Origin of the sequence: Citrobacter sp. RHBSTW-00887, assembly GCF_013728095.1 — a bacterium.
Classification (GTDB): domain Bacteria; phylum Pseudomonadota; class Gammaproteobacteria; order Enterobacterales; family Enterobacteriaceae; genus Citrobacter; species Citrobacter braakii.
On the sequence record NZ_CP056267.1, the window covers coordinates 4,485,615 to 4,543,035 of the forward strand.

At 53.1% G+C, this 57,421-nt stretch carries 54 protein-coding genes, 3 tRNA genes and 1 pseudogene (2 of these 58 only partly in view); 29 read left to right on the forward strand and 29 right to left on the reverse strand.

Annotated elements, in window-relative coordinates; translation table 11 throughout:
* Positions 1–276, reverse strand: partial view of a two-component system response regulator CreB gene (gene creB / locus HV314_RS21395; RefSeq protein WP_016151622.1) — the 5' end (the start) only. It extends 414 nt beyond the left edge of the window; the window shows 276 of its 690 coding nt (coding positions 1–276); its start codon is at positions 274–276; its stop codon lies beyond the left edge, outside the window.
* 12 nt (positions 277–288) lie between these two features.
* Positions 289–762, reverse strand: a complete 474-nt coding sequence (gene creA / locus HV314_RS21400; RefSeq protein ID WP_016151621.1) for a protein CreA — start codon at positions 760–762, stop codon at positions 289–291.
* A 211-nt stretch (positions 763–973) separates the two neighbouring features.
* On the opposite strand from creA, the gene robA reads away from it, so the two are divergent.
* Positions 974–1,843, forward strand: a complete 870-nt coding sequence (gene robA, locus HV314_RS21405) for an MDR efflux pump AcrAB transcriptional activator RobA (RefSeq protein WP_016151620.1) — start codon at positions 974–976, stop codon at positions 1,841–1,843.
* Here the strand turns inward: robA and gpmB are convergent.
* Positions 1,840–2,487 (reverse strand): 2,3-diphosphoglycerate-dependent phosphoglycerate mutase GpmB, encoded by a 648-nt coding sequence (gpmB, locus tag HV314_RS21410; protein WP_016151619.1) that lies wholly within the window; start codon positions 2,485–2,487, stop codon positions 1,840–1,842. The genes robA and gpmB overlap by 4 nt on opposite strands.
* Positions 2,488–2,539: 52 nt before the next feature.
* Here gpmB and yjjX point away from each other — a divergent pair, with 52 nt between their 5' ends.
* The gene (gene yjjX, locus HV314_RS21415) at positions 2,540–3,055 is read left to right on the forward strand and encodes an inosine/xanthosine triphosphatase (protein ID WP_047358369.1); all 516 of its coding nucleotides are present in this window, start codon (positions 2,540–2,542) and stop codon (positions 3,053–3,055) included.
* 76 nt (positions 3,056–3,131) lie between these two features.
* On the opposite strand, the gene trpR is transcribed toward yjjX, so the two are convergent.
* Positions 3,132–3,458, reverse strand: coding sequence for a trp operon repressor (gene trpR / locus HV314_RS21420; protein ID WP_019078321.1), 327 nt, complete (start codon positions 3,456–3,458; stop codon positions 3,132–3,134).
* A gap of 89 nt (positions 3,459–3,547) precedes the next feature.
* Positions 3,548–5,485: a murein transglycosylase gene (gene sltY, locus HV314_RS21425; protein WP_047358370.1), complete on the reverse strand. Its 1,938-nt coding sequence runs from the start codon at positions 5,483–5,485 to the stop codon at positions 3,548–3,550.
* 408 nt (positions 5,486–5,893) lie between these two features.
* On the opposite strand from sltY, the gene ettA reads away from it, so the two are divergent.
* On the forward strand, positions 5,894–7,561 hold the full coding sequence (gene ettA, locus HV314_RS21430; protein WP_003019019.1) for an energy-dependent translational throttle protein EttA: 1,668 nt from the start codon (positions 5,894–5,896) through the stop codon (positions 7,559–7,561).
* A gap of 99 nt (positions 7,562–7,660) precedes the next feature.
* On the opposite strand, the gene nadR is transcribed toward ettA, so the two are convergent.
* The 3 genes from nadR to serB all read right to left on the reverse strand — a co-directional run bounded on the left by nadR (position 7,661) and on the right by serB (position 11,390).
* Positions 7,661–8,890, reverse strand: a complete 1,230-nt coding sequence (gene nadR / locus HV314_RS21435; RefSeq protein WP_016151614.1) for a multifunctional transcriptional regulator/nicotinamide-nucleotide adenylyltransferase/ribosylnicotinamide kinase NadR — start codon at positions 8,888–8,890, stop codon at positions 7,661–7,663.
* A 65-nt stretch (positions 8,891–8,955) separates the two neighbouring features.
* Complete coding sequence (gene radA / locus HV314_RS21440) at positions 8,956–10,338, reverse strand: DNA repair protein RadA (RefSeq protein WP_053389006.1); 1,383 nt, start codon at positions 10,336–10,338, stop codon at positions 8,956–8,958.
* An 83-nt stretch (positions 10,339–10,421) separates the two neighbouring features.
* Positions 10,422–11,390, reverse strand: a complete 969-nt coding sequence (gene serB, locus HV314_RS21445) for a phosphoserine phosphatase (RefSeq protein WP_003829946.1) — start codon at positions 11,388–11,390, stop codon at positions 10,422–10,424.
* 115 nt (positions 11,391–11,505) lie between these two features.
* Between serB and HV314_RS21450 the strand changes: the two genes are divergently transcribed.
* Both HV314_RS21450 and lplA read left to right on the forward strand, forming a co-directional pair.
* On the forward strand, positions 11,506–12,147 hold the full coding sequence (locus tag HV314_RS21450) for a YtjB family periplasmic protein (RefSeq protein ID WP_016151612.1): 642 nt from the start codon (positions 11,506–11,508) through the stop codon (positions 12,145–12,147).
* A gap of 20 nt (positions 12,148–12,167) precedes the next feature.
* Entirely contained in the window at positions 12,168–13,184 is a 1,017-nt protein-coding gene (gene lplA, locus HV314_RS21455; protein WP_016151611.1) for a lipoate--protein ligase LplA, read from the forward strand.
* 85 nt (positions 13,185–13,269) lie between these two features.
* Here the strand turns inward: lplA and deoD are convergent, their stop codons facing one another.
* From deoD to deoC, 4 genes are all read right to left on the reverse strand, one after another.
* Positions 13,270–13,989 carry a purine-nucleoside phosphorylase gene (gene deoD, locus HV314_RS21460; protein ID WP_000224864.1) on the reverse strand — a complete coding sequence of 240 codons (720 nt, stop codon included), beginning with the start codon at positions 13,987–13,989 and terminating at the stop codon, positions 13,270–13,272.
* Positions 13,990–14,188: 199 nt separating this feature from the next.
* Positions 14,189–15,412 (reverse strand): phosphopentomutase, encoded by a 1,224-nt coding sequence (gene deoB, locus HV314_RS21465; RefSeq protein WP_016151610.1) that lies wholly within the window; start codon positions 15,410–15,412, stop codon positions 14,189–14,191.
* Positions 15,413–15,462: 50 nt separating this feature from the next.
* Entirely contained in the window at positions 15,463–16,785 is a 1,323-nt protein-coding gene (deoA, locus tag HV314_RS21470) for a thymidine phosphorylase (RefSeq protein ID WP_016151609.1), read from the reverse strand.
* Between the two features lie 179 nt (positions 16,786–16,964).
* On the reverse strand, positions 16,965–17,744 hold the full coding sequence (gene deoC, locus HV314_RS21475) for a deoxyribose-phosphate aldolase (RefSeq protein WP_016155634.1): 780 nt from the start codon (positions 17,742–17,744) through the stop codon (positions 16,965–16,967).
* A gap of 261 nt (positions 17,745–18,005) precedes the next feature.
* On the opposite strand from deoC, the gene HV314_RS21480 reads away from it, so the two are divergent.
* Entirely contained in the window at positions 18,006–19,556 is a 1,551-nt protein-coding gene (locus HV314_RS21480; RefSeq protein ID WP_181546660.1) for a YjjI family glycine radical enzyme, read from the forward strand.
* Positions 19,528–20,391, forward strand: a complete 864-nt coding sequence (locus HV314_RS21485; RefSeq protein WP_181546662.1) for a YjjW family glycine radical enzyme activase — start codon at positions 19,528–19,530, stop codon at positions 20,389–20,391. The genes HV314_RS21480 and HV314_RS21485 overlap by 29 nt, the downstream gene beginning before the upstream one ends.
* Positions 20,392–20,423: 32 nt before the next feature.
* On the opposite strand, the gene HV314_RS21490 is transcribed toward HV314_RS21485, so the two are convergent.
* From HV314_RS21490 to holD, 8 genes are all read right to left on the reverse strand, one after another.
* On the reverse strand, positions 20,424–21,200 hold the full coding sequence (locus HV314_RS21490; RefSeq protein ID WP_181546664.1) for a metal-dependent hydrolase: 777 nt from the start codon (positions 21,198–21,200) through the stop codon (positions 20,424–20,426).
* On the reverse strand, positions 21,197–22,270 hold the full coding sequence (locus tag HV314_RS21495) for a patatin-like phospholipase family protein (protein WP_181546666.1): 1,074 nt from the start codon (positions 22,268–22,270) through the stop codon (positions 21,197–21,199). Before HV314_RS21495 ends, HV314_RS21490 begins: the two co-directional genes overlap by 4 nt.
* Before the next feature lie 245 nt (positions 22,271–22,515).
* Positions 22,516–22,677 (reverse strand): DUF1328 domain-containing protein, encoded by a 162-nt coding sequence (locus HV314_RS21500; RefSeq protein ID WP_003019081.1) that lies wholly within the window; start codon positions 22,675–22,677, stop codon positions 22,516–22,518.
* A gap of 127 nt (positions 22,678–22,804) precedes the next feature.
* Positions 22,805–23,422, reverse strand: coding sequence for a molecular chaperone OsmY (gene osmY / locus HV314_RS21505; RefSeq protein ID WP_016151602.1), 618 nt, complete (start codon positions 23,420–23,422; stop codon positions 22,805–22,807).
* Between the two features lie 305 nt (positions 23,423–23,727).
* Entirely contained in the window at positions 23,728–25,317 is a 1,590-nt protein-coding gene (gene prfC, locus HV314_RS21510) for a peptide chain release factor 3 (protein ID WP_016151601.1), read from the reverse strand.
* A gap of 92 nt (positions 25,318–25,409) precedes the next feature.
* Positions 25,410–26,090, reverse strand: coding sequence for a pyrimidine 5'-nucleotidase (yjjG, locus tag HV314_RS21515; protein ID WP_016151600.1), 681 nt, complete (start codon positions 26,088–26,090; stop codon positions 25,410–25,412).
* A gap of 14 nt (positions 26,091–26,104) precedes the next feature.
* Positions 26,105–26,551, reverse strand: coding sequence for a ribosomal protein S18-alanine N-acetyltransferase (rimI, locus tag HV314_RS21520; RefSeq protein WP_005123887.1), 447 nt, complete (start codon positions 26,549–26,551; stop codon positions 26,105–26,107).
* On the reverse strand, positions 26,520–26,933 hold the full coding sequence (holD, locus tag HV314_RS21525) for a DNA polymerase III subunit psi (RefSeq protein WP_181546668.1): 414 nt from the start codon (positions 26,931–26,933) through the stop codon (positions 26,520–26,522). The genes rimI and holD overlap by 32 nt, the downstream gene beginning before the upstream one ends.
* A 103-nt stretch (positions 26,934–27,036) precedes the next feature.
* Between holD and rsmC the strand changes: the two genes are divergently transcribed.
* The 4 genes from rsmC to HV314_RS21545 all read left to right on the forward strand — a co-directional run bounded on the left by rsmC (position 27,037) and on the right by HV314_RS21545 (position 28,561).
* A complete protein-coding gene (gene rsmC / locus HV314_RS21530; protein ID WP_016151599.1) occupies positions 27,037–28,065 on the forward strand; it encodes a 16S rRNA (guanine(1207)-N(2))-methyltransferase RsmC in 1,029 nt (342 codons plus the stop codon).
* A gap of 178 nt (positions 28,066–28,243) precedes the next feature.
* Positions 28,244–28,330: transfer RNA gene (locus HV314_RS21535), tRNA-Leu, on the forward strand.
* A 28-nt stretch (positions 28,331–28,358) separates the two neighbouring features.
* A tRNA-Leu gene (locus tag HV314_RS21540) sits at positions 28,359–28,444 on the forward strand.
* A gap of 31 nt (positions 28,445–28,475) precedes the next feature.
* Positions 28,476–28,561 (forward strand) — tRNA-Leu (locus HV314_RS21545).
* Between the two features lie 39 nt (positions 28,562–28,600).
* Here the strand turns inward: HV314_RS21545 and HV314_RS21550 are convergent.
* Positions 28,601–28,876, reverse strand: coding sequence for a DUF1435 domain-containing protein (locus tag HV314_RS21550; RefSeq protein ID WP_019078313.1), 276 nt, complete (start codon positions 28,874–28,876; stop codon positions 28,601–28,603).
* Positions 28,877–29,092: 216 nt separating this feature from the next.
* Here HV314_RS21550 and HV314_RS21555 point away from each other — a divergent pair, with 216 nt between their 5' ends.
* Entirely contained in the window at positions 29,093–30,169 is a 1,077-nt protein-coding gene (locus tag HV314_RS21555) for a GGDEF domain-containing protein (protein ID WP_181546670.1), read from the forward strand.
* 108 nt (positions 30,170–30,277) lie between these two features.
* Complete coding sequence (fhuF, locus tag HV314_RS21560; protein WP_047414505.1) at positions 30,278–31,066, forward strand: siderophore-iron reductase FhuF; 789 nt, start codon at positions 30,278–30,280, stop codon at positions 31,064–31,066.
* Between the two features lie 29 nt (positions 31,067–31,095).
* On the opposite strand, the gene HV314_RS21565 is transcribed toward fhuF, so the two are convergent.
* Entirely contained in the window at positions 31,096–32,439 is a 1,344-nt protein-coding gene (locus tag HV314_RS21565; RefSeq protein WP_080859402.1) for a PTS sugar transporter subunit IIC, read from the reverse strand.
* A 365-nt stretch (positions 32,440–32,804) separates the two neighbouring features.
* On the opposite strand from HV314_RS21565, the gene HV314_RS21570 reads away from it, so the two are divergent.
* Positions 32,805–33,266, forward strand: coding sequence for a YbaK/EbsC family protein (locus HV314_RS21570; RefSeq protein WP_181546672.1), 462 nt, complete (start codon positions 32,805–32,807; stop codon positions 33,264–33,266).
* Between the two features lie 54 nt (positions 33,267–33,320).
* Here HV314_RS21570 and bglJ read toward each other — a convergent pair whose 3' ends face one another.
* A complete protein-coding gene (bglJ, locus tag HV314_RS21575) occupies positions 33,321–33,998 on the reverse strand; it encodes a DNA-binding transcriptional activator BglJ (protein WP_029139757.1) in 678 nt (225 codons plus the stop codon).
* Positions 33,959–34,684 (reverse strand): helix-turn-helix transcriptional regulator, encoded by a 726-nt coding sequence (locus HV314_RS21580; protein WP_047358383.1) that lies wholly within the window; start codon positions 34,682–34,684, stop codon positions 33,959–33,961. Before HV314_RS21580 ends, bglJ begins: the two co-directional genes overlap by 40 nt.
* A gap of 458 nt (positions 34,685–35,142) precedes the next feature.
* On the opposite strand from HV314_RS21580, the gene HV314_RS21585 reads away from it, so the two are divergent.
* From HV314_RS21585 to opgB, 6 genes are all read left to right on the forward strand, one after another.
* Positions 35,143–35,919 carry a threonine/serine ThrE exporter family protein gene (locus tag HV314_RS21585; RefSeq protein WP_016155624.1) on the forward strand — a complete coding sequence of 259 codons (777 nt, stop codon included), beginning with the start codon at positions 35,143–35,145 and terminating at the stop codon, positions 35,917–35,919.
* Complete coding sequence (locus HV314_RS21590; protein WP_016151589.1) at positions 35,910–36,383, forward strand: threonine/serine exporter; 474 nt, start codon at positions 35,910–35,912, stop codon at positions 36,381–36,383. The genes HV314_RS21585 and HV314_RS21590 overlap by 10 nt, the downstream gene beginning before the upstream one ends.
* Before the next feature lie 123 nt (positions 36,384–36,506).
* Positions 36,507–37,046, forward strand: coding sequence for a primosomal protein DnaT (gene dnaT / locus HV314_RS21595; protein WP_016151588.1), 540 nt, complete (start codon positions 36,507–36,509; stop codon positions 37,044–37,046).
* 2 nt (positions 37,047–37,048) lie between these two features.
* Positions 37,049–37,786, forward strand: a complete 738-nt coding sequence (gene dnaC / locus HV314_RS21600; RefSeq protein ID WP_016155623.1) for a DNA replication protein DnaC — start codon at positions 37,049–37,051, stop codon at positions 37,784–37,786.
* A 70-nt stretch (positions 37,787–37,856) separates the two neighbouring features.
* On the forward strand, positions 37,857–38,348 hold the full coding sequence (locus HV314_RS21605; protein ID WP_016151586.1) for a DUF2501 domain-containing protein: 492 nt from the start codon (positions 37,857–37,859) through the stop codon (positions 38,346–38,348).
* A gap of 230 nt (positions 38,349–38,578) precedes the next feature.
* Positions 38,579–40,870 carry a phosphatidylglycerol--membrane-oligosaccharide glycerophosphotransferase gene (gene opgB / locus HV314_RS21610; protein ID WP_080859406.1) on the forward strand — a complete coding sequence of 764 codons (2,292 nt, stop codon included), beginning with the start codon at positions 38,579–38,581 and terminating at the stop codon, positions 40,868–40,870.
* Positions 40,871–40,976: 106 nt separating this feature from the next.
* Here the strand turns inward: opgB and HV314_RS21615 are convergent, their stop codons facing one another.
* Both HV314_RS21615 and HV314_RS21620 read right to left on the reverse strand, forming a co-directional pair.
* Positions 40,977–42,422: a tagaturonate reductase gene (locus tag HV314_RS21615; protein WP_181546674.1), complete on the reverse strand. Its 1,446-nt coding sequence runs from the start codon at positions 42,420–42,422 to the stop codon at positions 40,977–40,979.
* Positions 42,423–42,435: 13 nt separating this feature from the next.
* Positions 42,436–43,458 (reverse strand): zinc-binding alcohol dehydrogenase family protein, encoded by a 1,023-nt coding sequence (locus tag HV314_RS21620; RefSeq protein ID WP_019078308.1) that lies wholly within the window; start codon positions 43,456–43,458, stop codon positions 42,436–42,438.
* 137 nt (positions 43,459–43,595) lie between these two features.
* Here HV314_RS21620 and HV314_RS21625 point away from each other — a divergent pair, with 137 nt between their 5' ends.
* From HV314_RS21625 to HV314_RS21635, 3 genes are all read left to right on the forward strand, one after another.
* Positions 43,596–44,510, forward strand: coding sequence for a GntR family transcriptional regulator (locus tag HV314_RS21625; RefSeq protein WP_016151582.1), 915 nt, complete (start codon positions 43,596–43,598; stop codon positions 44,508–44,510).
* Between the two features lie 211 nt (positions 44,511–44,721).
* Positions 44,722–46,083, forward strand: a complete 1,362-nt coding sequence (locus HV314_RS21630; RefSeq protein ID WP_016155619.1) for an MFS transporter — start codon at positions 44,722–44,724, stop codon at positions 46,081–46,083.
* Between the two features lie 52 nt (positions 46,084–46,135).
* On the forward strand, positions 46,136–46,651 hold the full coding sequence (locus HV314_RS21635; protein ID WP_109017583.1) for a GNAT family N-acetyltransferase: 516 nt from the start codon (positions 46,136–46,138) through the stop codon (positions 46,649–46,651).
* 39 nt (positions 46,652–46,690) lie between these two features.
* On the opposite strand, the gene tsr is transcribed toward HV314_RS21635, so the two are convergent.
* Complete coding sequence (gene tsr / locus HV314_RS21640; protein ID WP_181546676.1) at positions 46,691–48,352, reverse strand: methyl-accepting chemotaxis protein; 1,662 nt, start codon at positions 48,350–48,352, stop codon at positions 46,691–46,693.
* 191 nt (positions 48,353–48,543) lie between these two features.
* Between tsr and HV314_RS21645 the strand changes: the two genes are divergently transcribed.
* The 5 genes and pseudogenes from HV314_RS21645 to HV314_RS21665 all read left to right on the forward strand — a co-directional run.
* Positions 48,544–49,086 (forward strand): hypothetical protein, encoded by a 543-nt coding sequence (locus HV314_RS21645; RefSeq protein ID WP_016151578.1) that lies wholly within the window; start codon positions 48,544–48,546, stop codon positions 49,084–49,086.
* 289 nt (positions 49,087–49,375) lie between these two features.
* A complete protein-coding gene (btsT, locus tag HV314_RS21650) occupies positions 49,376–51,526 on the forward strand; it encodes a pyruvate/proton symporter BtsT (protein ID WP_003830033.1) in 2,151 nt (716 codons plus the stop codon).
* A 49-nt stretch (positions 51,527–51,575) separates the two neighbouring features.
* On the forward strand, positions 51,576–51,770 hold the full coding sequence (locus HV314_RS21655; RefSeq protein WP_003830038.1) for a YbdD/YjiX family protein: 195 nt from the start codon (positions 51,576–51,578) through the stop codon (positions 51,768–51,770).
* Between the two features lie 12 nt (positions 51,771–51,782).
* Positions 51,783–52,739 carry a GTPase gene (gene yjiA / locus HV314_RS21660; protein ID WP_115191028.1) on the forward strand — a complete coding sequence of 319 codons (957 nt, stop codon included), beginning with the start codon at positions 51,783–51,785 and terminating at the stop codon, positions 52,737–52,739.
* 80 nt (positions 52,740–52,819) lie between these two features.
* Positions 52,820–53,794 (forward strand): annotated as a pseudogene (locus HV314_RS21665) (type I restriction endonuclease subunit R); the annotation flags it as partial.
* A gap of 113 nt (positions 53,795–53,907) precedes the next feature.
* Here HV314_RS21665 and HV314_RS21670 read toward each other — a convergent pair.
* Entirely contained in the window at positions 53,908–56,007 is a 2,100-nt protein-coding gene (locus HV314_RS21670; protein WP_181548119.1) for a GmrSD restriction endonuclease domain-containing protein, read from the reverse strand.
* Positions 56,008–56,157: 150 nt separating this feature from the next.
* Entirely contained in the window at positions 56,158–56,322 is a 165-nt protein-coding gene (locus tag HV314_RS21675) for a DUF1127 domain-containing protein (RefSeq protein WP_064484482.1), read from the reverse strand.
* Between the two features lie 177 nt (positions 56,323–56,499).
* Between HV314_RS21675 and HV314_RS21680 the strand changes: the two genes are divergently transcribed.
* Positions 56,500–57,421, forward strand: partial view of an aminotransferase-like domain-containing protein gene (locus HV314_RS21680; protein ID WP_181546678.1) — the 5' portion only. Its footprint extends 491 nt past the window's final position; the window shows 922 of its 1,413 coding nt (coding positions 1–922); it begins with the start codon at positions 56,500–56,502; its stop codon lies off the right edge, out of view.

Consider the following 57,421-nt stretch of genomic DNA (forward strand, 5'->3'; position numbering starts at 1 on the left):
CAGCAGGCGATCCACCTCATCGCTACGCGCGGTCAGAAACAGGATCGGCAACGCTGGATGCCGCTCCAGCAGGCGTCGACACAGTTCAAAACCGCTGATATCCGGTAGTCCGACATCCAGAATGATTGCATCAGGACAACGCTGGCGAGATTTCTCCAGCGCAGGTAACCCGCGCTCAAACGCTTCCACGCTAAAACCTTCCTGCTGCAGCATGTAGATGAGCGTATCGGCAATGCCCTGCTCATCCTCAACCAACCAGATCAACGGTTGTTGCATTTTGCTTCCTTGTTATTCCCGCCACGGCATGATGGGCACCGCGCTGATGGCATTTTTGGGCGATCCATCGACCACTTTATCTGAATAGGCCAGATAGGCCAGTGCATTACGTTTCGCGTCGTAAAAACGCACGACCTGTAAGGATTTAAACACCAGCGAGGTACGTTTTTTAAATACCACTTCGCCCTGCGCTTTGCCGTTCTTGATTCTGTCGCTCAGTTCTACCGGCCCCACCTGCTGACAGGAAATGGCGGCATCGGAGGTATCTTCCGCCAGCCCCAGCCCACCTTTGATGCCGCCGGTCTTCGCCCGGCTCACGTAGCAGGTCACGTTGGTAACATCAGGATCGTCAAACGCTTCGACCACAATTTTATGATCCGGCCCAAACATTTTGAACACTGTATCGACAGATCCAATCTGCTCCGCATGGGCGACCTGCGCCAACATCAGCAGAATTGAGGAAATGATTAAGCTCTTATATTTCATATTGTTACCATTTTTAAAAGTTACTCTGTGTAATTATTCGACATTCTAAGATAAAACGTATACAGATCACAGGATTACAATAATCACGCTTTCGAATGATCGAAAAAAGCATTTATGAGCAAAAAAAACACTGAATGCTAAAACAGCAAAAAATGCTATTATCCTCATACCTGACGTCAGGTACTCGTTGTTGAAAGGATGAGGATATTTTATGGATCAGGCTGGCATTATTCGCGACCTATTAATCTGGCTGGAAGGTCATCTGGATCAGCCTTTGTCGCTTGACAATGTGGCGGCAAAAGCAGGCTATTCCAAGTGGCACCTGCAGAGAATGTTTAAGGACGTGACGGGCCATGCTATTGGCGCCTATATCCGCGCCCGTCGTTTATCGAAATCCGCAGTGGCGCTGCGCCTGACTGCACGCCCAATTCTGGATATTGCGCTGCAATATCGCTTTGACTCTCAACAAACCTTTACCCGCGCGTTCAAGAAACAGTTTTCCCAAACGCCTGCGCTGTATCGCCGTTCGCCGGAATGGAGCGCGTTTGGTATTCGCCCGCCTATGCGACTGGGTGAATTTGCCATGCCTGCGCACGAGTTTGTCACGCTGGAAGATACGCAACTGCTTGGCACCACGCAAAGCTATTCCTGCTCGCTGGAGCAGATTTCAGATTTCCGTCATGAAATGCGAATTCAGTTCTGGCGCGACTTCCTTAGCCAGGCTCCTGCGATCCCACCAGTGCTGTACGGGCTGAACGAAACGCGTCCGAGCCTCGAAAAAGATGATGAGCAGGAAGTGTTTTACACCACAGCACTGACGCCGGAACAGGCCAATGGTTATGTGCCGTCGGCACAGCCTATCCTGCTACAGGGCGGCGAGTATGTGATGTTTACCTATGAAGGGCTGGGGACCGGTGTACAGGAGTTTATCCTGACGGTTTACGGCACATGCATGCCAATGCTGAACCTGACGCGCCGTAAAGGGCAGGATATCGAGCGATACTACCCGGCAGAAGATGCCAAAGCGGGAGATCGCCCGATCAACCTGCGCTGCGAATTCCTGATTCCGATTCGCCGCTAGCGCTGCAGTTCGTCTAACGCAGGGGCGTCCAGATGTGAGATGTCCCCTGCCGTTTCAACTACCCATCCCGGCGCCAGCCACAAACTTTCCTGGTAATCGACGCGAGAAATAGAACAGTTGCGCAAACGCAGGCGACGTTCAGCCCATGCCGGTAATCCCAGAATCGTACTCACCAGACAACCCAGTGCAATACCGTGACTGACCAGCAGCGGACGACTCCCCGGCGGCAGTTCCAGACAGGATGCCAGCGCCGCGTGGACGCGATCGCTCAGTTCCTGCATCGATTCCCCTTCAGGAATACGCCCCTCCACCGTACCGTTCACCAACTGGCGACGCCAGCCCTCTTCTTCCGACGTCAGCGTATCGATATGGCGTTGCTCCAGCACGCCCATATTCAGCTCGCGCAAACGTGAGTCATAGGTGATATCACAGCCACAGGCCTGGGCGATGATTTCTGCGGTGCGTCGTGTACGACCTAAATCGCTGCTGATGACATGCGTAATACCAAACGTGCGGGCGCGTTCGCCCACCTGCATGGCTTGCTGTTCACCTTTAGCGGTCAGTGGGCTGTCTGACTGGCCTTGAATACGTCGCTCGGCGTTCCACTGCGTTTCGCCATGGCGAACAAGGTATACCTGTAACATGCTTTTTTTCCGTTATACTGCGATGCGATGAATTTTCAAACTGAGCTTAATTATGCACAAGGTTATCTCTGCGACCACCAATCCTGCCAAAATTCAGGCAATTCTGCGGGCATTTGAAGAGATTTTCGGGGAAGGATCCTGCCATATTGAACCCGTCGCCGTCGAGAGTGGCGTGCCGGAACAACCTTTCGGAAACAAGGAAACGCGCACTGGCGCACGAAATCGCGTTGATAATGCGCGCCGTCTGCACCCGCAGGCTGATTTCTGGGTCGCTATTGAAGCGGGAATTGACGACGATGCGACCTTCAGTTGGGTGGTGATTGATAATGGCGTCCAGCGCGGCGAAGCCCGTTCAGCCACGCTGCCATTGCCAGCTGTCATTCTCGACAGAGTCCGTCAAGGCGAAGCGCTCGGTCCGGTGATGTCGGACTACACGGGTATTGATGAGATTGGCCGTAAAGAGGGCGCAATCGGCGTCTTTACCGCGGGCAAGCTGACGCGCTCAAGCGTATACCACCAGGCGGTGATTCTGGCGCTCAGCCCGTTTCATAACGCAGTGTATTTATAGCGTTGTGCCGGATGGCGGCTTCGCCTTATCCGGCCACAACCGCGCCACATCCTTAGGCCTGATAAGCGAAGTGCCATCAGGCATTTTTTAGCAGCACCTGCTCCAGCCAATGACGCAGATCCACCGGTGCAGATTTAAGGCTGTTCGACCCCCGTGTAATGGTGGCGATCCCCGCCCCGAGCTCGTTTTTAAGCTCGCGCTGACTCATCTCGCCGCGCAGCAGCTCTTCAATGATACGCACGCGCGTGCCCAGCGCTTCGCGCTCATCCGGCGTTAACATCAAATTGAGCAAGGGCAGGTGTAAGTCTTGTTCATAGGCGTGTTTAAGCAGATCGACAAAACGTAACCACTCCTGGTGACGCTGTTCTGCCATCTCTGCCGAATAGGGTGATTGCTGAGTCATAAGTTATCGCCATCGTTGCGGGGGAAGCGTGCTTGCTTCCCCCTTTTGTACTCTTTAACGAGTACGATAGCATAACACAACCGACACGATCAGTAACGACGTTGCCATTCTGCGTCGCTCATCAACTCCGGCTTATCACCAAGGAAATAGCGATAGTACGCATCGTAAGCCAGCACGTTCTTCACGTAGCCACGCGTCTCAGAGAATGGAATGCTTTCGACAAACGCGACAGCATCGATACGACCCGCGCTGTTGCCAAGCCAGGTGCGAACGCGCCCCGGTCCGGCGTTATAGGCCGCCGACGCAAAAATGCGGTTATTGCCGAATTGCTGATAGACATACTGTAAATAGCTGGTACCAATGTTGATGTTGGTATCAGGATCCAGTAGTTGGCTCGGGCTGCTGTAACCTGGAATCGAGAACATTTTCACCGTATGCGTCGCCGTACCCGGCATAATCTGCATCAGCCCGCTGGCACCAACCGGCGATTTTACTTTCGGGTTCCAGGCGCTTTCCTGACGCGCTATCGCCATCGCATAGCTTGGCGGAATATCCTTGCCGCTGGTGTAGCGTGTAAACAGATCCTTGTAGGCCAGTGGGAAACGCTCTTCCAGATGATCCCACAGCTTACCGGCGATCGTCGCTTGTACGCTCAGATCCCACCAGTGATTGTTGAACGCGTAACGCGCCAGCTGAGCCTGCTCAGACTTCGTGCGACTGGTGACCAGATTCGCCCATTCACTGCGCGCGGTATTGTCCAGGTTCCAGTACATTAGCTCGCGCACACGTGCCATTTCCGGTCCCTGAGTCAGCGCAGAGTCAACGTTTGCCGGGGCTTTATCCACTTTCAGCTCGTACTCTTCACCCAGACGCTGTGCCGCCACCATCGGATAGAAACCGCGCTGCTGCATGAGCTGATGCAGAATCTCTTTGGCTTCCGCCTCACGCCCGCGCTCAAGCAGCAGATCCGCCTGCCAGTAACGCCACTCATCTTTCTCTTTTGCTTCCATTGGCAGACGCGCCAGCCAGGTATTCAGACCACGACGATCGCCGGTTCCCAGCGCCATGCGCACACGGCGTTCCACAAGCGAGGTGGAATTCGAGCGCATAATGGCGTCATCGCGCCATTTGGCCTGCTCATCGGTAACGTCATTGCCCATCAGACGCCAGGCGACGATGTCGCGCAGCTCCTGGGTTTGCTCGTCATTCAGCTGTTGCGCCTGCGCCAGAGACGGGATCATCAGGCGGGCATTTTCCGCATCCTGACGCGCCACGCTGGAAAAAGCCACCGCCGCCATCTGTCGGGTGAAATCCGTCGCGCCAGTGGTGCGTGCAAAGGTCATCACCGAATTCGGATCGTTGGCCAGCGCGATGATCGCCGAAGCGATAGTTTGGTATTGCGCGGGCATTTGTCCAGCCAACGCCGTGACCAGACCGGTATTCCCGGCTTTCATCGCCAGACGAATACGCTCCAGATACGCCAGCGGATCCTGAGTTCCTGAGGCGCGCCATACGCCGAATAATTTGTCACAGGCGTTCGGCTGGCTTTTCCCACTCAACCACAGTTCTTTCGCGCCCTGCCAGGCCTCTTCGGTTTGCCCGGTGCTCCATTTCGCAAAGTAATAGTTGCATTGCGCTTCCGTGGTACCCGGTTTTTCTGGGCTGAACGCCAGTAGTCCACGCCAGTCCTCCCGTCGCGCCAGTTCATTCACGAAACGTGATTGCAGAGTACGCGCGGGGGGCAGCGTCGGGTTGGCGCGCACAAAATTGGTAACGGTAATGGTGGGCTGATTCATCAGATCGTCAGTAATCTGACGATATTCCAGATAAGGATACAGAGGATAATTCTTCAGGCCGGGCATCATCTGCTCTACGACATCCATCTGTCGGTTATCCCAGGCCTGTTTAATTTGCGCATAGCGACTGCGCTGCTCATCCAGGGAATCGGCTCGCGCCACTTGACTGACCGTCAGCAGACATACGCTGGCCGCCAGCAGGCGCCAGGTAAATTGATTGGCTTTGTCCACAAGCTCTTCCTCTTCTCATGTTACGTCTGTGCAGCATCATGCCGCTTAATTAGTTCATGCTAACCAGACATTGCAGAATGCGCCACGTCACGGACACTTTTTTACTTTTGTTGCGAGTGAGATCTGCTGGCTGGGATTGGGCAATGAAAAAGGCTACACTTCGCCTTTGATAACTATTTACCAATAATTAGCCCTAAATAATTCAAGTTGCAGCAAGGCGGCGAGGGAGTAAATCCCCTGAGCGTACATAGTGCGTGACTGGGGAGAACGACAAATCTGTCAGGAGCAGATTTGAACGCTGCGGAGCAGCGGCCCGCAAGGGCGAGGCTCATGGATGAGCCGAGTAACTCACAGCCAACGCATCTGCGGCTTGAAGTATGACGGGATAAATAAAGAGGCGAGTCCAACGTGGCCCAATTTGTTTATACCATGCATCGTGTCGGCAAAGTCGTTCCGCCGAAACGTCATATTCTTAAAAACATCTCACTGAGCTTCTTCCCTGGCGCCAAAATCGGTGTACTTGGTCTGAACGGCGCGGGTAAATCGACCCTGCTGCGCATCATGGCCGGCATTGATACCGATATCGAAGGTGAAGCTCGCCCACAGCCTGGCATTAAAATCGGTTACCTGCCGCAGGAACCAAAACTGAACCCGGAACATACTGTTCGTGAATCCGTGGAAGAAGCGGTTGCCGAAGTGGTTAACGCGCTGAAAGGTCTGGATGAAGTGTACGCAAAGTACGCCGAGCCGGACGCCGACTTCGATAAACTCGCTGCGCAACAGGGCAAGTTTGAAGAGATCATTCAGGCGCACGACGGTCATAACCTGAACGTGCAGCTTGAGCGTGCCGCTGACGCCCTGCGTCTGCCGGACTGGGACGCTAAAATTGAGAACCTCTCTGGTGGTGAACGCCGCCGCGTCGCGCTGTGCCGCCTGCTGCTGGAAAAACCAGACATGCTGCTGCTCGACGAACCGACTAACCACCTGGACGCCGAATCCGTTGCGTGGCTGGAACGCTTCCTGCACGACTTCGAAGGCACCGTGGTGGCGATTACCCACGACCGTTACTTCCTCGACAACGTTGCGGGCTGGATTCTGGAGCTTGACCGCGGCGAAGGTATTCCATGGGAAGGCAACTACTCCTCCTGGCTGGAGCAGAAAGATCAGCGTCTGGCGCAGGAAGCGTCTCAGGAAGCGGCTCGCCGTAAATCCATTGAGAAAGAGCTGGAGTGGGTGCGTCAGGGCGCTAAAGGCCGTCAGTCTAAGGGTAAAGCCCGTCTGGCACGCTTTGAAGAGCTGAACAACACCGAATACCAGAAGCGTAACGAAACCAACGAACTGTTTATCCCACCAGGAGCACGTCTGGGTGATAAAGTCGTTGAAGTAACCAATCTGCGTAAATCCTACGGCGATCGCGTTCTGATTGACGACCTGAGCTTCTCCGTACCGAAAGGCGCTATCGTCGGCATCATCGGTCCGAACGGCGCGGGTAAATCTACCCTGTTCCGTATGATGTCCGGTCAGGAACAGCCAGACAGCGGCACCATCACGCTGGGTGAAACCGTCAAGCTAGCTTCCGTTGACCAGTTCCGTGACGCCATGGACAACAGCAAAACCGTGTGGGAAGAAGTTTCCGGCGGGCTGGATATCATGAAGATCGGCAACACCGAGATGCCAAGCCGCGCCTACGTAGGCCGCTTCAACTTTAAAGGTGTTGATCAGGGTAAACGCGTAGGCGAACTCTCCGGCGGTGAGCGCGGTCGTCTGCACCTGGCGAAGCTGCTGCAGGTTGGCGGCAACATGCTGCTGCTTGATGAACCAACCAACGACCTGGATATCGAAACCCTGCGCGCGCTGGAAAACGCCCTGCTGGAGTTCCCGGGCTGTGCGATGGTCATCTCGCACGACCGTTGGTTCCTCGACCGTATCGCGACCCACATTCTGGATTACCAGGATGAAGGTAAAGTTGAGTTCTTCGAAGGTAACTTTACCGAATACGAAGAGTACAAGAAACGCACGCTGGGCGCAGATGCGCTGGAGCCGAAGCGTATTAAGTACAAGCGTATTTCGAAGTAATTACCGTTAAGCGCCGGATGGCGGCGTTACGCCTCATCCGGCCTACGAGGTTAGTGCGACTTGTAGGCCGGATAAGCGCAACGCCATCCGGTATTTACGCTATCTCTGCTCGCCCATCAACTCTTTCACCAACTCCACGCAGCGCAGAAATCGACCGTCATAGTCGGGCTCCTGAACGTGCACAAAATTGATATTGTTTTCCTGCAGCATCTCGACCAGCAGCGACTGAAACGCTTTTCTGTCAACCGAACTGCCGAGACTGCGTAAGCCATCCGCCACCCATGGAGTATTGTTCTCCAGCAGGATCACCAGGTCAAAGCGATACTCGTCAATCAGGGCCTGCACAAACGGGTGTTCACGCCCTTCATACTTTTTGCAGAAGGCCTGAGTGGTAACGAAATCGGTGTCGATAAACGCCACTTTATTGGCATACTTGACAGCAAAATCAATGTATTGGGCTTGTCCCAAGGCGATTTTATCGTAGTCGGAATACTGCAACGCCATCTCATCACCGCCCAAATGGGAGAAGACGTAATCACGCCCATATTCCCACGCACTGGTAGTGTTAAAGATATTGGCGAGCTTGTTCACCAGCGTCGATTTTCCGCTCGACTCTCCGCCGAGGATCGCCACAGTGCGCACGAAAAACGGCTTCACTTCTGTAGGAATATACTCCCAGTAGCGAAACGGGTTCTCACGGATTTGCCCGCCGCTGATGTTCATAAACGTTCGTTTGGGATCCACCAGCACGGTTTCGATCCCCAGATGTTCCAGATACTGCGGGGCATCTGACTCTTCAGAAGTGTAAATCCAGTTAGGCTGGATCCCTTTCTCCTGCATAAACGTTTTGATCCCGTTGCTCCACACATCCCAACCGTGTGGGTACGGCTCCATCCCCTCTTCGTTGAAGGCATGAATACGGATATTTTTCTGATACTTAAAGGTTTGCAGCAGCCAGCGTAGACGATCGGGCACCGTGGGCTGTTGCGACATAGCGCTGTCTTCAAACAGGCTGCGATCGCGCGTGTCGTCATACCCCATGATGATATGCAGTTCATCGACCTGACTACACGCGCGCTGGATAAGATAGATATGGCCGGTATGCAGCGGATAAAACTTACCGAATACCACACCGATATTCTTCTGCTGGCGCGGAAACTCCAGCCCGAGAAACCGGTGCAACGCCTCCAGCTTTTGCGCGCTGGGGCTTTTAATTTTGGCATTCAGCAGTTGACTTAAATATCCCTTGGTCATGCCACTGGCATCTGCCACCTGTTGCAGGGTACAGCCCTTTTGCTTAATGGCAGTTTTCAGATAATCAAATGACACAAGAGCCTCCTGCTGTAAAAATAAACGTAATACCCAATACCGCCGGAAAGACGGCGGGTATTTTATTATAGGTCGTCAAACACGCTTAAAGCATCCGTAAGCTTCTTAACGCCAAAGACCTGCATCCCTTCCGGCACTTTTTTCGGCACGTTGGCGGCAGGAACAATCGCCCGACGAAAGCCGTGCTTCGCCGCTTCGGAAATACGCTCCTGGCCGCTGGGTACCGGACGGATTTCGCCCGCCAGTCCCACTTCGCCAAAGACCACTAAGTCCTGCGGCAGCGGTCGGTCGCGCAGGCTGGAAACCATTGCCAGTAGCAGTGCCAGATCGGCGCTGGTTTCGGTAACCTTCACACCGCCGACCACGTTGACGAACACGTCCTGATCCGCCATCTGCAAGCCGCCGTGACGATGCAGCACGGCCAGCAGAATCGCCAGACGGTTCTGCTCCAGACCGACCGCCACACGACGCGGATTCGCCATCATCGAATGGTCGACCAGCGCCTGAATCTCCACCAGCAACGGGCGTGTGCCTTCCCAGACCACCATCACTGAACTGCCGGAGGTGACTTCATCGCCACGGCTTAAGAAGATAGCGGAAGGGTTGCTAACTTCACGCAGCCCCTGTTCGGTCATGGCAAAGACGCCCAGTTCATTCACCGCGCCAAAGCGGTTTTTATGGCTACGCAGAGTACGAAAACGAGAATCGGCGTCGCCGTCGAGCAGAACCGAGCAGTCAATACAGTGCTCCAGCACCTTTGGACCGGCCAGCGAGCCGTCTTTGGTGACGTGGCCGACCATGACAATCGCCACGCCGCGCGTTTTGGCAAAGCGGGTCAGGTAAGCCGCGGTTTCGCGCACCTGTGCCACGCTGCCCGGCGAAGACTGAATGTCCGCCATGTGCATCACCTGAATGGAGTCGATAACCATCAGCCTCGGCTGTTCTTCTTCGGCAATCAGGCAAATTTGTTCGATACTGGTTTCCGACAGCATGTTCAGATTCGCCGTCGGCAGACCGAGTCGATGCGCGCGCATCGCCACCTGTTGCAAAGACTCTTCGCCGGTGACGTACAGGGTTTTCATCTGCTCAGCGAGCTTGCACAGCGTTTGCAGCAGCAGCGTTGATTTCCCTGCGCCGGGGTTACCGCCAATCAGGATGGCGCTGCCGGGCACCACACCGCCGCCCAGCACGCGGTCAAACTCTTTAAATCCGGTGGAAAAACGCGGCAACTCTTCAAGGCTGATATCAGACAGCTTCTGCACTTTTGCGACGCCCGCATTCCCGGCATAGCCGCTGAGCCGCTCGTTACGCGCCACCGTTGGTGACGCGGCAAGGCGTACCTCGGTAATGGTGTTCCAGGCCTGACAGGCGCTGCATTGCCCTTGCCAGCGCGGGTAATCGGCCCCGCATTCGTTACAAACAAAGGCGCGTTTTGGAGCTTTGGCCACGTTTTACCTCTTTCGTTAGCGCGTTTACCGGACAGCGTGGGCGCTTATCCGGCCTACGGTCACTTTGCCATCAGGCAATTAAATCATTTCTGGTTCATGCTGCCAGAGAGAATGCAGAACACGCCCATCAGGTCAGCGTGACGGATCGTAATCTCCGTCTTTTCATTCACTTTGGGTTTGGCATGATACGCTATACCCAGTCCAGCCGTTTTGATCATCGGTAGATCGTTGGCGCCATCGCCGATCGCCACCGTCTGCGCCATCGGGATCTCATACTCCTGCGCCAGGCGGGTCAGGGTGTTGGCTTTGTACTGCGCATCGACGATATCGCCGATCACGTTGCCGGTGAATTTACCGTCCATGATCTCCAGCTCGTTTGCCACAGCCGCCGTCAGACGTAGTTTGTTACGCAGATAATCGGCAAAGAAGGTAAAACCGCCGGAGGCAATTGCCACTTTCCAGCCGAGCGTTTCCAGTTTTAACACCAGCTGAGTCAGGCCAGGCATCAGTGGTAGCGTTTCGCGCACCTGGTGCAAAATATTGGCATCAGCGCCCTTCAACGTCGCCACGCGGCTGCGCAAGCTGGCGGTAAAGTCCAGCTCGCCGCGCATCGCGCGTTCGGTGACTTCCGCAACCATTTCGCCGGTTCCCGCCAGTTTGGCAATTTCATCGATACACTCGATCTGGATAGCCGTTGAATCCATGTCCATCACCAGCAAACCCGGCGTGCGCAAATGCGGAATTTTACCCAGTGGCGCAACATCCAGTTTGGCATCATGCGCCAGTTTTGCCGCACGCGGCGTTAACGAGCCCGCCAGACGAATCACCTGATAATCCTCAACGCACCACGCCGCCACGATCACCATCGCCGCACCCAGTTTGCTCTGGTATTGCGTTAACCGTTGTTTATCCAGCCCACGACCGTACAGCAGCCAGCCACTGCGGCCCGCGTGGTAATCCAGCGGCATGACTTCATCACCGCTTAAAGAGAGAGGCAGACCTGGCCACAGAGAAACATCTTCAGGTAGATCGCACCAGGTAATGTTAGGCATTAAAGCTCCTGTAAAATCGTTCGGGTCGGAATCATCAGGGGAAAATAACGCATGAGGCTACCCTGTAACCAGCGCTTCTGGCAACATTAAGTCTCAAATTTTCAGCAGGTGGAATATGGCTCGCACAAAACTGAAATTCCGACTTCATCGTGCAGTGATTGTATTGTCCTGCCTTGCGCTGCTCGTTGCTCTGATGCAGGGCGCGTCCTGGTTTAGTCAAAGCCACCAACAGCAGCGTAATCCGCAGCTCGAAGAGCTGGCGCGCACGCTGGCTCGCCAGGTCTCCTTGAACGTCGCCCCGCTGATGCGTACCGAAACACCGGATGAAAAGCGCATTAAAGCGGTACTCTCGCAGCTCACGGAAAGTAGCCGTATTCTGGATGCGGGCGTCTACGATGAACAGGGAGACCTGATTACACGCACCGGTGAGAGCGTCAACGTTCGAGACCGACTGGCGTTGGACGGCAAAAAAGCCGGGGGCTATTTTAACCAGCAGATTGTCGAGCCCATTCAGGGAAGAAATGGTCCGCTGGGCTATCTACGCCTGACGCTGGATACCCACACGCTCGCCACCGAAGCCAAGCAGGTGGATAACACCACCAACATCTTACGCCTAATGCTGCTTCTGTCACTGGCAATTGGCGTGGTGCTCACCCGTACCTTATTGCAAGGCAAGCGCACCCGCTGGCAGCAATCCCCTTTCCTGCTGACCGCCAACAAACCGGTACAGGAAGAAGACAACGAGAAGAAAGAGTAATAACAGAAAGGAAATCGACCATGACGACACTACGCCTGCTTATCTCAGACTCTTACGATCCGTGGTTTAACCTCGCGGTCGAAGAGTGCATTTTTCGCCAGATGCCCGCCACGCAGCGCGTCCTGTTCTTGTGGCGTAACGCCGATACGGTAGTGATTGGCCGGGCGCAAAACCCGTGGAAAGAGTGTAATACCCGCCGTATGGAAGAAGACAACGTGCGGCTCGCCCGTCGCAGCAGCGGCGGCGGCGCGGTGTTCCATGACTTAGGCAATACCTGCTTTACCTTTATGGCCGGTAAACCGGAGTACGACAAAACCATCTCTACCGCTATTGTCCTCCATGCCCTGAACGCGCTGGGCGTAGACGCCGACGCCTCCGGGCGTAACGATCTGGTCGTGAAAACGCCAGACGGCGATCGCAAAGTTTCCGGCTCTGCTTATCGGGAAACGAAAGACCGCGGATTCCACCACGGCACGCTGTTGTTGAACGCCGATCTCAGCCGCCTGGCAAACTATCTCAATCCGGATAAAAAGAAACTCGCCGCCAAAGGCATCACCTCGGTTCGCTCACGCGTAGCGAATCTAACGGAGCTGTTGCCGGGCATCACCCATCAACAGGTCTGTCAGGCTATCACGGAAGCCTTTTTTGCCCACTACGGCGAACGTGTCGAAGCGGAAATTATCTCGCCGGACAAAACCCCGGATCTGCCGAACTTTGCCGAAACCTTTGCCCGTCAGAGCAGTTGGGAGTGGAATTTTGGTCAGGCGCCTGCGTTCTCGCACCTTCTGGACGAGCGTTTCACCTGGGGCGGCGTTGAGCTGCATTTCGACGTGGAAAAAGGTCATATCACCCGTACGCAGGTCTTTACCGACAGCCTCAATCCCGCGCCGTTAGAAGCGCTGGCGGGTCGTCTGCAGGGGTGTTTGTACCGTGCGGATATGCTGCAACAGGAGTGCGAAGCGCTGCTGGTTGATTTCCCACAGCAGGAGAAAGAGTTACGCGAACTGTCAGCGTGGATTGCCAGTGCAGTGAGCTAAACGCTGGCCTGAAAATGCCGGATGGCGGTCCGGCATACATCGATTGTATGCCCGGTAAGCGCAGCGCTACCGGGCATCACAACACTTACTCTTTATCGCCCAGCAGAACGGATTCCAGTGCGATTTTGATCATGTCGTTGAAGGTCGTCTGACGTTCAGCGGCAGTGGTCTGCTCGTGAGTACGGATATGGTCGGACACGGTGCAGATGGTCAGCGCTTTCGCACCAAACTCAGCCGCAACGCCGTAGATACCCGCCGCTTCCATTTCCACGCCCAGCACGCCGTATTTTTCCATTACGTCGAACATTTCGCCGTCCGGAGAGTAGAACAGGTCAGCGGAGAACAGGTTGCCCACGCGCGCGTCTACGCCCAGCGCTTTTGCCGCATCAACTGCATTACGCACCATGTCGAAGTCAGCGATAGCTGCGAAGTCATGATCTTTAAAACGGATACGGTTTACTTTGGAGTCGGTGCAGGCGCCCATACCGATAACCACGTCACGCAGTTTAACGTCCATACGCACAGCGCCGCAGGAGCCTACGCGAATGATTTTCTTCACGCCAAAATCGGTGATCAGCTCTTTGGTGTAGATAGAGCAGGACGGGATACCCATCCCGTGACCCATAACGGAGATCTTACGGCCTTTGTAAGTACCGGTGAAACCTAACATGCCGCGAACGTTGTTCACTTCACGAACATCTTCGAGGAAAGTTTCAGCAATATGCTTTGCGCGCAGCGGGTCGCCCGGCATCAATACGACGTCAGCGAAATCACCCATTTCTGCATTAATATGTGGAGTTGCCATCTTCAGTTCCCTTTTGATTTATTGTTTTTGTCGAGGGGGTAGCAATGCCTTACCCAACCGACAAAACGAATTCAAATACCCTAAGGATTTCGCGTTGTTGGAAGGCGACGAATTCGGAACCCCCGGGAGCATAGATTACCTATGTGACCGGGGTGAGCGAATGAAGTCAACGCATCTACAGCGCGAAAGACAACGGGTATCACAGCATGTTTTTACCGTAGTCCATCGGCGATGTACCAAAGTAGCTCGCCAGCGTCTGGCCAATATCCGCGAAAGTTTCACGGTGACCTAAAGAGCCTGGTTTCACTTTCGGGCCGTAAACCAGCACCGGAATGTGCTCACGGGTGTGGTCAGTGCCGGTCCAGCTCGGGTCACAGCCGTGGTCAGCGGTCAGGATCAGAATGTCATCTTCACCCACCAGTTCCATCAGTTCAGGCAAACGGCGGTCGAACAGTTCCAGACCTGCAGCGTAACCAGCGATATCGCGACGATGTCCCCAGGAAGAGTCGAAATCAACGAAGTTAGTGAAGACAATGGTCTTATCACCCGCTTCTTTCATCTCTTTGATGGTGGCGTCGAACAGCGCGTCCAGGCCGGTAGCTTTCACTTTTTTGGTGATGCCACAGTTAGCGTAGATATCCGCGATTTTACCGACGGAAACCACGTGACCGTCTTTCTCGTCGACCAGTTTCTGCAGCACAGTCGGTGCTGGCGGCTCAACGGCCAGATCGTGACGGTTACCGGTGCGCTGGAAATTACCCGCTTTATCACCGATAAACGGACGCGCGATAACACGACCGATGTTGTAACCACCTTCGGTCAGTTCTTCACGAGCGATTTCACACAGTTCGTAGAGTTTATCCAGGCCAAAAGTCTCTTCGTGACAGGCAATCTGGAACACGGAGTCTGCGGAAGTATAGAAAATCGGCTTGCCGGTTTTCATATGCTCTTCACCCAGTTGATCCAGGATCACGGTACCGGAAGAGTGGCAGTTGCCGAGGTAGCCCGGCAGGTTGGCACGTTTGACCAGTTTATCCAGCAGTTCCTGCGGGAAGCTGTTGTCATGATCGGAGAAATAACCCCAGTCAAACAGAACCGGAACACCCGCGATTTCCCAGTGGCCAGACGGCGTGTCTTTCCCGGAAGAGAGTTCATGCGCCCAGGCGTAGGCACCAATCACTTCCGCGTTACCGTCCATACCAGCAGCAATTTTACCGGTAGAACCTTCGTGAGCTTTCACCAGGCCCAGACGGGTCAGGTTAGGCAGATTCAGTGGACCTTTGCGACCCTTGTCAGCTTCGCCTTTCGCACAGGCTTCTGCAATGTGTCCCATAGTGTCTGAGCCTACGTCGCCAAAGCGATCCGCATCTTCAGTCGCACCAATACCAAAGGAGTCCAGCACCATAATAAATGCACGTTTCATCTTGTTCTCCAACATCTGCGCCGCAAAAAAGCGATCAGATCAGTATACAGTTATTCGGTAATACGACGATAGACTGTCGGTGTAATTTCTGGCGCTTTATCGTCAAGGCTAATTGCCGCTTTGACCGCTTTCGCCGCTTCCTGCCAGCTGGCTTCGTCTTTGGCGTGGATCACCGCCAGCGGACGCTGTCCGTCTACGCTGTCGCCCAGACGCGCCATGTCGCTAAAGCCAACGCTGTAATCAATGGTGTCCGAAGCCTGACGACGACCGCCGCCCATGGAAACAACCGCCATTCCCAGCGCACGGGTATCCATAGCGCTGACAAAACCTTCGGTATCAGCATATACCGCTTTGCTGAGCATTGCCGTCGGCAGGTACTTCGCATAATTTTCGACGAAATCGGTCGGGCCTTTCTGCGCTGCAACCATGCGACCAAAAATCTCTGCCGCTTTGCCGTTATCCAGCACCGCCTGCAATTTTGCACGGGCTTCGGCATCGTCTTTCGCCAGATTGCCGGAGATCAGCATTTCCACGCACAGCGCCATCGTGACGTCTAACAGACGTGGATTGCGGTATTCACCTGTCAGGAACTGCACCGCTTCGCGGACTTCTACCGCGTTACCTGCGCTGGAGGCCAGTACCTGGTTCATATCGGTTAACAGCGCGGTGGTACGTACACCCGCCCCGTTCGCCACGCCGACAATCGCTTCGGCAAGCGCTTCAGAAAGCTCATAGGTCGGCATAAAGGCGCCGCTGCCGACTTTCACATCCATCACCAGCGCATCCAGCCCTTCCGCCAGCTTTTTCGCCAGGATAGAGCCGGTAATCAGCGGGATGGAATCCACCGTCGCGGTAATATCGCGGGTGGCATAAAAACGTTTATCCGCCGGTGCGAGCGAGCTGGTTTGCCCAATAATCGCCACACCCACGTCTTTAATAATTTCACGGAAACGCGCGTCGTCCGGGAAGATGTCAAACCCTGGGATGGCTTCCAGTTTATCGAGCGTACCGCCGGTATGCCCCAGACCACGTCCGGAGATCATCGGAATATAGCCGCCGCATGCAGCGACCATCGGGCCTAACATCAGTGAGGTTACGTCACCCACGCCGCCGGTAGAGTGTTTATCCACAATCGGGCCGTTCAGTTGCAGGCTTTTCCAGTCCAGCACGGTTCCTGAATCACGCATTGCCATGGTCAGCGAAACACGCTCAGGCATTGTCATATCGTGGAAGAAAATGGTCATCGCCAGGGCGGCGATTTGCCCTTCAGAGATGGTGTTGTCGCGAATCCCATTGATAAAGAAACGAATCTCTTCATCGCTCAGCGCATGACCATCACGTTTTTTACGAATAATTTCTTGTGCGAGAAACATGGTAACCCCCGATAAATCAGGTTAAATGCAGCGGAAAACCCACTGCAATGAATGATTACTCTAAACAATTCGAGTCGCAGGAAGCGGCAAGGAAGCTCATCCCCAGGCGCTTACTACAGTAAGTGACTGGGGTGAGGGAGTGCAGCTAACGCACCTGCGGCTTGCAGTATGACGAGTAATTAGTAGCTGCTTGCGCTCTTACCATCGCCGTGACCCAGCGCTTTCAGCAGGCTCGCCAGCAGGCTGGATGCGCCAAAACGATAGTGACGGGAATCGGCCCAGTCAGCGCCAAACAGTTCGTCAGCAATCGCCAGGAACTGCTGTGCATCTTCTGCAGTACGCACGCCGCCTGCCGGTTTGAAACCTACAGTTTTAGAAACGCCCATGTCGCGGATCACTTCCATCATGATGCGTGCGCTTTCCGGCGTCGCATTTACCGGCACTTTACCGGTAGAGGTTTTGATGAAATCAGCACCCGCTTTGATGGAGATTTCAGACGCTTTACGGATAAGACTCTCTTCTTTCAGCTCACCGGTTTCGATGATCACTTTCAGCAGCACGTTTGCCGCCGCACACGCATCTTTACATGCTTTAACCAGATCAAAACCAACCTGCTCGTTACCGGCGATCAGGGCACGGTAAGGGAACACCACGTCAACTTCATCCGCGCCGTAGGCAATCGCCGCGCGGGTTTCAGCCAGCGCAATCTCGATGTCGTCGTTGCCGTGCGGGAAGTTGGTCACGGTTGCAATACGGATGTCCGGAGTGCCTTGCTCTTTCAGCGTCTTACGCGCGATAGGGATGAAACGCGGATAGATGCAAATAGCGGCAGTGTTGCCTACCGGGGTCTTCGCCTGATGACACAGCGCGATCACTTTTTCATTGGTGTCGTCGTCATTCAGGGTGGTCAGGTCCATCAGTTTCAGTGCACGCAGGCTGCTTGCTGTTAAATCGGTCATAACATTCTCCAACGGCATCGCCGTATAAAATTTCACCTTGCGAGTTTGTTAGTATTCTAACATCCGCTCGCTATTACACTTCGATATACATCACAGTTAATGAAAACCACATACAGATTTGCATTACTCTAATGAGATCTACTTCAAATAAATCACCTTTCAAGAAGGGATGCGGTGGCATCAGGCGCATCCGGATCAAAGGTTGTGGCGGCGTTGCTTTCTACAATGGCGTTACACCTTCGGGATTAAAAGGAATCAACGATGCCCACTTCAAGCGAACTCGCGCTGCAACAGCGTTGCCAACAAATCGTGACCAGTCCGGTGCTCAGCCCTGAGCAGAAACGCCACTTCCTGGCGCTGGAGGCTGAAAACGCGCTGCCTTACCCGCAACTACCTGCTGAGGCTCGCCAGGCGCTGGATGACGGGGTGATCTGCGATATGTATGAAGGTCATGCCCCGTTCAAACCGCGCTATGTTTTACCCGACTACGCGCGTTTTCTGGCTAACGGTTCCTCATGGCTGGAACTGGAAGGAGCCAGGGATCTTGATGACGCGTTATCCTTACTCACCATCCTGTATCACCACGTTCCGTCAGTCACCTCGATACCGGTCTATCTCGGCCAGCTCGACGTTCTGTTGCAACCGTATGTTAGAATTCTAACACAATATGAGATCGATATTCGAATAAAACGTTTCTGGCGTTATCTCGACAGAACCCTGCCAGACGCATTTATGCATGCCAATATCGGCCCCGCAGATACGCCTGTCACCCGTGCAATTTTACGCGCAGACGCAGAGTTAAAGCAGGTTTCGCCTAATCTGACGTTCATTTATGATCCGCAAATTACACCTGACGACCTGCTGCTCAACGTGGCGCAAAATATCTGCGAGTGCAGTAAGCCGCACATATCCAACGGCCCCGAAAATGATAAAATTTTCACAAAAGGTCAGTATGGCGTCGTCAGCTGTTACAACTCGTTGCCGCTCGCCGGGGGTGGAAGCACGCTGGTCAGGCTCAATCTGAAAGCCATCGCAGAGCGCAGCACCTCTGTCGATGACTTCTTTACGCGCACCCTACCGCACTATTGCCAGCAGCAAATCGCCATCATTGATTCACGATGTGAATTCCTCTATGAAAAATCACATTTCTTTGAGAATAGCTTCCTGGTGCAGGAAGGGTTGATTGATCCCGAACGTTTTGTCCCTATGTTCGGCATGTATGGCCTGGCGGAGGCGGTGAATCTGCTGTGCGATAAGGCGGGGCAGAATGCTCGCTACGGAAAAGACGAGGTCGCCAATCAGCTCGGCTATCGCATCAGCGCCCAACTGGCGGAGTTTGTAGAAAGTACCCCGGTGAAATTTGGCTGGAAGCAGCGCGCAATGCTGCACGCACAGTCAGGGATCAGTTCTGACATCGGCACCACGCCGGGCGCGCGTCTGCCCTACGGCGATGAGCCGGATCCGATCACTCACCTGCAAACCGTCGCGCCGCATCATGCGTATTATCACGCGGGGATCAGCGACATTCTCACGCTGGATGAAACCATCAAGCGCAATCCTCAGGCGCTGGTGCAATTGTGCCTCGGGGCTTTTAAAGCTGGGATGCGTGAGTTTACTGCCAACGTGAGTGGTAACGATCTGGTCCGCGTCACCGGCTATATGGTACGCCTGTCGGATCTGGAAAAATATCGCGCCGAAGGTTCACGCACCAACACCACCTGGCTGGGCGAAGAAGCCGCGCGCAATACGCGCATTCTGGAACGACAACCTCGCGTGATTAGCCATGAACAGCAGATGCGCTTCAGTAAGTAAGATCATTCCTTTCTCCTGCGTCGACGGGCCGGGCAGTCGCCTGGCTCTGTTTCTGCAAGGATGTAACCTGCGCTGTAAAAATTGCCACAATCCGTGGACGATGGGGCGCTGCAACGACTGCGGGGAATGTGTCCTGCATTGCCCGCATGAAGCGCTGAGCCTGAGTGCGGGGAAAGTGAGATGGCAATCCGACGTATGTCAGCAGTGCGATACCTGCCTGCTCATGTGCCCACAGCAGGCCACGCCGATGGCGCAAACCCTGAGCGTTGATGAAGTGCTGCAGCATATTCGCAAGGCGGTGCTGTTTATTGAAGGAATTACGGTCAGCGGCGGCGAAGCGACCACCCAGTTGCCGTTTATCGTGGCGCTGTTTAACGCGATCAAAACCGATCCGCTGCTGCAACACCTGACCTGCATGGTAGACAGCAACGGCATGCTGAGCGAAACCGGCTGGCAAAAACTACTGCCGGTATGCGACGGCGTAATGCTCGATTTAAAAGCCTGGGATAGCGCGTGTCATCGACAGTTGACTGGCCGCGATAACACGCTGATTAAACAAAGCATTACCTTTTTGTCCGGGCAGGGAAAACTTGCGGAACTGCGCCTGCTGGTTATTCCTGGCCACGTGGATTATCTACAGCATATCGATGCACTGGCGGCGTTTATCAAACGTTCAGGTGATGTACCAGTGCGGCTAAATGCCTTTCATGCGCACGGGGTGTACGGCGAAGCGAAGGACTGGCCGAGCGCCACGCCTGAGGATGTGGAGCAACTGGCGCAAGGATTGCGCGAGCGCGGAGTGGATAATTTGATCTTCCCGGCGCTGTACCTGTAATTGCCGGATGCGACGTATCCGTCGTCCGGCAATTAAAAATCAAATAACGCCGTCGTATTGCGATACAGCGCATCAGCGATAACATCCGCAGGTTCCGGGCGCAGCTCGCAGAGGACATCAAAGACTCTGATCACCTGCTCCGGGCGATTCGGCTGTCCCTGAAAGCCGTTGAGCGGCATATCCGGCGCGTCAGTTTCCAGCAGCAGTGAGTCCAGCGGCAGTTGCGCCATTACCTCGCGGGTTTTACTAGCGCGCGGATAGGTAATGGTGCCGCCCACGCCAATTTTGTAGCCCAGTTGCACAAAACGTTCGGCCTGCTGCACGCTCCCGGAAAATCCATGCACCACGCCGGTTCGCGGTAAAGCATGGCGTTTCAGGTGCATCGCCAGCTTGTCATGAGTGCGCCGCGAATGCAGGATCACCGGCAGTTCGTAACGCTTCGCCAGCTTAAGCTGCGCTTCCAGCAGCCGCTCTTGCTTATCGAATTGCGGATCGTCCCGATAAAGATCCAGCCCAATCTCACCTACCGCCACCAGCTTTTGCGGACGCTTATCCAGCGCCTGCTGCAACTGCTCCAGGCAGTCATCGCTATGTTGCTCAATAACAATGGGATGCAGCCCCAGGGCGGCAAACAATGGAGGGTAATTTTCCGCTAACGCCAGTACACGGGAAAAATTTGCCGCCTGGGTGGCCGGAACGATAATGCTTTGCACGCCGACGTCAGCCGCGCACTGAATACTGGCAGATTCATCGCCCGTAAACGGCGGAAAATCAAAGTGACAATGCGTATCAATAAAACGATAACTCACGCCAAATCCTCATTATTAAACGTCGTGTCGTTAGCCTGAGGCGCATTGGTCACCACGGGGGCGTGAGCGTCGTTAGCCACCGGCGCAGGTGGAACCACGACCGGTCCCGGCACCACAATCTTCGGCGTCTGACGAGGCAGCGGCACATTTTTCGCCAGCAGCTTGCCGACGGTTGCCAGGAAGTAACGACCACACAGGCGTCCGGTCTTGTAATCTTCCCGCAGCGCCGGAATACGGCTTCCTAATGCCATGCTATGGAGCGGTTTGGGCGGGTAGATCTCAAAGATACGCAGCTTGCCCGGCGGTTTCTCAATAAAACTCTGAATCGCGCGATAGCTGGCTTCATGGTGCTGGACCAGATTCAGCAGCGGTTGCAGGCTGCTTTCGCCCAGCCAGCGTTCCATACGCTTGAACCACTGCGGGGTGTAATACATTTGCGAAGGCACGGTGCGGATAACCACCAGCGTTATTGCCCCCTGCTTCGCCGCTTCCTGCACGGGGATGGCGTCGCTGACTCCCCCATCGAGATAATTCACACCATCCAGCGCAACCCCTGCGCGGTAGAACCCGGGAATAGCGCTGGAGGCACGAATAAGATCGAGCCAGTTTTGCCGGTTCGGCGAAAAATAGCCAGGCGTGTAGTCATCGCCCCGACAGGCGCACATATAAAACGATTTCCCTGCGGCAAACAGGCGCTCGGCGTTATCCATCGCCAGCGGCATCTGGGATGCAGTCGAATCCACCAGCCAATCGAGATCGATTAAATTTCCCCCGCGCACAAAGCGCACCGGGTCAAAAAATTCACGTCGGGTAGTGTAACGCATGATGACTTTACGGCCGTAACCCGGCTGGTTACAAAGATAGGCTGAAAGGTTTTGCGCGCCAGCGGATGTCCCGTAGAAGAGATCAAAAGGATTGAACTGCGCGCGCATGAATTCATCCAGTACGCCAGAGGTGAAGATGCCTCTTTGTCCGCCGCCCTCACACACCAGCGCCATACTGCCTGGTTGAAACGGACGTAACGATAACGGCGCAATATTACCGAGCGTGACGGGTATTCTCTGCCCCACCTCTGCCTTCCTGTTGTTTTTGTAATAGAACAACAAAGTAACGCAAATTGCCTGATGCTAAAACCGTAAAAGCCAGTCCGGTGGACTGGCTTAGTAGCAAGTTATCTTTACGGTTAATCCCCAAAATAATTCGAGTCACAAGAAGGCGGCAAGGGCGTAAATCCCGATCTGCTTACTCTGGTAAGTGATACGGGCGAGCACGCGTAGCCAGCGCACCTTTAACTTGAAGAATAAAGAGGATGTCGCTAGGGCCGTTTACGACCTGTAAACAGGCTGACCAGAAACAGAATGATCCCCACCACAAAAACAATTTTCGCTGCGCCAGCAGCGGTACCCGCCAGTCCACCAAAACCCAGTGCAGCGGCAATTAACGCGATAACCAGAAATATGATGCCCCATCGAAACATGCGCTTCTCCTTTACCATAGTTAATGTCACCGCTTGATATGAGCACTCAGGCTGCCCATCGGCGATATTTTCAGTGTGGTGCACAACACGCCTCCCGACAAACGTCGGGAGGACGAATTAAGTTTAATTAGTGAGTTTTAAGATCGTTTTTGACGCTTTTCACGCCATCAATCGCTTTGGCGATGCTCTCAGCGCGATCGCTTTGAGCCTGTGATTCAACGGTTCCTGAAAGCTGTACCACGCCATCGGTGGTTTCAACTTTCACTTTGCGGGAAGGGACAATATCATCGGCCAGCAGCTTGGCTTTTACCTCACTGGTGATTGCCGTATCGCCCGCATAGCCTTTTACAGAAGTGTCTTTGCTATCACGTACGTGCAGTTTGTCACTAACGGAGGTCACACCCTCAACGCCTTTGGCGACTTTAACTGCCTCTTCGGCCTGTGCCTGGCTTTCAACAAACCCGCTTAGCGTCACCACCTTCTGGTCGGTTTTAACGGAAATGTCGGTGCTCTTAATGCTATCGTGATCCACCAGCGCGGCTTTTACTTTCGCAGTGATGGTGCTGTCATCCATGAAATTACCGACTTTGTTCATGGAGCTATCGACTTTCTGCCCCGCACTTTCGACGCCGGATTGCGTTTTATCCGTCGTGGAGTTTTCTGCATAAGCAGAACCCGTTGCAACAGCGGAGGTCAGCATCACGGCCAGCAGCGTTTTAGAAATCTTAAGTCCTGTCATTGTCATCGATGTATTCCTGTATGTTTGCTAAAAGCTGCGCTCTGCCGTAAACGGCTTGAGCCAGCAACTAATCTTGTAAGTGGAATAAATATCAGCAATAGAAGCTGCAACAGGCAGCCTAAAAAGCATTTAACGCCGACATTTATGTCATCACATTGTTAAATATAGTTCAGGATTTCGTGATCGCAGTCCAGATTGACTAAAAAACGTGCAAACAAAAGAAAAACGAGAGGTTTTAAGAACATTCCGCAAGGGATTTAAAAGACAGGAAAAGTTGTAGGGCACGGCGGATACCGTGCCCTGAAGGTCGATTAGTGTTCGCGCGTTTTGCGGAACTGAACGTCAGGGTAACGTTCCTGGGTGAGATTCAGGTTAACCATGGTCGGCGCGATATAAGTGAGGTTATCGCCGCCATCCAGCGCCAGCTGAATTTCGTTTTTACGCTTGAATTCTTCGAATTTCTTCACGTCAGAACACTCTACCCAGCGTGCTGTCGCTACGTTGACCGACTCATAAATCGCTTCAACGTTGTATTCGCTCTTCAGGCGTGAAACCACCACGTCGAACTGCAGCACACCAACAGCGCCCACGATCAGATCGTTATTAGCGATCGGACGGAAAACCTGCACTGCGCCCTCTTCGGACAGCTGAACCAGCCCTTTCAGCAGCTGTTTCTGCTTCAACGGATCCTTCAGACGAATACGACGGAACAGCTCCGGCGCGAAGTTCGGAATACCAGTGAACTTCATCATTTCGCCTTGGGTAAAGGTATCGCCAATCTGGATAGTGCCGTGGTTGTGCAGACCCAGAATATCGCCCGGATACGCTTCTTCCACGTGAGAACGGTCACCAGCCATAAAGGTCAGCGCATCGGAGATAACCACGTCTTTACCAATGCGCACCTGGCGCATTTTCATGCCTTTCTCGTACTTGCCGGACACCACGCGCATAAACGCCACGCGGTCACGGTGTTTCGGGTCCATGTTGGCCTGAATTTTAAACACGAAGCCGGTGAACTTCTCTTCTGAGGCTTCAACAACGCGGGTGTCGGTTTTACGCGGCATCGGCGCAGGCGCCCACTCCACTAAGCCATCCAGCATATGATCAACGCCGAAGTTACCGAGCGCGGTACCGAAGAATACCGGGGTGATTTCGCCCGCGAGGAACAGCTCATGGTCGAACTCGTTAGACGCGCCCTGCACCAGCTCCAGCTCGTCGCGCAGCTGCTGCGCCAGGTCTTCCCCCACGGCGGCATCGAGTTCCGGGTTGTTCAGACCTTTAACAATGCGCACTTCCTGAATGGTGTGGCCTTTACCCGTCTGGTACAGGTAAGTTTCGTCTTTATATAGGTGATAGACGCCTTTGAACAACTTACCGCAGCCAATCGGCCAGGTGATCGGCGCACAGCCGATTTTCAGTTCATTCTCGACTTCATCCAGCAGCTCCATCGGATCGCGGATGTCACGGTCGAGTTTGTTCATAAAGGTCAGGATCGGGGTATCACGCAGACGGGTAACTTCCATCAGCTTACGGGTCCGGTCTTCAACACCTTTTGCGGCGTCGATGACCATCAGGCAGCAGTCCACCGCCGTCAGAGTACGGTATGTATCTTCAGAGAAGTCTTCGTGCCCTGGGGTGTCCAGCAGGTTTACCAGGCAGTCATGATATGGAAACTGCATCACAGAGGTGGTAATGGAGATACCACGCTGTTTTTCCATTTCCATCCAGTCAGATTTCGCATGCTGGCTGGAGCCACGGCCTTTTACCGTACCGGCGGTCTGAATCGCCTGTCCGAATAACAGTACCTTTTCAGTAATTGTCGTTTTACCGGCATCCGGGTGAGAAATAATGGCAAAAGTGCGGCGTTTGGCCACCTCTTGCAAATAAGGAGACAACGTCATAGTCAAATCTTCTTAGGTAAGCACGGCAACAGGCCGTGCAAGTTGAATACGAAAAATTGCGGCTATTTTACCCATCAACGGGGGGGAGGCAATCAGTGTTTACACAGGAGCCGCTCCAGTTCACTTAATGACGCTACGGTCCAGGTCGGCTGAATGCCCGCTGGCTGCTCGCGGTGGTGCGTATTTAGCCAGCAGGTGGATAGCCCGGCGTTAATGCCGCCAAGAATATCGGACTCTGCGGTGTCGCCCACCATCAGTACGCGAGAACGCTCAGGATTGCCCGCCTGCTCCAGCGCATGGTCAAAAATACGGGGATCGGGTTTTGCCACGCCAACCTGCTCAGAAATCACCAGCAGGTCAAAATAGTCGCGCAGCCCCGTCCGCTCAAGGCGGATTTGCTGCAACGCCGTAAAGCCGTTAGTAATAATACCGATTTTTGTTTTATCACGAATCGCATTGAGCAGAGAAACCGCCCCTGGCAACGGCGAGCAAATCTCCGCCATCGCATTAATAAAGGCGTCATTAAGCTGGCCTGGCTCAACCTTCAGGCGTTCAGCCCAGCTCTGAAAACGAGCGTGCTGGAGTTGTAATGAGGTAATCGCACCGTTTTGATAATCCACCCACAGCGGTTTATTTACGGCCTGGTAGTCCTGAAAATCTTCAGCGGTAAAGGTAATGCTATAGTCGAGAAACATCCGCTGTAAGCCGGTAAACGAGTCAAACGTAAACAGCGTTTCGTCGGCATCAAAGAAAATCCAGTCCCACTTCTTCATCATTACACCTTGTCTTACATACTGATTGGCAATGCCATTATAATGGCGTCTTCATGACCATCGGCCGTCGGATAGTAATTGCGCCGGATCGTCGCCTCGTTAAAGCCCAGGCTTTCGTACAGCGCGATAGCGGCAGCATTTGAGGCGCGTACTTCAAGCCACAGTGTCAAAATGCCACGCTTTTCCAGCTCATCGATCAGGTATTCCAGTAGCTCACGCCCCAGGCCCCGGCGCTGAAAGTCAGGATCGACGGCAATATTGAACAGAGTAGCTTCATCCAGCACGACCTGTGTAATCGCAAAGGCGGCCATTACGTCGTCAACCCTCAACTGAAAATTGAGGTAGCGATCGCCCTGGTTGCTGGCAAATGTTTTTTCACTCCACGGAAAAGCGTGAGCGCGTTTTTCAATCTGAAATGCTGCAGGTAAATCAGTCGGTTCGAGGGAAGAAATCGTGTTCATATGCGCAGATTTGTTGCCATAACGCGGCGCGGGCCGCGGGGTTTTCCCGTAATTCATTAAACGCAGGACTCTCGACCTGAGCGCCCTCCAGCAGCAGCGGCTCTTCGGTTCCCAGCCGCCAGCTATTACAGCGAGTGCCCTGCGGCAGCATGGCGACGCGGTCAGGCGTCAGTTGTAAAACCTGATCCGGGCTGACGGTTAATGCGCGTAAAATATCGCTCATCAACGGTTCGGTTAGTGCGGGTAATTGTGCAGCAACCATCACCAAACGGACGTGCGCAGGAATTGAAATCGCGATCTCGCCCTGCAGTGCGCCGGGACGACGCAATGACCACTGAGTAATGCCCAGTTGCTGTAACTGCCAGTCTCGTCGGGATGTCATAGCGAAACACTCCTGTCTATCAGGGGCGCAAATATAGCAAATTTGTCGAATCCGTGCCATCAAACAACTATAATCCCCCGCTGTACAATTTAAGGAGCACTCCATGTCTGCTTTTACCCCGGCAAGTGAAGTCTTGCTGCGCCACAGTGATGATTTCGAACAAAGCCGTATTCTGTTTGCCGGTGATTTGCAGGATGACCTGCCTGCCCATTTTGAATGCGCCGCCAGCCGTGCGCACACTCAGCAGCTTCACCACTGGCAGGTGCTTAACCGCCAGATGGGCGACAACGTTCGCTTTAGCCTCGTCGCGCAGGCCGATGACGTTGCCGATAGCGATACGCTGATCTACTACTGGCCGAAGAATAAGCCGGAAGCCCAGTTCCAGTTGATGAACATTCTGTCGCTGTTACCGGTGGGCACCGATATTTTTGTTGTTGGTGAGAACCGCAGCGGCGTTCGTAGCGCAGAGCAGATGCTGGCCGAATACGCGCCGCTGAACAAAGTCGACAGCGCGCGTCGCTGTGGCCTGTACCATGGTCGTCTGGAAAAACAGCCGGTCTTTGATGCAGAAAAATACTGGGATGAATACCAGACCGAAAATCTGACCATCAAAACTCTGCCGGGCGTATTCAGCCGTGACGGCCTGGATGTTGGCAGCCAACTACTGCTCTCCACGCTGACGCCGCACACCAAAGGCAAAGTTTTGGATGTCGGCTGCGGTGCAGGTGTACTCTCCGTCGCCTTAGCCAGCCACTCGCCAAAAGTGCGCTTAACCCTGTGCGATGTTAGTGCCGCCGCCGTTGAAGCCAGCCGCGCAACGCTTGCTGCCAACGGTATTGAAGGAGACGTAATCGCCAGTAACGTCTTTTCTGACGTGACGGGTCGCTTTGATATGATCATCTCCAACCCACCGTTCCACGATGGGATGCAGACCAGCCTCGATGCCGCGCAAACGCTGATTCGCGGTGCAGTGCGCCACCTCAACAGCGGCGGTGAACTGCGTATCGTGGCGAACGCCTTCCTGCCTTATCCGAAGGTACTGGATGAAGTGTTTGGCTTCCACGAAGTTATCGCGCAGACCGGTCGCTTCAAGGTCTATCGCACCATCATGACGCGTCAGGCGAAGAAGTAGAACGGCCATCCGGCAGGGTTTGCTAAATGCGGGGTGGCACTTCGTTTACACGGCCTGCGTTTAGCGCCCATTTTTACATCAATTAAGCGCGTCCTGGGCAATTAACTATTGACGAAAAGTTGAAAACCACTAGAATGCGCCTCCGTGGTAACGATACTTTTTTGAGTGTCGATGGTATGCGAAGGTGGCGGAATTGGTAGACGCGCTAGCTTCAGGTGTTAGTGTCCTTTCGGACGTGGGGGTTCAAGTCCCCCCCCTCGCACCATAATCCACGTTGATATTGCTCGCACTGGGCGAAGGTGGCGGAATTGGTAGACGCGCTAGCTTCAGGTGTTAGTGTCCTTAGGATGTGGGGGTTCGAGTCCCCCCCCTCGCACCAACGAGGCGATATCAAAAAATAAGATGACTGTGCGAAGGTGGCGGAATTGGTAGACGCGCTAGCTTCAGGTGTTAGTGTCCTTAGGATGTGGGGGTTCGAGTCCCCCCCCTCGCACCAATTATCTTATTTCCCTCTCGATTTTCTTCCCTGTTTTGTTCATCCCTGATTCCCGTTCATCATCACCAGAACAATGCCGCCGATCAGCGCCGCACATGAAGGCAACAGGACAAAATGCCGCAAACGCTTGTGGTACAGCATGAGTGAAGTCAACAGTAATCCTAATACAATCATCGCCTTCCATACGTAGACCGACAGGTCGCTAAATGCCATCCCGGCAATCAGTATTCCCGGCAGCAGAACCCCCCATCCACTGCCCAGCGTACGTTGCAACATGGTACCACCTATGACATTGATAATGATAACCAATATCATATGATAAATTTTCTCATTTGTCAGCTGGGAGGCACTATCAATTATATGAGTTTTACTTAACGATTGATGACATGAATAATTTAAGGTGATAAATTGCTCGCCGGTTAGCTTTTCAACTAAAAACAATAAAAACCTCTGCGAATGATACCCCGTTCGTTATTTGTTTTATTTACCAACACACCTTCGTACATTGCAGATAACTAACAATATTTACCTATGACAGTACAATCCTGGCGAGCTCTGCGCACCAAAAAATACCAACTCTCTTTACGATTATTTCTGCTGCTCAACGCAGTCTCCGCGCTGTTTACGCTTTTTTTTCCCCTGTTTGCCGTCAAAGCGTTGTCAGTACCGGCGTTGCTGATTCTCGTGATGAGTACATTGTTGTTGGCATGGCATAGGAAATATGTGGATAAAAGAATTAATCTTCCTTTTATTTCAATCGTTTTTGGTTTGCTATGGGCATTACATATTTTCCTGAAATATAACGCTCTGGGTCATAATGATTATTATTTTCTATTAATCGCGCTTCTCAGCGTGCTGTTTATTGGTTCTATCGCTTTTGCCAATAATATCATCGCGTTTACGCTTCACTCATTGCCTTCCGTCGCCGTCTGTTTATGGCTGAATGGCAGCGAGCATGGTTTGCGAATTTTCTATTTTATGGCGCTACCCATGGCCGGGATCGCCATCCAGCATGTGATACAGAAGCGCTACGATGGCTTCGCCCAGCAGCTGATGTATAAACTGCTGGAAGAACGGGAAACCCTGAACGGGCTCAGCATGCTCGACCCGCTAACCGGTTTGTACAATCGTCGGGGGCTGCAACACCGACTCGATACGCTGTTGGCCTTGAGCAACGCGAAGCACTACGTCTTGCTACTGGATATCGACCATTTCAAAGCCTATAACGATCACTACGGTCATATGATGGGAGATCAGGCGCTGATCCGCGTCTCTGCCGCGATTCGTGACTCCGTGCGCTCCCGGGACGTGGTGGCGCGCTTTGGTGGGGAAGAGTTTATGGTTTTGCTGACCGCGGTCGATCCCCAGCAGGCCCAGGCTGCCGCCGAACGTATTCGCCAGAAGGTGTACGACCTTAAAATTCCTCACATGTTTAACGAGAGCGTGGCAACCAACGTAACCGTGAGTATTGGTATTGCGCCTCTGGTCGAGCAGGATATTGATGCCGCTGTTGCCCGAGCGGATAAAGCCCTTTATGAGGCCAAGAGCCTTGGGCGCAACAGTACGCTGGTCAGCGATGACCTGCGGGTAAACTGCCCTTCTACCTGAGCTATCTGTGTGGTGTGGCCCGGGATGGCGACAAAGATCTTGCCATCGCTCAACGTCAATTATAGGATTAGCAATCATTATCATTAAGATTAACATCCTTATATCGACATGGCTTATCGTTCCGCACCGATCGTTGAAGATGTCATCTGGCGTAGCCCTCTGCCTGCAAAGATGCCCTCGCTGGCTGCTGCCGTACGCGCAACGATAGCCAACACCCGTGAGCACCTGCTGGACTTCATTCGTCTTGACGAAACGCCCGTGCCAGGTGCGATGACGCTACATGAATGGACGCAATCAACGACGCTAAGTTCATTGCTGGCTGTCTATTCAGACCATATTTATCGCAATCAGCCCACGCTGCCACGCGAAAATAAGCCGCTGATTTCTCTCTGGGCGCAGTGGTATATCGGCCTGATGATGCCTCCGCTCATGGTGGCCCTGCTGACGCAAAAAGAGGCCATCGATGTCTCTCCTGAACACATGCACGTAGAATTCCACGAAACAGGCCGTGCTGCCTGCTTCTGGATCGACGTGCATCAGGATCACCAGGTCACGGCCCAGTCTCCTCAGCAACGCATGGAAACGCTGATTCTCTCGGCGCTGACGCCGGTTGTACAGGCGCTGGAAGCGACAGGCGAGATCAATGCGAAGCTTATCTGGAGCAACACCGGATATTTAATTCACTGGTATTTAACGGAAATGAAGCCGTTATTAGGTGAAGAACTGCTGACCACACTGCGCCAGACCTGTTTTTTTGAGAAGCAACTCTCCTGCGGTCAGGATAATCCCCTGTGGCGTACCGTTGTTCCGCGCGAGGGACTGTTAGTGCGCAGAACCTGCTGCCAGCGCTATCGCCTGCCCGATGTCCAGCAATGCGGTGACTGCACGCTGAAGTAAGCGAGGAGCCGTAGCCCCTCGCCCGTCAGTTATGCAACCTGCTGATTTTCTTCTTCTATACGCTGTGCTTCTTCTTTTTCCTGCGCTAATAGCTGCTTTTCGTAAACCTTAAAGAATGGGAAGTAGATGACGGCAGACACCAGTGCCAGCAGGACAACCAGAATGGCCGCACGATAATCCCAGCCTAACGCCCATGCCGCGCCAACCGGTGCCGGGGCCGTCCAGGGAACCACTGAAATCACCCGCCCAATTAAATCCAGCTTCATCGCCGCCCAGGCCAGCACTGCGTTCACCATCGGGGCCAGCAGGAAGGGAATAAAGAACACTGGGTTCATGACAATCGGCGTACCGAAAATCACCGGTTCGTTAATATTAAAAATGCTCGGGACAATGCTCAAACGCCCGATCGATCGTAGATGGGCCGAACGGCTACGCAGATAGCAAATCACCAGCCCCATCGTCGCGCCGGAACCTCCAACCACAATAAAGAACGTCCAGAACGCTTCCATAAAGATATGCGGTAAAGGCGCGCCCTGCGCCAGCGCCGACTGGTTCATCCCGAGATTGGTGAGCCAGAACATTTGCAGCATTCCCGACACAATTGCCGCGCCATGAATACCCGCAAACCACAGCAGATGGCCGATCAGCACCGCCAGCAGTATCGCTGGCAGAGAATCCGCTGCAGACACCAGTGGTTTAAAGATGGCCATGATGGCCTGCGGGATCAGCATGTCAAACTGCGACTGAATCACCAGACTCAGCGGGTACAGCGTCAGTACCACCACCAGCACAGGGATCAGCAGATCGAAGGAGTTTTTGATCATCGGCGGCACCTGATCGGGTAAACGAATGCCGATGTTGTGCGCCTTCAGGAAGCGCATCATTTCAACGCAGTAAATAGCCACCAGGATGGCAGTGAAAATCCCCGTACCGCCCAGGCTATCAACCGGCATAGTGCCTTTGGTTTTCGGTGCAGCAATCAGCAAAAAAGCCATGATCGATAGCATCGCGCACATGAAGGGATCTAGCTGATGCGACTTCACATAGTGCTTGCCCAGGTTATAAGCGATAGCCGCACATATGTAGACTGACATGATCCCCATCGTCATATCAAACGGTGTGAGGATTTGGCCTTCAAACTGTTTCGCCATATCCAGCCACGCACGTGCAAACCCCCAGGTGGTATCCGGAGAAAAAGGTGGATAGGCGAAAACCAGCAGAAACGAGCCTACGATCATAAAGGGCATCGCCGAAATAAACCCATCACGGATAGCCATCACATGACGTTGTGAAGAGATGCGCCCGGCAACAGGGCTGACGTAATTTTCAACGAAGCGGAAAATCACATTAAACACAGCATTATTAGTAGACATAGCCGTTCTCCCGTTGTGCAAAACCCTGCAACCGTGCTGGTGTCAACACCACCACGTAAAGCCCATTACTACTTTTCGCAACCGTGCCGGGAGGAACGCCAGCGCTACTGCATTTTGAGTTCAGTTTCATAGATGGCTCTTATTATGTAATACAGAGGAAGTGACAACTTCAGTATTAATCGCCATTTGAGCATTCTGCAACCGGTTACTGTAACCGGTTTCTTTGATTGTGAAGACGATCGAAAAACTGCCAATGTTGCCATGTTGTTACATTAAAATATTTACAGCGAGCTTGCCCCTATGACAAATTACGCCATGCGGTTTTCTGCTGGATGGAGCTGCCTGTAGGCGATTTGGAGAGAAGAATGAGTTTGCAATCTGTACGCCAATTTTTAGCGCAATATGCACCAGATATTGAGATTATCGAATTTGATCAGAGCACAGCTACCGTCGATCTGGCAGCGAAAGCCCATAACGTCGAACCTGGCCAGATCGCGAAAACGCTTTCGCTGAAGGTCAAGAACGACATTATTCTGGTCGTCGCCAAAGGTGATGCCCGACTGGATAACAAAAAGCTAAAGAGCACTTTCGGTGCCAAAGCCCGTATGTTGAGTAGCGATGAAGTAGTGAACGCGACGGGCCATCCCGTTGGCGGCGTTTGCCCTTTCGGACTGGAAACGCCGATTTCGGTGTACTGCGATGTTTCGTTGAAGCATTACGCTGAAGTGCTTCCCGCCGCAGGCGCCATCCACAGCGCCGTTCGTATCACGCCAGAAAGGATGGCTGAGCTGACTTCCGCCACCTGGGTGGATGTGTGTCAGGGATGATTCACGTTCCGCGCCGATAACGAAACCCGGCACGAAACGATCTAACATTACCCGCTAAGAAGCCGCCTGTAGAAAAGGTGCAGGTTCACCTGCACGCAGGTACAGCAGGATATCTGCAGCATCCAGCAGTCCGGCATCTGAGCTCACGCCCAGCTTGGACATCACATTAAATTTATGTGCCCGAATGGTTTTAATATTCCGCTCTAACTGAGCAGCGATCTGCGGCATTGAATAGCCATTCGACATAAAGCGCAGTATTTCTCGTTCTGTTGGACTGAGCATACGGCTTTGATTGATATACCAATGGTTTTTAGAACCTTCGGTTCCCCGGTTGGGACCGTTCAATACCGTAAATAACGCGTCCTGCAGTACCGTTAATGAAGAAGATTTGCTCACAACGCCATCTAACGGCAACGGTGACAAAGAGCCGATTAACCGCGCTTCAGCGTCATCATCAGCAATCACCACCCGGCGAATACGCGGAAAATTTACCGCCAGTTCCGTCAGATAAGCTAACCCGGCCCTGCGATCGGTTCTGATTGCAGAGAGGGAGAAAATAACCGCCGAAAACGACGTTTTTAACATCACCTGACTAAATGCAGGCTGGCTCGAAAAGATATGAAGTTCGTATTGATTATCCGGCATGGTATTAAACAGGCTCTTAATACCGACGCTACTCATCGCGCACTTCTCTACCAGCGCAACGTTTCTTTTGATGCTTCGGCTTTCCATTCCGTGGTTTCTCCATAAACTGAAGGTAAATTCAATTCTCGCGATCCTTGAGAACTGTTTATCCAGGCGTACATTTCTGCATTGCTATGTATCGACAAGCGACGCATAGCGCTGTTCTTTTGGGCGCTGATCGTTTTATTGCTTTTCTTCAGCAATGTCGCAATCTGATTAATTCCCCAACCTTTTCCCAGGAGTCTCAGCACTTTCCTCTCCGAGAGGGTAAGTACAATTGAGCGGGCGCTATGGTCTGCTAATTCTGGCATCAGGGGCGGAGAGAGCAGAGACTTGCTAATTCTCTCGGCACGGCTATTTCCTGCGTGAATAACATTCACCAAACTTTCAATCGTCTCGGCATCAGATAACAGCGAACTGACAGGGCACATCAGCAATTCAATGGCCAGCGGATAAAAAACACGAGAAACGAGAAATACCCAGTGAATATCGCGGTATTGAGATAATAAAGAATAATATTGTTCGCAGACTGAACGTGGATGATTACAGTCTCCGGATAAATCAGCAATCACCAAATCGGCACAACGCAGCTGCAGCAACGTCAATTCTTCGACGGAGCGGCAGTAGGTAAGTTCATAATCAGCGAACTGCCCCTGCATTACACCTTTAAGTCCGGTTTGTACGATCGGTAATTTACTAATAATAATTGCGTTTTTGCAGCGTCCTGGCAACATATCTCCTCCACACTCACCAGTCCGTATTCGCACTTATTAAAAATCCCCTGATAAATTAAAAGTATTAATTAACAGGAAACCCTAAACAATAGACGAGGTGAATTGTTTATCCTTGGCTTTTATTTATAAACAAAGTTATACCGCTACAATCCCAGTAGCATCAAACTATTGAACCATCATGCCAATAATTACTCATGAATACACTCTTTGTACAATTAAAAGAACTACAATAGATCGTTAGCGTTGCTTACGTATTTTCCATCCTGATAAATAACACTACATTTTCATAAGCGCTGTCTTTATTGATAAGCAAGTGAGGTGTGCAAACGCATCAGACGTAAGATCTGCATCTTTTTTCGACGCAAAGATTGATCTTAGCCAGAGCCAACAGGATCATGCTTCATGATAAAAAGAAGACATCCGCCACGCAAAGAGATCCTTTTCAGTCAGAGCGAGTCATGCAAACAGAGCAGTCGTCACAGCGAACGGTTACACGGTTATGTATTCAATGCGGTCTTTTTTTACTTCAGCATGGGGCAGAAAGTGCGCTGGTTGACGAGCTATCCACCCGCCTCGGGCTGGCGCTTGGCATGGATAGCGTAGAAAGCGCTATCTCCTCTAACGCCATCGTCCTGACCACCATTAAAGACGGGCAGTGCCTGACTTCAACGCGAAAAAATCAGGATCGCGGAATTAACATGCACGTCGTGACGGAGGTGCAGCACATCGTTATTCTGGCGGAACACAAACTGCTGGATGTTAAAGGCGTTGAGAAACGCTTTAGCCAGATTAAGCCGTTGCGCTATCCAAGATGGTTGGTCGCCTTTATGGTCGGCTTGTCCTGCGCCTGCTTTTGTAAACTCAATAATGGCGGATGGGATGGCGCGGTGATCACCTTTTTCGCCAGTATGGTGGCAATGTATATTCGCCAGATTCTGGCGTCCCGGCATTTGCACCCGCAAATCAACTTCTGCATTACTGCGTTTGTGGCAACCTCGATTTCTGGCCTGCTGCTAACGTTGCCGACGTTTAACCACACTCCAACCATCGCCATGGCCGCCAGCGTGCTGCTGTTGGTTCCGGGTTTTCCGTTGATCAACTCCGTCGCGGATATGTTTAAGGGACACATTAATACTGGGCTCGCTCGCTGGGCTATTGCCAGTCTGCTGACGCTGGCGACCTGCATTGGCGTAGTCATGTCGATGACCTTATGGGGGCTGCGCGGATGGGCGTGATCGATTTCATTTTGGCGCTAATGCAGGACATGATCCTGTCGGCAATACCTGCGCTTGGTTTTGCCATGGTATTTAACGTACCACATCGGGCGCTCCCCTGGTGCGCGTTACTCGGCGCACTCGGCCACGGTTCACGAATGGTGATGATGAGCGCAGGATTTAATATCGAATGGTCAACCTTTATGGCGTCGCTACTGGTGGGCTGCATTGGGATCCAGTGGTCACGCTGGTATCTGGCGCATCCGAAAGTCTTCACCGTTGCGGCAGTTATCCCCATGTTCCCTGGGATCTCTGCCTATACCGCCATGATCTCGGCGGTAAAAATCGGCCATTTTGGTTACAGCGAAGCGCTGATGATCACGCTGTTGACCAATTTCCTGAAAGCCTCATCGATTGTCGGAGCGCTCTCCATCGGGCTATCCGTACCGGGATTATGGCTGTATCGCAAACGCCCGCGCGTTTAGCGGCACGCTTTCTTAGCTCCTCGCAGAGAGGGGAATCGCCCCCTCATCTGCTGCTCTCCTTCTTCTCTGTGTTACTATAAAAGCAGTCCCCTTCTCGGTTGTTGTTCAGTATTGAGAAACATTATGCCCAGCAAAATTTTGACGCCGGACGTCACTAGCATTGACGCCTTACTACACGATCACCATACGGTGCTGGCCAGGTCTGCGGGCGGCGCCGTAGCCGTATTCGCCAATAACGCGCCAGCATTTTACGCGGTGACGCCTGCACGACTGGCCGAGTTGTTGGCGCTTGAAGAGAAGCTGTCACGCCCGGGAAGCGATGTGACGCTGGATGCACAATTTTATGAAGAGCCGCAAACCGCTCCTGTTGTCGTGCCAATGGGGAAATTTGCGATGTACGCTGACTGGCAGCCCGATGCCGACTTTCAGCGCCAGGCCGCCCTGTGGGGCGTGGCGTTAAGAGAACCGGTCACCGCCGAGGAACTGGCCTCATTTGTCGCCTACTGGCAGGCCGAAGGCAAAGTCTTTCACCATATTCAGTGGCAGCAAAAACTGGCACGCAGCATCCAGATTGGCCGGGCCAGCAATGGCGGAATGCCGAAGCGCGATGTGAACAGTGTCAGCGAGCCTGACAACCATATTCCACCGGGTTTTAGAGGATAACGATGAAAAACGTTGGCGACCTGATGAAACGTCTGCAAAAAATGATGCCGGCTAATGTCGAGCCAGCCTTTAAAACGGGCGAGGAGCTGCTGGCATGGCAAAAAGAGCAAGGTGAAATTCGCGCCGCAGCGCTGGCCCGTGAAAACCGGGCTATGAAAATGCAGCGCACATTCAACCGTTCCGGTATTCGTCCACTGCATCAGAACTGTTCGTTCGATAACTATCGGGTGGAATGCGAAGGTCAGATGAACGCCCTGAGCAAAGCTCGCCAGTACGTTGAAGAGTTTGACGGCAACATCGCCAGCTTTATTTTCTCTGGCAAGCCCGGCACCGGCAAAAACCATCTGGCCGCCGCTATCTGCAACGAACTGCTGCTGCGCGGCAAATCGGTGCTGATTATCACCGTTGCGGACATTATGTCAGCCATGAAAGATACCTTCAGCAACCGTGAAACCAGCGAAGAACAGCTACTCAACGATCTCAGCAATGTCGATTTGCTGGTGATCGACGAAATCGGCGTGCAGACCGAATCCCGCTATGAAAAGGTGATCATCAACCAGATCGTCGATCGCCGCTCGTCTTCAAAACGCCCGACCGGTATGTTGACCAACAGCAATATGGATGAAATGAACAAACTGCTGGGCGAGCGGGTAATGGACCGTATGCGCCTTGGCAACAGCCTGTGGGTGATTTTTAACTGGGAAAGCTACCGTAGTCGGGTAACCGGTAAAGAGTATTAACGTATTAGGACCACTCCTAAGACTGCCGGCGCTATACTGCGCTGAAAAGGCATAACACGAGTTGCATATAATGATGAAAACAACCAAACGTCTGCTGTGCTGTGCGCTTGCCGCCAGCACGCTCATCTCGACCAGCGTTTTCGCCGCCTCCTGGCAGGATTCGCTCTCCAGCGCGGCCAGCGAACTGAGCAAACAAAGCTCCGGATCGCAGGGCGGCTCGTCGCTCTCTTCCCTGACCAGTCTACTGAATGGCAGCAATCAGTCGCTGACCTCCAGCAGCATGAATAACGCCGCCGGAATCCTGGAATATTGCGCGAAACAGAAACTGGCCTCGGTCACCGACACGCAGAACGTCAAAAACCAGGTACTGGATAAACTGGGCCTCAGCGCTCCGGAGCAGAAACAAGACACCAACTATATGGACGGCATTCAGGGGCTGCTCAACGCCAAAGATGGTCAACAACTGGACCTGAACACAATTGGCAACAGCTCGCTGGCGAAGCAGGTAAAAACCAAGGCCTGCGATCTGGTGTTAAAACAGGGTATGAACTTCATTTCCTGACGCACGACATGCCGCGTATACCCTGCGCGGCATCAACCTGCTCCCCATAAAATTCACACGTCAAATAATCAGTAAATCCCCCGCAAAAAACACGCATATCTAAACCAATTCTGAATAACAACGTAATTTAATGTCACTACAATTGCAGCAATGCAACATCGCTATTACATTGTGCTTTCCCCAAATCATTAGCCTGCCAGGCGTTTGCCCGGTTTACTGAGGATCGATCGTTGTCAGAACTCATCTCCATTACTCTGTTTCTCGCTTCAGTGCTGATTTACGCCTGGAAAGCGGGTCGCAACACCTGGTGGTTTGCTGCCACGTTAACGGTGCTGGGGATTTTTATTGTCTTGAATATCACGCTGTATGCCAGTGACTATTTCACCGGCGACGGTATCAATGACGCGGTTCTGTACACGCTGACCAATAGCCTGACCGGCGCGGGAATTGGAAAATATATCTTACCTGGCGTCGGGATTGCGCTGGCCCTGACGACCGTTTTTGTCGCTCTCGGCTGGATTCTGCGCCGCCGTCGCCATCATCCGCATCATGTGGGTTACAGTCTGCTGGCCCTGCTGCTGGCGCTGGCCTCCGTAGACGCCAGCCCGGCGTTTCACCAGATAACCGAACTGGTAAAGTCGCAGTCGCGCGATGGCGATCCGGATTTCCCAACCTATTATAAAGAGCCGTCAAAAACGATTCCCAACCCGAAGCTGAATCTGGTTTATATCTATGGCGAAAGCCTCGAGCGCACCTATTTTAACAACGACGCGTTCCCGGATCTGACCCCGGAACTCGGTGCGTTGAAAAACGAAGGGCTGGATTTCAGCAATACCATGCAACTGCCGGGTACCGATTACACCATCGCTGGCATGGTCGCCTCCCAGTGCGGTATTCCGCTGTTTGCGCCGTTTGAAGGTAACGCCTCGGCATCGGTCTCCAGCTTCTTCCCCAACAATATCTGTCTGGGCGATATCCTGAAAAACTCCGGCTATCAAAACTACTTTGTGCAGGGAGCCAACCTGCGCTTTGCCGGCAAAGACGTGTTCCTGAAATCTCACGGTTTTGATCATCTGTACGGTGCGGAAGAGTTAAAAAGCGTGGTTGCGGACCCGGCCTATCGCAACGACTGGGGCTTCTACGACGATACCGTGCTGGATGAAGCGTGGAAAAAATTCGAAGAGCTTTCGCGTTCAGGCCAGCGCTTTTCACTGTTTACGCTGACCGTGGATACCCATCATCCAGATGGATTTATCTCACGTAGCTGCAACCGTAAACGTTATGACATCGACGGGAAGGCCAACCAGTCCTTCAGCGCGGTCAGCTGCAGCCAGGAAAACATTGCCGAATTTATCAATAAGATCAAAGCCTCACCGTGGTTCAAAGATACCGTTATCGTGGTTTCTTCCGATCATCTGGCGATGAACAACACCGCATGGAAGTATCTGAACAAGCAGGATCGCAACAACCTGTTCTTCGTGCTGCGCGGCGACCAGCCACAGCAGGAGACGCTGGCGGTGAAGCGTAACACGATGGATAACGGGGCAACGGTACTGGATATTCTCGGTGGCGATAACTTTATCGGTCTTGGCCGCAGCAGTTTGTCGAGCGAATCCGTGTCTGAAGTGTTCCTGAACATCAAAGAAAAAATGCTGGCGTGGAAGCCCGATATCATTCGCCTGTGGAATTTTCCGAAAGAGATGAAAGAGTTCACCGTCGACCAGGACAAAAACATGATCTCTTTCTCCGGCAGCCATTTCCGCCTGCCGTTGTTGCTGCGCGTATCGGACAAACGCGTCGAGCCGCTGCCGGAAAGCGAATACTCGGCCCCGTTGCGCTTCCAACTGGCAGATTTCGCGCCGCGAGATAACTTTGTCTGGGTTGATCGCTGCTACAAAATGGCGCAGCTATGGGCCCCGGAGCTGGCGCTCTCCACTGACTGGTGCGTATCGCAAGGCCAGTTAGGCGGACAGCAAATCGTGCAGCACGTAGACAAAGCCAAATGGAAAAGTAAAACCGTGTTTAAAGACACGGTGATCGACATGGAGCGCTACAAAGGTAACGTTGATACGCTGAAAATTGTCGATAACGACATTCGCTACAAAGCCGACAGCTTCGTCTTCAACGTGGCGGGCGCGCCGGAAGAGGTTAAACAGTTTAGCGGCATTTCACGCCCCGAATCCTGGGGACGCTGGTCCAATGCGCAGCTCAGCAAAGAGGTGACCATCGAGTACAAGGCCCCGCTGCCGAAGAAATTCGATCTGGTCATTACAGCGAAAGCCTTCGGCGACAACGCCAATCGCCCTATTCCCGTACGCGTTGGCCACGAGGAACAGACGCTGGTGTTAGGCCATGATGTCACTACCACTACCTTGCATTTTGATAACCCGGCGGATGCCGATACGCTGGTGATTGTCCCGCCCGATCCGGTCGCCACCAACGAGGGCAATATTCTCGGCCACTCGCCGCGTAAACTGGGGATCGGGATGGTTGAAATCAAAGTGGTCGCTCAGGGCTCGTAATATGAAATGGCTGATGGCGCTTCGCTTATCAGTCTTACAGCTAGCCGCATTTATTGTCTGAAAAAAAAACAGCGCCCAACACCACACCGGGCGCTGCATGGCAACTTTATTCCAGACTTTTCACTGCCTGGCGCATACCCTGCACCAGAATCATTTCCAGGTTTGCCGTCACCTGCCCGGCAAGCCCGGGCAGCAACGTCAAATCTTCACCCCAGTGCGCCGCATCGCCGAGCACAGTATCCACCAGTTCACGCAGCGTTAAATCTTTGCCAACTCGCGGCCACAGACTGGCATACAGGCTAACCCACTGCTCATCATCCTGTATCGGATAGCGTTCTCCCTCCCGCTCTGCGCGATAAAACGCCAGCAGCGCGGCGAGGGCGAACGTTAACCGCACGGGCCAGCGCCCATTTTGCTGGCCCGCCAGCAGTTGCGGCAAAATTCGGGTACGGAATTTGGTCATCCCGTTAAGCGCAATGGAAAGCAACTGGTGACGGATGTAGGGGTTTTGAAAACGCCCGCTCACCGCGTCGGCAAATTCACGCAGTTCATCCGCCGGGAGATCCAATACCGGTATAATTTCCTCGCTAATCGCCCGCTCGACAAAATGGCGGACATCGGCATCCTGCATCGCTTCGCCGACGGTCTCCAGACCACACAGCCAGGCCACCGGCACCAACGCCGTATGCGCGCCATTGAGAATGGCGACCTTACGCTCTTTGTACGGTTTAATATCGCTCACTACCCGAATGTTCAGCGGGCACTGCGCCAGATTCAGCTCCTCGGCCAGCCACTGCGGCCCCTGAATCACAAACAGGTAAAAATGCTCCGCGGTATCGAGAAACGCATCGTGATAGCCAAGCGTAGCTTCCAGCGCGGCGGCTTCTTCTCGCGGGTAGCCGGTGACAATGCGGTCGACCAGCGTGGAACAGAAGGTGTTTGCCGTCGTCACCCAGTCGGCAAACGCCGGGGGAAGCTGCCACTCCTGCGCATACTGCAGTACCAGCGTTTTGAGCGCCTCACCGTTATAGTCGATAAGCTCGCACGGGATAATGACCCAGCCCTTATCCACTGCGCCCTCAAAATGATTAAAACGTTCCAGCAGCAGACGCGTCAGTTTAGCCGGAAAGCTTACCGGCGGCGCATCATCGACCCGGTCTGCCGCGTGATAGCTAATTCCGGCTTCGGTGGTATTTGAAAACACAAAGCGAATATCCGCATTGTGGGCCAGCGCCAGATACGCCGCGAAGTCCTGATACGGATTGATTTCGTTATTCACGGAACGGATAAGCCGCGCCTCGCTCACCGCTTCGCCCTGCGCGTTTAGCCCGCGAATAAGCGTGGTGTACAACCCATCCTGAGTATTCAGCGACGGTGGAAAATCGGTATTGATCGGGCGAACGATGGTCACGCCAGCGTTCAGAAAGGTTTGCTCGTTGAGGATATCCAGTTGCCAGTCGACAAACGCCCGCAGGAAATTCCCTTCACCAAACTGGATCACGCGCGTTGGGTAGCTGGCACCCGGAAAATCACGTCGATTCAATGTCTTCATCACATTTACCCTCTCAGAACGTGATCACGCCTTTAATCAGTTCACGGTTGTTAATCACATCCCGTTCGTAGATTTCCGCCAGTGTGGCAAACGCGTAACGGTGCGTGAGCATCATGTCGGCGGTCAGTTTGCCTTCCGACATCAGGCGGCCCACCTTGGCGAAATCTTCCGGTGTGGCGTTGCGACTGCCCATCATGGTGGTCTCTTTCTTGTGGAACTCCGGATCGGAGAACTGCAAATCGCCTTTGAATAGCCCAACGAAAACAATGCTGCCGCCATGGCGAATCAAATTCACCGTGTTGTTCATCGCATGCTGATTGCCCGTGGCATCAATAACCTTTTGCGCCAGCGAACCGCCAAACTGGTCACGCAGTTGCGCATCAAAATCTTCAGCAGACGGATCGATAACCGGGAGCCCCAACCGGGAAACCACATGCTCCCGGCGAGCCGGACTGGTATCGGCGACCACCACCTGTGCGCCATCGGCTTTGGCAATCGCCGCCGCGCCCAGACCAATCGGACCGGCACCGACCACCAGCACCTGCTCACCCGGAGCCACCGCCGCCCGGCGTACCGCATGCGCGCTAATGGCATAAGGCTCAATCAGCGCCGCCGCCTGCGGATCAATTCCCTGCGCATCCAACAGGTTGGTGACCGGTACGGACAGGTATTCGCTGAAGCCGCCATCCTGATGCACGCCAATCACCGAAATCTTCTCGCAGCAGTTAGTGCGCCCGCTCAGACAGGCCGGACACTGCTGGCAGGCCACGTAAGGAATAACCGCCACCTGCTGACCATTTTTCAAATTCTGTATATTTTTGCCCAGCCCGACAATTTCCCCACATATTTCATGACCCAGTACACGTGGATAGCTGAAAAATGGTTGATTGCCGCCCCAGGCATGAATATCGGTACCGCAAATCCCGACTGATTTAATTTTTATTAATGCTTCACCCTCACCCGGAATAGGTATTTCACGCTCTTTCCAGACTAATTTTTTAGGTTCCTGGCAAATCAACGTATTCATCGTAGACATGATTCTGCTCTCCTGTTTTTTTGTTGCCTCAGATATCAACGAAAATAAAAAAGCCGGAGAAAGCAGAAACACAATCTGTGAATCCCAGCGCATAAAAATGTTTTAAATCGGGTTTTAATACGCAAAAAGGAGAAGCCATGAGCCGTTCACAGAACTTACGCCACAATGTGATTAACCAGATAATCGATGATATGGCGCGTGGTCATATCCCTTCCCCCCTCCCGTCGCAAAGCGCGCTGGCGGAGATGTACAACATCAGCCGCACCACCGTGCGCCATATGCTGAGCCACTTAGGCGAGTGCGGCGTGCTGACCCAGGTCGGCAGCCACTATGTCATCGTACGTAAACCCGACCATGACGACGGTTTTGCCTGTACCACCGCCTCCATGACTGAGCAAAACCGGATTTTTGAGCAGGCTTTTTTCACCATGATCAACCAGCGTCAGCTACGCGCAGGGGAGAGTTTCTCCGAACTACAGCTTGCCAGAGCTGCAGGGGTCAGCCCGGTGGTGGTGAGAGAATATCTTTTAAAATTCGAACGTTACAATCTGATCAAAAACGAAAAACGCGGCCATTGGAGCATGAAGCAGTTCGATCAGGCCTATGCGGAACAGCTGTTTGAACTCAGAGAGATGCTGGAAACCCATTCCCTGCAGCATTTTCTCAATCTGCCCGACGATGACCCGCGCTGGCTGCAGGCTAAAACACTGCTGGAGCGTCACCGGGTCCTGCGCGACAGCATCGGCAGCAGCTTTCGTATGTTCTCGCAGTTAGACCGTGAGTTTCATGCTTTACTCCTCTCCGCAGCGGATAATATATTTTTTAATCAATCACTTGAAATCATCTCCGTGATTTTCCACTTTCATTATCAGTGGGATGAAAGCGACCTCAAGCAGCGCAATATCATTGCCATTGATGAGCATATGACCATCCTCAGCGCACTGATTTGCCGCAGCGACCTGGATGCCACCCTGGCGCTCTGTAACCATTTGAATTCAGCCAAACAATCGATGATTCGCTCCATCAACCAAAGCCATAGCGCCGCTCATTAAGTACCGATAAAAAACAGCAAACCATTACCGGGAGCACGATTTTATAAAAATAAAAACGCCGGAAAAATACCGCTTGCCTATGCTCACGCTAAGTCGACTGCATTAAAAACTTTTGTGAGCGGTGATGAGCAAATTGATTCATCACTGGTATTTTTCAATACTGCACAGCCCGGCTGTGTGAAAATAAATTATTGAGGTTCAGGAGTCCGGCGTGGAAAAAAATAATATTACCCTCGACCCGAGTTCTTCGTTTGGCACGTCGTCATCTGCGGATATTAACGTTCCGCCTGAGGGCATGGTGCAACGCAGTAGCCGAATAAAACGTATTCAGACCACAGCAATGATTTTATTATTTTTTGCTGCGGTGATTAATTATCTCGACCGCAGTTCACTGTCGGTCGCCAACTTAACGATTCGTGAAGAACTGGGGCTGAGCGCCACGCAAATCGGCGTACTGCTGTCAGTGTTTTCTCTCGCTTACGGTATTGCACAGTTGCCCTGCGGCCCGCTGCTGGATCGCAAAGGTCCGCGCATTATGCTGGGGCTGGGGATGTTCTTCTGGTCGCTGTTTCAGGCGATGTCTGGCATGGTTCACAGCTTCACTCAGTTTGTGCTCGTGCGTATCGGGATGGGGATCGGCGAAGCGCCCATGAACCCGTGCGGCGTAAAGGTCATCAACGACTGGTTTAACATCAAAGAGCGCGGTCGCCCAATGGGATTATTCAACGCCGCTTCCACCATCGGTGTTGCCATTAGCCCACCGATTCTGGCTGCCATGATGCTGGTGATGGGCTGGCGTTGGATGTTTATTACCATCGGCGTGCTGGGTATTTTCCTCGCCATCGGCTGGTACATGCTGTATCGCAACCGCGAGCAGATTGCGCTGAGCGCTACTGAACAAGCGTATCTGAACGCCGGTAGCGTCAATGCCCGCCGCGATCCGCTGAGCTTTGCCGAATGGCGCAGCCTGTTCCGCAACCGCACTATGTGGGGCATGATGCTGGGCTTTAGCGGCATCAACTACACCGCATGGTTATATCTGGCATGGCTGCCAGGCTACCTGCAAACCTCCTACAACCTGGATTTAAAAAGCACCGGATTAATGGCGGCGATCCCATTCCTGTTTGGCGCAGCCGGCATGTTAATTAACGGTTTTGTCACCGACTGGCTGGTGAAAGGCGGTATGGCACCGATTAAGAGCCGTAAGATTTGTATTATCGCCGGGATGTTCTGTTCTGCGGCCTTCACTTTCATCGTGCCGCAGGCCACAACGTCGATGGCCGCCGTCTTACTGATCGGTATGGCGCTGTTCTGTATCCACTTCGCCGGCACCTCGTGCTGGGGCCTGATCCACGTAGCCGTCGCCTCACGCATGACCGCCTCCGTGGGCAGTATCCAGAACTTTGCCAGCTTTATCTGCGCGTCGTTTGCACCAATCGTCACCGGATTTATTGTTGATACCACCAACTCTTTCCGTCTGGCGCTGATCATTTGTGGCTGCGTCACCATGGTGGGAGCCCTCGCCTACATCTTCCTGGTGCGCCAACCCATCAGCGATCCGCGTAAAGATTAATCCTCATGATGCCCGATAACACCGCGCTTATCGGGCATGTTATGCTCGACAAATGAACATCACCTTACGCTCCACCACTCTGGCAGAAACTGCCGCTCTTCCCGCCATCGAACGATCTGCGGGTCAACGTTTTTTACTCATCCCCGAACTGGCGTGGATTGCTGACGACCAGACTATATCAGTTGACCAGCATCGGGCATTTGCCGCTGCTGGCATGAGCTGGCTGGCGCAAGTCGACGAGCATCCGGTCGGTTTTTTAGTTGCCGAAACGCTGGGGTCATCGCTGTTTATTGCTGAACTTTCACTGCATCTGGAGTGGCAGGGAAAAGGTATTGGTCGCAGATTGATTGGCTATGTTGCCGAACAGGCGCGCGAGAAAGGTTATACATCGCTCACGCTGACCACCTTTCGCGATGTGCCGTGGAATGCGCCATTGTACGCACGATTGGGGTTTGAAATGCTGGCTGACGAGACGCTTCCTGCACTGCTGCGCCAGAAAAGAGAAGACGAAGCGGCGCACGGGCAGACGTACGAACTACGCTGCGCCATGCGCCTGATGCTGCGTTAATTGCCCGCGGGCGGCTACGCCTTATCGGGCATTACCAACTTAGAACGTTTCCCAGTTATCCCCGGCATCCGTTACCGCAGCTTTACGCGGCTGGACCGTTGAAACTGGTTTAGCAGCAACAACGTCACGCGCGCGCTGTTGGTCATGCTGAATACGGAACACGGCAACGGCCTGGGTCAGACGGCTGGCCTGCTCTTCCAGCGCCGCAGCGGCGGCGGCGGATTCTTCCACCAGCGAGGCGTTCTGCTGCGTCACACGATCCATCTCTGCAACGGCCAGACCGACCTGGTCGATACCGCGGCTCTGTTCATCAGAAGCAGAGGCGATTTCACCCATGATATCGGTCACGCGGGTTACCGCATTGACGATCTCATCCATGGTTTCACCAGCGCTTTCTACCAGCGTTGAACCCACATCCACACGGCTGACCGAGTCTTCAATCAGGCTCTTGATCTCGCGCGCGGCCTGCGCACTACGCTGGGCCAGGTTACGAACTTCACCCGCAACCACTGCAAAACCACGACCCTGCTCGCCCGCACGCGCGGCTTCTACCGCGGCGTTGAGCGCCAGAATATTGGTCTGGAAGGCAATGCCGTCGATGACGCTGATAATGTCGGCGATTTTCTGCGAACTGGAAGCGATGTCGCGCATGGTTTGCACCACGTTATCCACCACTTTGCCGCCTTTCTGCGCGGTTTCAGAAGCGCTCAGGGCCAGATGGCTAGCCTGACGCGCGTTTTCGGCGTTCTGCTTCACGGTCGCCGTCAGTTGTTCCATGCTGGCTGCGGTTTCTTCCAGAGATGCAGCCTGCTGCTCGGTACGCGAGGAGAGATCGTTGTTGCCCATCGCAATCTCGCTGGCCCCGCTGTAAATCGCGTTGGCACCGTTACGCACATCACCCACGGTGTTCATCAGCTCACCCTGCATATGACGCAGACTTTCCGCCAGTTGGCCAATCTCGTTGGAACCTTCCACCTCAATACGCTTCACCAGGTCGCCGCTGGCGATATGACGAATGCTGTCGATCAGACGGTTCATTGGGGAGATAAGAGTCAGTTTGATGCCGAACCAGACCGCAATAATTGCCGCCAGTACGGTAATCAGCACGCAGACCAGTACCCACATCGCCTGGCTGTAAGAGCTGTTGTTATCTGCTACCGCAATGTCATACAGGTGATCGTTCTGCTGCATGTAGTTGATGTATGTCTTCTCAAAACCATCCTGATAGCTCTGCGTGGGTTGATCAAAGAACGCATTGATCTTCCCGTCACCCAGTAACTGGATCAGCTCCGCCAGCGCGCCGTGATAGATGTCATAGGTGCGGTTGATCTCCTGGAACGCGGCTTCGCTTTGACGCGGATCGCGCGGGAGCGACTCGTAAATCGCCCAGTTTTTTTCCGTCAGTTTCAGCGCCGTGCTGGCTACCTGCATCAGCTCAGCAACGGTCGCACCGCTGCCGATATTGTTCTGATCCATCATGTAGCGAATACCCGCCCGGTTCAGGGTATTACGCGTTTGCAGCAGCTCAACCCAGGTGGCGTTCAGCGCAGACTGTTGCTGGCGAATGGTTTGCAGAACGGTAAAGTTCTCTTTGTCATTCTTAAGTGAGTTAAAAAACAAGCCGCCGGAGGCGAGCTGTAAAAGGCCAAATAGCGCCAATACCAGCAGTAAGCTGGTAACAATCTTCATTCGTTTTAACATGTTTTCTCTTTCCGCTAGACAGATACTCTGGTTTTCGGCCTGGAAAGAGAAAACTTTATGGTGTCAGCAATTGCCACAGAATTATCGTTTTCACATTAAATCTCGTTCCCTATGACAAATTACGCAAAAAATTTGTCGTTCCGTTGCACCTTAGGTGTAGGATTCCCGTTTTTTAAGGAAAGGATGCTTCTATGTTGAATCGCGATTTTGATCACCTATCCACTCTCGCACACCACTTTTTTGAACGTGAAGATGTTCGTCAAAAGCTCAATATCATCGATCAGTACAACATCTCCGGTTGGGAAGTGTGGATGCAGATAGAATTTGCCAATCTGTTGGCTTCGACGGGTCATGAATGGTGGCGTGAACAGACCCTCGCTTGCGATCTGCGGAAAAATCCACAGCGTTTGTCTGTGCGTGCAGATTTCTTATTGCGGAAAAAAGGCTGGACGCAGGACAGCTACATTGCGCTTGAGCTCAAGCAGAACCAGGATCCGACAAGCTGCGTCAGAAATATGATTGCGGATTTGGTTAAAAGCGCAAAAATCAAACGTTCGGAATTAGAGCTACGTAGCTTCTGGACGTTAGGAGTAACGCCCCGCATAGACAAAGAGCGCCTCGATGAACTGATTGACTATTATCTGGATGAAAAATATTACCTGACTAAATCACGTAAGAAACATGTGTTGCTTAAAGACATCGAACAAACGCCTTACTGTTATATCGTAATCTAAGTACCTCAGTGAGCTGTTTCGTCAGTTAGAAAACACGGCATGTAGATGGGCGAACGCTATAATGCCGTGATCTCAATCACATAAATTCCCCCACTCCCCCCCATTGCTTACCGCTCACTGACACTTGGGACCGCTTAAGCTGACATACAACCGCTCACTTATTTACCTTACTTTACGCGCGTACTTCTCTGGCAAGATCCCCCCAACATAGCAGTCAATTTACCTCCTCAAACACAAGATCAAACCCACGCGGCTTCGGCCAATTATTAATTAGATACCAGGTTTTACTATGGATACGAAAAAGATATTCAAGCACATACCCTGGGTGATTCTCGGAATCATCGGTGCATTCTGCCTCTCGGTAGTGGCATTACGTCGGGGTGAGCACATCAGTGCCCTGTGGATCGTGGTCGCCTCAGTTTCTGTTTATCTGGTGGCCTATCGTTACTACAGTCTGTACATCGCCCAAAAGGTGATGAAACTTGACCCGACGCGTGCCACGCCGGCGGTCATCAACAATGACGGTCTGAACTACGTTCCAACCAACCGTAACGTATTGTTTGGCCACCACTTTGCCGCTATCGCAGGTGCGGGTCCGCTGGTTGGGCCGGTACTGGCCGCGCAGATGGGCTATCTGCCCGGTACGCTGTGGCTGCTGGCGGGTGTCGTGCTGGCCGGTGCGGTGCAGGACTTCATGGTGCTGTTTATCTCTTCACGCCGTAACGGCGCATCTCTGGGTGAGATGATCAAAGAAGAGATGGGCCCGATCCCGGGAACCATTGCGCTGTTCGGCTGCTTCTTAATCATGATCATCATCCTTGCGGTACTGGCGCTGATCGTGGTGAAAGCGCTGGCTGAAAGCCCGTGGGGTGTGTTCACCGTCTGCTCAACCGTACCTATCGCGCTATTCATGGGGATCTACATGCGATTCCTGCGACCGGGTCGTGTGGGCGAAGTGTCAGTGATTGGTATTGTGCTGCTGGTTGCGTCTATCTACTTCGGCGGCGTGATTGCTCACGACCCGTACTGGGGCCCGGCGCTGACCTTTAAAGACACCACCATTACCTTTACCCTGATCGGCTACGCGTTTATCTCTGCGCTGCTGCCGGTATGGCTGATCCTCGCGCCGCGCGACTATCTGGCTACCTTCCTGAAAATCGGCGTTATCGTCGGTCTGGCGGTGGGGATTGTTATCCTCAACCCGGAACTGAAAATGCCGGCGATGACTCAGTACGTTGATGGTACTGGTCCGCTGTGGAAAGGCGCTCTGTTCCCGTTCCTGTTCATCACCATCGCGTGTGGTGCGGTATCTGGCTTCCACGCGCTGATCGCTTCTGGTACCACACCGAAGCTGCTGGCCTGTGAAACCGACGCGCGCTTTATCGGTTACGGCGCCATGCTGATGGAATCCTTCGTGGCGATTATGGCGCTGGTTGCTGCATCTATCATCGAACCGGGTCTGTACTTCGCAATGAACACCCCGCCTGCGGGCCTTGGCATCACCATGCCGAACCTGCATGAAATGAGCGGCGAGAACGCCCCGCTGATTATGGCGCAGCTGAAAGACGTAACCGCACATGCGGCGGCGACCGTCAGCTCCTGGGGCTTCGTCATTTCGCCTGAGCAGATCCTGCAGACCGCGAAAGACATCGGTGAACCGTCCGTTCTGAACCGCGCAGGTGGCGCGCCGACGCTGGCCGTTGGTATCGCTCACGTGTTCCACAAAGTGCTGCCGATGGCTGATATGGGCTTCTGGTACCACTTCGGTATTCTGTTTGAAGCACTGTTCATCCTGACCGCACTGGATGCCGGTACCCGTTCTGGCCGCTTTATGCTGCAGGATTTACTGGGGAACTTCGTTCCGTTCCTGAAAAAAACCGACTCTCTGGTTGCGGGTATCATCGGTACTGCGGGCTGCGTAGGCCTGTGGGGTTACCTGCTGTATCAAGGCGTTGTTGACCCGCTGGGCGGCGTTAAGAGCCTGTGGCCGCTGTTCGGTATCTCTAACCAGATGCTGGCTGCCGTGGCACTGGTTCTGGGCACCGTGGTACTGGTTAAAATGCAGCGCACCAAATACATCTGGGTTACCGTTGTTCCGGCAGTATGGCTGCTTATCTGCACCACCTGGGCGCTGGGTCTGAAACTGTTCAGCACCAACCCGCAGATGGAAGGCTTCTTCTTCATGGCGAATCAGTACAAAGAGAAGATTGCTAACGGCGGCGAACTGACCGCTCAGCAGATTGCCAACATGAACCACATCGTCGTCAACAACTACACCAACGCAGGCCTGAGTATTCTGTTCCTGGTGGTGGTGTACAGCATCATTTTCTACGGGTTCCGTACCTGGCAGAAAGCCCGCGCCATCAACGGTCGCTCTGATAAAGAGACGCCGTATGTACCGGTGCCGGAAGGCGGCGTGAAGACCTCTTCACATCACTAACCGTATTCAGCCCCGCTTCGGCGGGGCTTTTCGCTTATCAGGATTGTTTATGTTTGGTACTTTAGGTCAGGCAAAAAAATACCTCGGTCAGGCGGCAAAGATGCTGATTGGCATTCCGGACTACGACAACTACGTCGAGCACATGAAGACCAACCATCCCGATAAGCCGTACATGACCTACGAAGAATTCTTCCGCGAGCGCCAGGAAGCCCGCTACGGTAGCGGCGGAAGCAGTTGCTGTTAGAAGGAGAAATGAATGACCCCGATTGCAGTTACCCTACTCACCGGTTTTCTTGGCGCGGGTAAAACCACCCTGCTGCGCCATATTCTCAACGAGCAGCACGGCTATAAGATTGCCGTTATCGAAAACGAATTCGGCGAAGTCTCGGTGGACGATCAGCTGATTGGCGACCGCGCCACGCAGATCAAAACCCTGACCAACGGCTGCATTTGCTGTACCCGCTCCAGTGAGCTGGAAGACGCACTGTTAGATCTGCTCGACAACCTCGACAAAGGCGCCATCCATTTCGACCGTTTGGTGATCGAGTGCACCGGCATGGCCGACCCCGGCCCGATTATTCAGACCTTTTTCTCCCATGAAGTGATTTGCGAACGCTACCTGTTAGACGGTGTGATTGCGCTGGTTGACGCGGTACATGCCGACGAGCAGATGAACCAGTTCACCATAGCCCAGTCGCAGGTGGGCTACGCTGACCGCATCCTGCTGACCAAAACCGACGTGGCGGGTGAAAGCGAGAAACTGCGTGAGCGCCTGGCGCGCATCAACGCCCGTGCCCCGGTGTATACCGTCACGCATGGTGATATCGACCTCTCCTTGCTGTTCGATACCAACGGTTTCATGCTCGAGGAGAACGTGGTCAGCGCCAAACCACGCTTCCACTTTATCGCCGATAAGCAAAATGATATCTCCTCGATCGTCGTCGAGCTGGATTACCCGGTAAACATCAGTGACGTGTCGCGGGTAATGGAAAATCTGCTGCTGGAATCCGCCGAGAAGCTGCTGCGCTACAAAGGCATGCTGTGGATTGACGGCGAGCCGAACCGCCTGCTTTTCCAGGGCGTTCAGCGTCTGTACAGCGCCGACTGGGATCGCCCGTGGGGCGACGAACAACCGCACAGCCTGCTGGTGTTTATCGGCATTAACCTGCCGGAAGACGAGATCAGAGCCGCGTTTGCGGGATTGAAGAAGTAACCCTCATTCTGGATTGCCCGATGGCGCGCAGCTTTCGGGCCTACAATTCCCCACCATGTCTCAAAACCTACGCCCACAGACCGGACAAGATCCTCATCGTGTTCCAGCCTTATTACCAGACGGCGGAACTGACCGACGTCAGCAGTCCGCAGTAAGTGTTAGATTTGTTTGAAAAACTGCGTGCCACGCAGATTTTCCAGTGGAATGAAGTGGAGCAATTCTGCATAGCATTCTTCAGCAAAAATAAATCCAACGCGGCAATCAGCAATATTTGCAAACCGGCGGTCGAACGCTGGAAAAAGCGCTACGCCCTGGCAATCGATGCTTACCTGATGGCAAAAGAGATGTTTGAGCGCACCAAAAAAACAAGCGATACGGTATTAATTACCAATGCGGAAAATAGCTTTAACGCCTGCAAGCAGGAAAAAGATCGTCTGGAGATTTTCAAGAAAGATCTTGGCAGTTTTGTTCGCTTCTACGAGTTTATGTCGCAGATCGTCGAGTACGATGACAAAGATCTGGAGAAACTAAGCCTGTTTGCCCGCCATCTGCGCCCGCTGTTGCATGAGCAACATCTGGAAGAGGACGAGATTGATCTCAGTAACGTGGAGATAAGCCACTATCGCTTATCAAAGATCCACGAACAACATCTGAAACTACAAGAAGATGATGCGAAATATACACTTGATCCCAGTAACGACGTGGGTACGGCAAAACCAAAAGACAAGAAAGAGGAATTTCTGTCGCATATTTTATCGCGAATGAATGAACTGTTTATCACCGACCATCTGACGGATAAAGATATGCTCAGCAGCGCAATGACCGTGTTTAATAAAATCACTGAGAATGAAACGGTGATGAAACAAATCAGGAATAACAGTCCCGAGCAGGCAATATTAGGCGGTTTTTTCAAGGCGGTAGACGACGCGGTGATGGACAGTGACGAAGCGCGACAAGAATTTATGCTGCAGTATTTATCGAACCCGCAGTGCGCTAAGGGCTTTGCCCGCCTGATGTTTGATATGGCGACGGGGCATTTCGCGTTGCCTGCTTAAGGTTTTGATCATTGCCGGATGGCTTATCCGGCCTGATTTATATTTCTTATCAATAGTGACTTATGCGAGTCGTTATCCCCGGCAGCCTCCATGCTGCCGGTGTTACGCCGAGGCTATACCACCGCACTATCCATCTGTTTTTCAAATGCCTGGCGAATCAGCCCCATCACATACGGTAGCTGGGCAATATCGCTGAAACCGACCTCTGCATCACCATTGCCCCAACGACCAAGATCCGTTACGTCTTTCGCCATCCCTTTCGGATCGACCAGTTCATGGAACGGCATATTCAGCGACAGGCGCAACCGGCTTTTCTGCGGTACGACATCCACAAAATTGGTCTCCGCCTTGAAGGCGATATACAGCTTCAGCACTTCCTGTGTGATACTCGCATCCAGCTTTAAAATCTCTGGTGCCAGTTGGTCAAATAGCATCCGGCTATGTGAGCCGACCTCCAGTTGATGGAAATCCGTCAGACTGTAGTTCATCGCTTTTTCAGGCTGCTGACGATAGCCATCAAGAACATCTTCATCCAACTCAGGAGCACTCCAGACCTGAACGGCACGCTTCGCCAGCCGCTCAGCCCGAGCATCCATCGCCGCTTCATCCCACTTCTCGCACTGCCCTAATCCGGCGTTTAAATGCAAAGGGCTTTCTTTAAAGCCGCCATCAATATCGCGTTTTTCCACAAAGGCTTTATCGCTATAACGGGAGTTATAGCCGGTTAACGTCAGGTTTCCCAACGTATGTAGCCGCTCTTTATGTACCCGCTGCCAGTCGCTGCCCAGCTCTTCACGCCATTTTGCCGACAGATTTTCATTCTGCGGCATAATATGTTCAATCGTATATTCATCCACCGCCACGCGCTCTTTGCGCCCGTAATTTTCCAGGCGGCGTAGCCAGTAACTACGGCTACGGAAGTTATACAGATCGCGCTCTTTTAACTTGTGGCTAAATTCATCGTTGTCCGGGAAACGTCTATAGCTCGGCAGTTCCAGTAAATGCGCCTGAATACTTTCCAGATAGTTTTCTTTATCCAGTACTCTATAAAATGTGGCGAAGGTCTTGTTCAGCGAGTTGGTGGGAATAGCGCACACCGCGCGGCGGAAAACATACGACTCAACCAGGCGTATCGCACTCAGAAAATCATCGTGTGATAAATTGCCCTCCCGGTAATCGTGGTACAGCACCAGCAGGAACGGATAAGCAACATCAACCTTTAACTCCCGTAAATCCTGAAACGCTATAGCAAGTTGCTTATCGCTCTCTTTCCCCAGCGCCATCGCACAGAAATATTCCGCATAGCGCTGAATATCCGCTACCAGCGCATCCACACCCTCTTCGGCAATAGCTTGGCTACGCGCATGTAACTTAAATGCTTCATAAACTTCATCGGTCCTAGGAATATCCCCCGTTTTGACCGTCAGATAATGACGCATAAAGCTGTCAAAATATTCGCTATAGCCTTTCTGACCAAAAGCAATTTCCATCGGTCGCCAGTGGTCGTCATACAGCCGCGTCTGATGTTCCGGCTCCAGCCCCATCAGGATATAATTACGCACCAAATCAGCCTGGCTGAGCGCTTTGCCCGTTGAGTTCATACTTTCAAAAATTAGCTGTGGATTATCCTGCCCGCGATTCAGTGCCACATCGACAATCAATAGCTTTGATAGCCCACGACACAGCGAAATCAAGTCATCGCCTAATTTGCTGATTTGTTCATCGAAGAAGTTAAAATTGGCCTCAATCCGCTGCGAACCGTTTTCAGGCAGCGGCTTTTGTTTAATCAGCGCCAGCAGGCTATCTTTATCCGTCTCCGTCAGCAACAACTTGTATCCCCGCTCTCCGGACTCGTAAGGGTTGAGCAAATAGTAATTGCGCAACTTCATGGCGGAGAAACCATCAATCAACTCTTCATCGCCAAGATGACGGGATAACGCCTCAAGGAGTAACATCGCCGTCGTCAGGCGCTGTTGACCATCAATAACCAGTAACGGAGAAATCCCCGAAACCTGATACAAACCTTGCTCAATATAAACGACGGAGCCAATAAAGTGGGCCGAAATATCGTCACGTTGTCCGGCACGGAGAATATCGTCCCAAAGCTGACGACATTGCTGCTCAGACCATGAATAGGTTCGTTGATAGATGGGAATAACAAATTGCTGTGAGCGTTTGAGAAAATCGAGTAATCGGGCTTCTGTAGCTTTCATCCTGATAATAATCCTTCCATGAAGCAAAAGTGCTTCAATAATACTCCCTTCGTTGGCAGAACCAGGAGCAATTTCTCCCAGTCCTTCCTCTTCCATCGCCCCACCACAAACGAGGTCGCCACAAAGCCGTTCAGGAAACACCATCCGCGGCTATTCGATCTGATCGCGTCGCAGCCCGACGTCCCGCAGCCGCTCATTACTCATCTGTTGCAATACGCGCCGCGTTTGCGCCCGTAACCGCCACGCCTTATATGCCCGCCAGATCAGAACAAACCCAATAAATGGCTGCTTTGCTTTATTCTCATGAAATTCCATACCTTGCCTCCCCGCCTTGTCTGAGGCTTTATCTTCACGGATTTGGCCCTAAGCAATACAGACTCACAAAGTACTTTTATTTAACATACAGATTGGTTAAAAAGAGTTCTGCATCGCTTTTTTCACGCCAATCTGTACTGGTTTTTTAATCTGTATGATACCCATGAGGGATACAGCATGACGCGTTATCAACATCTGGCCAATCTGCTGGCCGAACGCATTGAGCAGGGGTTGTATCGCCATGGCGAAAAACTGCCTTCGGTACGTAACCTGAGTCAGGAGCACGGGGTCAGTATCAGCACCGTCCAGCAGGCGTATCAGATGCTGGAACAGCGGCAACTGATCACCCCGCAGCCGCGTTCCGGTTATTTTGTCGCGCCGCAAAAAGCGCTGCCGCCCGTACCGCCGATGTCACGCCCGGTGCAGCGTCCGGTCGAGATAACGCAGTGGGATCTGGTGCTGGATATGCTAAAAGGGCATAGCGATAAATCTGTGATCCCCTTCAGCAGCGGCGCACCAGATGTCAGTCAACCGAGCCTGAAACCGCTCTGGCGCGAACTCAGCCGCGTAATGCAGCATAACCTGAAGGCAGTGCTGGGGTACGACAAGCTTCCCGGCAGCCAGGATCTGCGCCAGCAGATCGCCCGTCTGATGCTGGACAGCGGTTCACTCCTCAACGCCGATGATATTGTGATAACCAACGGGAGCCAGAGCGGAATGTCGCTGGCGCTGCTGGCGGTTTGTCAGCCAGGGGACATTGTCGCCGTTGAATCACCCACCTACTACGGCACAATGCAGCTACTGCGCGGCCTCGGGATCAAGGTGATTGAGATCCCAACCGATCCGGATACCGGGATCAGCATTGAAGCGCTGGAGCTGGCGCTGGATCAGTGGCCGATTAAAGGCGTGCTGCTGGTTCCCAACTGCAACAACCCTCTCGGGTTCATTATGCCGGATGCGCGTAAGCGGGCGGTGCTCGCCCTCGCCCAGCGTCACGACATCGTCATTTTTGAAGATGATGTGTATGGCGAACTGGCCACAGAGTATCCGCGCCCGCGTACGATCCACTCCTGGGACAGTGACGGCCGGGTAATACTCT

Excerpts from the sequence above, each read along its gene's own strand:
- HV314_RS21590 (WP_016151589.1), top strand. The coding sequence starts at position 35,910 with ATGGGCGTGATCGATTTCATTTTGGCGCTAATGCAGGACATGATCCTG.
- HV314_RS21480 (WP_181546660.1), top strand. The coding sequence starts at position 18,006 with ATGCCCACTTCAAGCGAACTCGCGCTGCAACAGCGTTGCCAACAAATC.
- HV314_RS21605 (WP_016151586.1), top strand. The coding sequence starts at position 37,857 with ATGATGAAAACAACCAAACGTCTGCTGTGCTGTGCGCTTGCCGCCAGC.
- bglJ (WP_029139757.1), bottom strand. The coding sequence starts at position 33,998 with ATGGAAAGCCGAAGCATCAAAAGAAACGTTGCGCTGGTAGAGAAGTGC.
- tsr (WP_181546676.1), bottom strand. The coding sequence starts at position 48,352 with ATGTTAAAACGAATGAAGATTGTTACCAGCTTACTGCTGGTATTGGCG.
- HV314_RS21655 (WP_003830038.1), top strand. The coding sequence starts at position 51,576 with ATGTTTGGTACTTTAGGTCAGGCAAAAAAATACCTCGGTCAGGCGGCA.
- yjiA (WP_115191028.1), top strand. The coding sequence starts at position 51,783 with ATGACCCCGATTGCAGTTACCCTACTCACCGGTTTTCTTGGCGCGGGT.
- yjjG (WP_016151600.1), bottom strand. The coding sequence starts at position 26,090 with ATGAAGAAGTGGGACTGGATTTTCTTTGATGCCGACGAAACGCTGTTT.
- deoA (WP_016151609.1), bottom strand. The coding sequence starts at position 16,785 with ATGTTTCTCGCACAAGAAATTATTCGTAAAAAACGTGATGGTCATGCG.
- HV314_RS21580 (WP_047358383.1), bottom strand. The coding sequence starts at position 34,684 with ATGTTGCCAGGACGCTGCAAAAACGCAATTATTATTAGTAAATTACCG.
- dnaT (WP_016151588.1), top strand. The coding sequence starts at position 36,507 with ATGCCCAGCAAAATTTTGACGCCGGACGTCACTAGCATTGACGCCTTA.
- btsT (WP_003830033.1), top strand. The coding sequence starts at position 49,376 with ATGGATACGAAAAAGATATTCAAGCACATACCCTGGGTGATTCTCGGA.
- HV314_RS21550 (WP_019078313.1), bottom strand. The coding sequence starts at position 28,876 with ATGATATTGGTTATCATTATCAATGTCATAGGTGGTACCATGTTGCAA.
- HV314_RS21500 (WP_003019081.1), bottom strand. The coding sequence starts at position 22,677 with ATGTTTCGATGGGGCATCATATTTCTGGTTATCGCGTTAATTGCCGCT.
- deoB (WP_016151610.1), bottom strand. The coding sequence starts at position 15,412 with ATGAAACGTGCATTTATTATGGTGCTGGACTCCTTTGGTATTGGTGCG.
- HV314_RS21585 (WP_016155624.1), top strand. The coding sequence starts at position 35,143 with ATGCAAACAGAGCAGTCGTCACAGCGAACGGTTACACGGTTATGTATT.
- rimI (WP_005123887.1), bottom strand. The coding sequence starts at position 26,551 with ATGAACACGATTTCTTCCCTCGAACCGACTGATTTACCTGCAGCATTT.
- gpmB (WP_016151619.1), bottom strand. The coding sequence starts at position 2,487 with ATGTTACAGGTATACCTTGTTCGCCATGGCGAAACGCAGTGGAACGCC.
- HV314_RS21615 (WP_181546674.1), bottom strand. The coding sequence starts at position 42,422 with ATGAAGACATTGAATCGACGTGATTTTCCGGGTGCCAGCTACCCAACG.
- lplA (WP_016151611.1), top strand. The coding sequence starts at position 12,168 with ATGACGACACTACGCCTGCTTATCTCAGACTCTTACGATCCGTGGTTT.
- HV314_RS21555 (WP_181546670.1), top strand. The coding sequence starts at position 29,093 with ATGACAGTACAATCCTGGCGAGCTCTGCGCACCAAAAAATACCAACTC.
- robA (WP_016151620.1), top strand. The coding sequence starts at position 974 with ATGGATCAGGCTGGCATTATTCGCGACCTATTAATCTGGCTGGAAGGT.
- HV314_RS21485 (WP_181546662.1), top strand. The coding sequence starts at position 19,528 with ATGAACAGCAGATGCGCTTCAGTAAGTAAGATCATTCCTTTCTCCTGC.
- creA (WP_016151621.1), bottom strand. The coding sequence starts at position 762 with ATGAAATATAAGAGCTTAATCATTTCCTCAATTCTGCTGATGTTGGCG.
- dnaC (WP_016155623.1), top strand. The coding sequence starts at position 37,049 with ATGAAAAACGTTGGCGACCTGATGAAACGTCTGCAAAAAATGATGCCG.
- HV314_RS21570 (WP_181546672.1), top strand. The coding sequence starts at position 32,805 with ATGAGTTTGCAATCTGTACGCCAATTTTTAGCGCAATATGCACCAGAT.
- HV314_RS21620 (WP_019078308.1), bottom strand. The coding sequence starts at position 43,458 with ATGTCTACGATGAATACGTTGATTTGCCAGGAACCTAAAAAATTAGTC.
- HV314_RS21565 (WP_080859402.1), bottom strand. The coding sequence starts at position 32,439 with ATGTCTACTAATAATGCTGTGTTTAATGTGATTTTCCGCTTCGTTGAA.
- HV314_RS21625 (WP_016151582.1), top strand. The coding sequence starts at position 43,596 with ATGAGCCGTTCACAGAACTTACGCCACAATGTGATTAACCAGATAATC.
- deoD (WP_000224864.1), bottom strand. The coding sequence starts at position 13,989 with ATGGCAACTCCACATATTAATGCAGAAATGGGTGATTTCGCTGACGTC.
- HV314_RS21675 (WP_064484482.1), bottom strand. The coding sequence starts at position 56,322 with ATGGAATTTCATGAGAATAAAGCAAAGCAGCCATTTATTGGGTTTGTT.
- HV314_RS21635 (WP_109017583.1), top strand. The coding sequence starts at position 46,136 with ATGAACATCACCTTACGCTCCACCACTCTGGCAGAAACTGCCGCTCTT.
- rsmC (WP_016151599.1), top strand. The coding sequence starts at position 27,037 with ATGTCTGCTTTTACCCCGGCAAGTGAAGTCTTGCTGCGCCACAGTGAT.
- prfC (WP_016151601.1), bottom strand. The coding sequence starts at position 25,317 with ATGACGTTGTCTCCTTATTTGCAAGAGGTGGCCAAACGCCGCACTTTT.
- serB (WP_003829946.1), bottom strand. The coding sequence starts at position 11,390 with ATGCCTAACATTACCTGGTGCGATCTACCTGAAGATGTTTCTCTGTGG.
- fhuF (WP_047414505.1), top strand. The coding sequence starts at position 30,278 with ATGGCTTATCGTTCCGCACCGATCGTTGAAGATGTCATCTGGCGTAGC.
- HV314_RS21670 (WP_181548119.1), bottom strand. The coding sequence starts at position 56,007 with ATGAAAGCTACAGAAGCCCGATTACTCGATTTTCTCAAACGCTCACAG.
- HV314_RS21450 (WP_016151612.1), top strand. The coding sequence starts at position 11,506 with ATGGCTCGCACAAAACTGAAATTCCGACTTCATCGTGCAGTGATTGTA.
- trpR (WP_019078321.1), bottom strand. The coding sequence starts at position 3,458 with ATGACTCAGCAATCACCCTATTCGGCAGAGATGGCAGAACAGCGTCAC.
- holD (WP_181546668.1), bottom strand. The coding sequence starts at position 26,933 with ATGACATCCCGACGAGACTGGCAGTTACAGCAACTGGGCATTACTCAG.
- yjjX (WP_047358369.1), top strand. The coding sequence starts at position 2,540 with ATGCACAAGGTTATCTCTGCGACCACCAATCCTGCCAAAATTCAGGCA.
- HV314_RS21645 (WP_016151578.1), top strand. The coding sequence starts at position 48,544 with ATGTTGAATCGCGATTTTGATCACCTATCCACTCTCGCACACCACTTT.
- osmY (WP_016151602.1), bottom strand. The coding sequence starts at position 23,422 with ATGACAATGACAGGACTTAAGATTTCTAAAACGCTGCTGGCCGTGATG.
- deoC (WP_016155634.1), bottom strand. The coding sequence starts at position 17,744 with ATGACCGATTTAACAGCAAGCAGCCTGCGTGCACTGAAACTGATGGAC.